This window comes from Phenylobacterium haematophilum (genome assembly GCF_014196295.1).
GTDB classification, from domain to species: domain Bacteria; phylum Pseudomonadota; class Alphaproteobacteria; order Caulobacterales; family Caulobacteraceae; genus Phenylobacterium; species Phenylobacterium haematophilum.
Genome location: NZ_JACIDK010000002.1, coordinates 767189 through 821917, shown reverse-complemented (window position 1 = coordinate 821917; position 54729 = coordinate 767189). Strand labels below are relative to the sequence as shown.

The 54729-nt window shown below is 68.3% G+C and carries 55 protein-coding genes (2 of these 55 only partly in view); 20 read left to right on the top strand and 35 right to left on the bottom strand.

From position 1 onward, the window contains the following. On the top strand, nucleotides 1-424 hold the 3' portion of the coding sequence (locus GGQ61_RS10015) for a MarR family winged helix-turn-helix transcriptional regulator (protein WP_183772030.1). 56 nt of this gene lie to the left of the window's left edge; the window shows 424 of its 480 coding nt (coding positions 57-480); its start codon lies beyond the left edge, outside the window; it ends in the stop codon at nucleotides 422-424. On the opposite strand, the gene GGQ61_RS10010 is transcribed toward GGQ61_RS10015, so the two are convergent. The 3 genes from GGQ61_RS10010 to GGQ61_RS10000 are packed head-to-tail and all read right to left on the bottom strand — an operon-like array spanning nucleotide 384 to nucleotide 2291. Beyond that, nucleotides 384-842 (bottom strand): NfeD family protein, encoded by a 459-nt coding sequence (locus GGQ61_RS10010; RefSeq protein ID WP_183772028.1) that lies wholly within the window; start codon nucleotides 840-842, stop codon nucleotides 384-386. The genes GGQ61_RS10015 and GGQ61_RS10010 overlap by 41 nt on opposite strands. A gap of 4 nt (nucleotides 843-846) precedes the next feature. Further along, nucleotides 847-1830: an SPFH domain-containing protein gene (locus GGQ61_RS10005; protein WP_183772026.1), complete on the bottom strand. Its 984-nt coding sequence runs from the start codon at nucleotides 1828-1830 to the stop codon at nucleotides 847-849. Nucleotides 1831-1859: 29 nt separating this feature from the next. Beyond that, on the bottom strand, nucleotides 1860-2291 hold the full coding sequence (locus GGQ61_RS10000) for a TIGR02301 family protein (protein ID WP_183772024.1): 432 nt from the start codon (nucleotides 2289-2291) through the stop codon (nucleotides 1860-1862). 87 nt (nucleotides 2292-2378) lie between these two features. Here GGQ61_RS10000 and GGQ61_RS09995 point away from each other — a divergent pair, with 87 nt between their 5' ends. After that, nucleotides 2379-2897, top strand: coding sequence for a type III secretion system chaperone family protein (locus tag GGQ61_RS09995; RefSeq protein WP_183772022.1), 519 nt, complete (start codon nucleotides 2379-2381; stop codon nucleotides 2895-2897). Here GGQ61_RS09995 and GGQ61_RS09990 read toward each other — a convergent pair. Further along, complete coding sequence (locus GGQ61_RS09990) at nucleotides 2894-3811, bottom strand: LysR family transcriptional regulator (RefSeq protein WP_183772020.1); 918 nt, start codon at nucleotides 3809-3811, stop codon at nucleotides 2894-2896. The two genes, GGQ61_RS09995 and GGQ61_RS09990, sit on opposite strands and share 4 nt — an antisense overlap. Nucleotides 3812-3923: 112 nt before the next feature. Here GGQ61_RS09990 and GGQ61_RS09985 point away from each other — a divergent pair, with 112 nt between their 5' ends. Together GGQ61_RS09985 and wrbA are read left to right on the top strand one after the other, a co-directional pair. Then, nucleotides 3924-4622, top strand: coding sequence for a pirin family protein (locus GGQ61_RS09985; protein ID WP_183772018.1), 699 nt, complete (start codon nucleotides 3924-3926; stop codon nucleotides 4620-4622). Between the two features lie 70 nt (nucleotides 4623-4692). Continuing rightward, nucleotides 4693-5292 carry an NAD(P)H:quinone oxidoreductase gene (wrbA, locus tag GGQ61_RS09980; RefSeq protein WP_183772016.1) on the top strand — a complete coding sequence of 200 codons (600 nt, stop codon included), beginning with the start codon at nucleotides 4693-4695 and terminating at the stop codon, nucleotides 5290-5292. An 89-nt stretch (nucleotides 5293-5381) separates the two neighbouring features. Here wrbA and GGQ61_RS09975 read toward each other — a convergent pair whose 3' ends face one another. Both GGQ61_RS09975 and GGQ61_RS09970 read right to left on the bottom strand, forming a co-directional pair. Beyond that, on the bottom strand, nucleotides 5382-6359 hold the full coding sequence (locus tag GGQ61_RS09975) for an NAD(P)H-dependent flavin oxidoreductase (protein ID WP_183772014.1): 978 nt from the start codon (nucleotides 6357-6359) through the stop codon (nucleotides 5382-5384). 239 nt (nucleotides 6360-6598) lie between these two features. Then, nucleotides 6599-7381, bottom strand: coding sequence for an SDR family oxidoreductase (locus GGQ61_RS09970; RefSeq protein WP_183772012.1), 783 nt, complete (start codon nucleotides 7379-7381; stop codon nucleotides 6599-6601). A 132-nt stretch (nucleotides 7382-7513) separates the two neighbouring features. Between GGQ61_RS09970 and GGQ61_RS09965 the strand changes: the two genes are divergently transcribed. The 3 genes from GGQ61_RS09965 (at nucleotide 7514) to GGQ61_RS09955 (ending at nucleotide 9252) form a co-directional block, all read left to right on the top strand. Beyond that, nucleotides 7514-8320: a glutathione S-transferase family protein gene (locus GGQ61_RS09965; RefSeq protein ID WP_183772010.1), complete on the top strand. Its 807-nt coding sequence runs from the start codon at nucleotides 7514-7516 to the stop codon at nucleotides 8318-8320. A gap of 2 nt (nucleotides 8321-8322) precedes the next feature. Further along, nucleotides 8323-8736, top strand: a complete 414-nt coding sequence (locus GGQ61_RS09960) for an HXXEE domain-containing protein (protein WP_183772008.1) — start codon at nucleotides 8323-8325, stop codon at nucleotides 8734-8736. Nucleotides 8737-8811: 75 nt separating this feature from the next. After that, nucleotides 8812-9252 (top strand): hypothetical protein, encoded by a 441-nt coding sequence (locus GGQ61_RS09955; RefSeq protein ID WP_183772006.1) that lies wholly within the window; start codon nucleotides 8812-8814, stop codon nucleotides 9250-9252. A 24-nt stretch (nucleotides 9253-9276) separates the two neighbouring features. On the opposite strand, the gene GGQ61_RS09950 is transcribed toward GGQ61_RS09955, so the two are convergent. From GGQ61_RS09950 to GGQ61_RS09940, 3 genes are read right to left on the bottom strand one after another with little or no spacing between them, the layout of a single operon-like run. Continuing rightward, nucleotides 9277-10074, bottom strand: a complete 798-nt coding sequence (locus tag GGQ61_RS09950) for a 3-hydroxybutyrate dehydrogenase (protein ID WP_183772004.1) — start codon at nucleotides 10072-10074, stop codon at nucleotides 9277-9279. A 4-nt stretch (nucleotides 10075-10078) separates the two neighbouring features. Then, nucleotides 10079-10879 carry a peroxide stress protein YaaA gene (gene yaaA / locus GGQ61_RS09945; protein WP_183772003.1) on the bottom strand — a complete coding sequence of 267 codons (801 nt, stop codon included), beginning with the start codon at nucleotides 10877-10879 and terminating at the stop codon, nucleotides 10079-10081. A 6-nt stretch (nucleotides 10880-10885) separates the two neighbouring features. Continuing rightward, nucleotides 10886-12295: an FAD-binding oxidoreductase gene (locus tag GGQ61_RS09940; RefSeq protein ID WP_183772001.1), complete on the bottom strand. Its 1410-nt coding sequence runs from the start codon at nucleotides 12293-12295 to the stop codon at nucleotides 10886-10888. 113 nt (nucleotides 12296-12408) lie between these two features. Here GGQ61_RS09940 and GGQ61_RS09935 point away from each other — a divergent pair, with 113 nt between their 5' ends. Next, complete coding sequence (locus GGQ61_RS09935; RefSeq protein WP_183771999.1) at nucleotides 12409-13542, top strand: serine hydrolase domain-containing protein; 1134 nt, start codon at nucleotides 12409-12411, stop codon at nucleotides 13540-13542. 6 nt (nucleotides 13543-13548) lie between these two features. Here GGQ61_RS09935 and GGQ61_RS09930 read toward each other — a convergent pair whose 3' ends face one another. Together GGQ61_RS09930 and GGQ61_RS09925 are read right to left on the bottom strand one after the other, a co-directional pair. Continuing rightward, complete coding sequence (locus tag GGQ61_RS09930) at nucleotides 13549-14439, bottom strand: dienelactone hydrolase family protein (protein WP_183771998.1); 891 nt, start codon at nucleotides 14437-14439, stop codon at nucleotides 13549-13551. A 207-nt stretch (nucleotides 14440-14646) separates the two neighbouring features. Beyond that, a complete protein-coding gene (locus tag GGQ61_RS09925; protein WP_183771997.1) occupies nucleotides 14647-15927 on the bottom strand; it encodes a TY-Chap domain-containing protein in 1281 nt (426 codons plus the stop codon). 727 nt (nucleotides 15928-16654) lie between these two features. Here GGQ61_RS09925 and GGQ61_RS09920 point away from each other — a divergent pair. Then, nucleotides 16655-17101: a carboxymuconolactone decarboxylase family protein gene (locus GGQ61_RS09920; RefSeq protein ID WP_183771996.1), complete on the top strand. Its 447-nt coding sequence runs from the start codon at nucleotides 16655-16657 to the stop codon at nucleotides 17099-17101. Between the two features lie 136 nt (nucleotides 17102-17237). Here the strand turns inward: GGQ61_RS09920 and GGQ61_RS09915 are convergent, their stop codons facing one another. After that, complete coding sequence (locus GGQ61_RS09915) at nucleotides 17238-18203, bottom strand: L-threonylcarbamoyladenylate synthase (RefSeq protein WP_183771995.1); 966 nt, start codon at nucleotides 18201-18203, stop codon at nucleotides 17238-17240. After that, nucleotides 18134-19414, bottom strand: a complete 1281-nt coding sequence (locus GGQ61_RS22170) for a YceI family protein (RefSeq protein ID WP_183771994.1) — start codon at nucleotides 19412-19414, stop codon at nucleotides 18134-18136. Before GGQ61_RS22170 ends, GGQ61_RS09915 begins: the two co-directional genes overlap by 70 nt. Nucleotides 19415-19754: 340 nt before the next feature. Here GGQ61_RS22170 and GGQ61_RS09905 point away from each other — a divergent pair, with 340 nt between their 5' ends. Continuing rightward, a complete protein-coding gene (locus GGQ61_RS09905) occupies nucleotides 19755-21503 on the top strand; it encodes an acyl-CoA dehydrogenase family protein (RefSeq protein ID WP_183771993.1) in 1749 nt (582 codons plus the stop codon). Here GGQ61_RS09905 and GGQ61_RS09900 read toward each other — a convergent pair. Continuing rightward, nucleotides 21500-21982 (bottom strand): peroxiredoxin, encoded by a 483-nt coding sequence (locus tag GGQ61_RS09900; protein ID WP_183771992.1) that lies wholly within the window; start codon nucleotides 21980-21982, stop codon nucleotides 21500-21502. The genes GGQ61_RS09905 and GGQ61_RS09900 overlap by 4 nt on opposite strands. A gap of 114 nt (nucleotides 21983-22096) precedes the next feature. On the opposite strand from GGQ61_RS09900, the gene GGQ61_RS09895 reads away from it, so the two are divergent. Beyond that, nucleotides 22097-22666, top strand: coding sequence for a YqgE/AlgH family protein (locus GGQ61_RS09895; protein WP_183771991.1), 570 nt, complete (start codon nucleotides 22097-22099; stop codon nucleotides 22664-22666). Nucleotides 22667-22668: 2 nt separating this feature from the next. Here GGQ61_RS09895 and GGQ61_RS09890 read toward each other — a convergent pair whose 3' ends face one another. The 12 genes from GGQ61_RS09890 to coxB form a co-directional block, all read right to left on the bottom strand. Further along, nucleotides 22669-24327, bottom strand: a complete 1659-nt coding sequence (locus tag GGQ61_RS09890) for a putative bifunctional diguanylate cyclase/phosphodiesterase (RefSeq protein WP_183771989.1) — start codon at nucleotides 24325-24327, stop codon at nucleotides 22669-22671. A gap of 59 nt (nucleotides 24328-24386) precedes the next feature. Then, nucleotides 24387-24998 (bottom strand): GNAT family N-acetyltransferase, encoded by a 612-nt coding sequence (locus GGQ61_RS09885; protein ID WP_183771987.1) that lies wholly within the window; start codon nucleotides 24996-24998, stop codon nucleotides 24387-24389. Between the two features lie 47 nt (nucleotides 24999-25045). Then, complete coding sequence (locus GGQ61_RS09880) at nucleotides 25046-26335, bottom strand: M16 family metallopeptidase (RefSeq protein WP_183771985.1); 1290 nt, start codon at nucleotides 26333-26335, stop codon at nucleotides 25046-25048. Continuing rightward, nucleotides 26310-27704, bottom strand: a complete 1395-nt coding sequence (thrC, locus tag GGQ61_RS09875) for a threonine synthase (RefSeq protein WP_183771983.1) — start codon at nucleotides 27702-27704, stop codon at nucleotides 26310-26312. The genes GGQ61_RS09880 and thrC overlap by 26 nt, the downstream gene beginning before the upstream one ends. Then, nucleotides 27704-28429, bottom strand: a complete 726-nt coding sequence (locus GGQ61_RS09870; protein ID WP_183771981.1) for an SURF1 family protein — start codon at nucleotides 28427-28429, stop codon at nucleotides 27704-27706. Before GGQ61_RS09870 ends, thrC begins: the two co-directional genes overlap by 1 nt. Beyond that, nucleotides 28422-28778, bottom strand: a complete 357-nt coding sequence (locus GGQ61_RS09865; RefSeq protein WP_183771979.1) for a DUF983 domain-containing protein — start codon at nucleotides 28776-28778, stop codon at nucleotides 28422-28424. Before GGQ61_RS09865 ends, GGQ61_RS09870 begins: the two co-directional genes overlap by 8 nt. A gap of 11 nt (nucleotides 28779-28789) precedes the next feature. After that, entirely contained in the window at nucleotides 28790-29665 is an 876-nt protein-coding gene (locus GGQ61_RS09860; protein WP_183771977.1) for a cytochrome c oxidase subunit 3, read from the bottom strand. Between the two features lie 74 nt (nucleotides 29666-29739). Next, entirely contained in the window at nucleotides 29740-30288 is a 549-nt protein-coding gene (locus GGQ61_RS09855) for a cytochrome c oxidase assembly protein (protein ID WP_246370721.1), read from the bottom strand. Between the two features lie 70 nt (nucleotides 30289-30358). Then, on the bottom strand, nucleotides 30359-30517 hold the full coding sequence (locus GGQ61_RS09850) for a hypothetical protein (protein WP_425501002.1): 159 nt from the start codon (nucleotides 30515-30517) through the stop codon (nucleotides 30359-30361). Then, nucleotides 30508-31479 carry a heme o synthase gene (cyoE, locus tag GGQ61_RS09845; RefSeq protein WP_183771971.1) on the bottom strand — a complete coding sequence of 324 codons (972 nt, stop codon included), beginning with the start codon at nucleotides 31477-31479 and terminating at the stop codon, nucleotides 30508-30510. Before cyoE ends, GGQ61_RS09850 begins: the two co-directional genes overlap by 10 nt. 81 nt (nucleotides 31480-31560) lie before the next feature. Next, on the bottom strand, nucleotides 31561-33216 hold the full coding sequence (gene ctaD / locus GGQ61_RS09840; protein ID WP_183771969.1) for a cytochrome c oxidase subunit I: 1656 nt from the start codon (nucleotides 33214-33216) through the stop codon (nucleotides 31561-31563). Nucleotides 33217-33233: 17 nt separating this feature from the next. After that, nucleotides 33234-34232 (bottom strand): cytochrome c oxidase subunit II, encoded by a 999-nt coding sequence (gene coxB / locus GGQ61_RS09835; protein WP_183771967.1) that lies wholly within the window; start codon nucleotides 34230-34232, stop codon nucleotides 33234-33236. A 349-nt stretch (nucleotides 34233-34581) separates the two neighbouring features. Here coxB and tldD point away from each other — a divergent pair, with 349 nt between their 5' ends. After that, a complete protein-coding gene (gene tldD / locus GGQ61_RS09830; RefSeq protein WP_183771965.1) occupies nucleotides 34582-36012 on the top strand; it encodes a metalloprotease TldD in 1431 nt (476 codons plus the stop codon). A gap of 132 nt (nucleotides 36013-36144) precedes the next feature. Next, the gene (locus tag GGQ61_RS09825; protein WP_183771963.1) at nucleotides 36145-38202 is read left to right on the top strand and encodes a TonB-dependent receptor plug domain-containing protein; all 2058 of its coding nucleotides are present in this window, start codon (nucleotides 36145-36147) and stop codon (nucleotides 38200-38202) included. Nucleotides 38203-38274: 72 nt separating this feature from the next. Here GGQ61_RS09825 and GGQ61_RS09820 read toward each other — a convergent pair whose 3' ends face one another. After that, the gene (locus GGQ61_RS09820; RefSeq protein ID WP_183771961.1) at nucleotides 38275-40116 is read right to left on the bottom strand and encodes a peptide MFS transporter; all 1842 of its coding nucleotides are present in this window, start codon (nucleotides 40114-40116) and stop codon (nucleotides 38275-38277) included. A 190-nt stretch (nucleotides 40117-40306) separates the two neighbouring features. On the opposite strand from GGQ61_RS09820, the gene GGQ61_RS09815 reads away from it, so the two are divergent. Next, nucleotides 40307-40795 (top strand): DUF427 domain-containing protein, encoded by a 489-nt coding sequence (locus GGQ61_RS09815; RefSeq protein WP_183771959.1) that lies wholly within the window; start codon nucleotides 40307-40309, stop codon nucleotides 40793-40795. Between the two features lie 6 nt (nucleotides 40796-40801). On the opposite strand, the gene GGQ61_RS09810 is transcribed toward GGQ61_RS09815, so the two are convergent. The 3 genes from GGQ61_RS09810 to GGQ61_RS09800 all read right to left on the bottom strand — a co-directional run bounded on the left by GGQ61_RS09810 (nucleotide 40802) and on the right by GGQ61_RS09800 (nucleotide 43374). Beyond that, nucleotides 40802-41188 (bottom strand): GFA family protein, encoded by a 387-nt coding sequence (locus GGQ61_RS09810; protein ID WP_183771957.1) that lies wholly within the window; start codon nucleotides 41186-41188, stop codon nucleotides 40802-40804. 2 nt (nucleotides 41189-41190) lie between these two features. Beyond that, nucleotides 41191-42549: a glutamate--cysteine ligase gene (locus GGQ61_RS09805; RefSeq protein ID WP_183771955.1), complete on the bottom strand. Its 1359-nt coding sequence runs from the start codon at nucleotides 42547-42549 to the stop codon at nucleotides 41191-41193. 90 nt (nucleotides 42550-42639) lie between these two features. After that, complete coding sequence (locus tag GGQ61_RS09800) at nucleotides 42640-43374, bottom strand: 16S rRNA (uracil(1498)-N(3))-methyltransferase (protein WP_183771953.1); 735 nt, start codon at nucleotides 43372-43374, stop codon at nucleotides 42640-42642. A 48-nt stretch (nucleotides 43375-43422) separates the two neighbouring features. Here GGQ61_RS09800 and ppk2 point away from each other — a divergent pair, with 48 nt between their 5' ends. Further along, the gene (gene ppk2 / locus GGQ61_RS09795; RefSeq protein ID WP_183771951.1) at nucleotides 43423-44202 is read left to right on the top strand and encodes a polyphosphate kinase 2; all 780 of its coding nucleotides are present in this window, start codon (nucleotides 43423-43425) and stop codon (nucleotides 44200-44202) included. Nucleotides 44203-44208: 6 nt separating this feature from the next. Next, nucleotides 44209-45411 (top strand): DNA glycosylase AlkZ-like family protein, encoded by a 1203-nt coding sequence (locus GGQ61_RS09790; protein WP_183771949.1) that lies wholly within the window; start codon nucleotides 44209-44211, stop codon nucleotides 45409-45411. On the opposite strand, the gene GGQ61_RS09785 is transcribed toward GGQ61_RS09790, so the two are convergent. The 4 genes from GGQ61_RS09785 to GGQ61_RS09770 form a co-directional block, all read right to left on the bottom strand. Then, nucleotides 45404-46207: a class I SAM-dependent methyltransferase gene (locus GGQ61_RS09785; RefSeq protein WP_183771947.1), complete on the bottom strand. Its 804-nt coding sequence runs from the start codon at nucleotides 46205-46207 to the stop codon at nucleotides 45404-45406. The genes GGQ61_RS09790 and GGQ61_RS09785 overlap by 8 nt on opposite strands. 66 nt (nucleotides 46208-46273) lie before the next feature. After that, complete coding sequence (locus GGQ61_RS09780; protein WP_183771945.1) at nucleotides 46274-48061, bottom strand: ATP-binding cassette domain-containing protein; 1788 nt, start codon at nucleotides 48059-48061, stop codon at nucleotides 46274-46276. Beyond that, nucleotides 48058-49845: an ABC transporter ATP-binding protein gene (locus tag GGQ61_RS09775; protein ID WP_183771943.1), complete on the bottom strand. Its 1788-nt coding sequence runs from the start codon at nucleotides 49843-49845 to the stop codon at nucleotides 48058-48060. Before GGQ61_RS09775 ends, GGQ61_RS09780 begins: the two co-directional genes overlap by 4 nt. Nucleotides 49846-49954: 109 nt before the next feature. Beyond that, entirely contained in the window at nucleotides 49955-50752 is a 798-nt protein-coding gene (locus tag GGQ61_RS09770) for a class I SAM-dependent methyltransferase (protein ID WP_183771942.1), read from the bottom strand. Between the two features lie 386 nt (nucleotides 50753-51138). On the opposite strand from GGQ61_RS09770, the gene ubiA reads away from it, so the two are divergent. After that, nucleotides 51139-52143, top strand: a complete 1005-nt coding sequence (gene ubiA / locus GGQ61_RS09765) for a 4-hydroxybenzoate octaprenyltransferase (protein ID WP_183771940.1) — start codon at nucleotides 51139-51141, stop codon at nucleotides 52141-52143. Between the two features lie 18 nt (nucleotides 52144-52161). On the opposite strand, the gene GGQ61_RS09760 is transcribed toward ubiA, so the two are convergent. Further along, the gene (locus GGQ61_RS09760; RefSeq protein ID WP_183771938.1) at nucleotides 52162-52578 is read right to left on the bottom strand and encodes a MerR family transcriptional regulator; all 417 of its coding nucleotides are present in this window, start codon (nucleotides 52576-52578) and stop codon (nucleotides 52162-52164) included. A gap of 160 nt (nucleotides 52579-52738) precedes the next feature. On the opposite strand from GGQ61_RS09760, the gene GGQ61_RS09755 reads away from it, so the two are divergent. The 3 genes in view from GGQ61_RS09755 to GGQ61_RS09745 are tightly spaced (at most 43 nt apart) and all read left to right on the top strand, a layout consistent with a single transcriptional unit that may run on beyond the window. After that, nucleotides 52739-53473 carry an SDR family NAD(P)-dependent oxidoreductase gene (locus GGQ61_RS09755; protein ID WP_183771936.1) on the top strand — a complete coding sequence of 245 codons (735 nt, stop codon included), beginning with the start codon at nucleotides 52739-52741 and terminating at the stop codon, nucleotides 53471-53473. After that, nucleotides 53470-54240, top strand: coding sequence for an SDR family NAD(P)-dependent oxidoreductase (locus GGQ61_RS09750; protein ID WP_343056108.1), 771 nt, complete (start codon nucleotides 53470-53472; stop codon nucleotides 54238-54240). The genes GGQ61_RS09755 and GGQ61_RS09750 overlap by 4 nt, the downstream gene beginning before the upstream one ends. A 43-nt stretch (nucleotides 54241-54283) precedes the next feature. Next, on the top strand, nucleotides 54284-54729 hold the 5' portion of the coding sequence (locus GGQ61_RS09745) for a TetR/AcrR family transcriptional regulator C-terminal domain-containing protein (RefSeq protein WP_221220934.1). Its footprint extends 169 nt past the window's final position; 446 of the gene's 615 nt are visible here — the first part of the coding sequence; it begins with the start codon at nucleotides 54284-54286; the stop codon falls past the right edge of the window.

The following is a 54729-nucleotide window of genomic DNA, read 5'->3' as shown; positions in this document are numbered from 1 at the left end:
CATCGAGCACCTGATCCGCCAGTCGGTGCAGCAGCACCTGCCGGCCGGCATGACCTACGCACATTTCGAACTTCTGCAGCACTTCGTGCGCAACGGCGACGGCCAGACGCCGGCCGAACTGGCCCGCGACATGCTGCTCTCCAAGGCCGCGGTGACCAACATCCTGCAGAAGATGGGCGAACTTGGCCTGGTCAGCGTGCTGGGCGACGTCGCCGACGGTCGCAAGAAGCGCGTGCGCCTGACCCGCGCGGGGTTGGAACAGCACGCCACCGTGCTCAAGCAGATGAAGTGGAAGATGGAGCTCCTGCGCGAGGGCTTCACCGACGCGGAGTTCCGTCAGGCCCTGCCCTTCCTGCGCAACCTGCGCCGCTTCCTCGAGGAGGTCAGCGCGGGACCCGCACCCGGAGCCGCGAGCCGCCGCTGAGGCCGGTCACCTCGACGATCGATTCCAGTTCCAGCTGCACGCCGTCCTCGGATTCGGCCGCCCACTCCTTGCCGTCGATCAGCACCCGGCCGGCCCCGTGCACGAAGGCGGCCGAGACCCGGCCCTGATGCCCGACCAGCCGCGCCACGTTGTCGTTGATGTCGGTTGTCGGGGTGCGGTCGCGCGGCCAGAACCGCCGCGCGGCCAGGCTGGTGACGATGGTCAGCACCGCGAACAGGCCGATCTCCACCACCGCGTTGCGGGTGAACAGGCTGACCACCGCGACGACCGCCGCGCAGGCGGCCGGCCACAGCAGCCAGCCGGAGCCGAAGGCGATCTCGATCGCCAGCACCGCGGCCCCGACCGCGGCCCACAGCCAGAAGCCGTAGGCGCCGTAGAACTCGGCCAGCGATCCCATCGGGTCAGGCTCCCGTCGGCGGGACCGCGCCGCGCGCGGCGCGCGGCGGGGCCGAGGCCGGCGCCGGGCGGCGCGGCGGATCGTCGGTGCGGATGGTCTTCACCAGCTCGCCAACCCCGGCCAGCGAGCCGACCAGCGCGCCCATCTCCGCCGGCACGATCACCGTCTTCTGCTGCGGGCTGTCGGCCAGCTTGGCGAAGGCCTCGACGTATTTCTGGGCGACGAAGTAGTTGATGGCGTTGACGTCGCCGCGGGCGATCGCCTCCGACACCATGGCCGTCGCCTTGGCCTCGGCCTCAGCCTCGCGTTCGCGCGCCTCGGCGTCGCGATAAGCCGCTTCGCGGCGGCCCTCGGCCTCCAGGATGGCGGCCTGCTTGGCGCCCTCGGCGCGGGCGATCGCCGCGGCCTTCTCGCCGTCGGCCTCGGTGATCACCGCGCGGCGTTCGCGCTCGGCCTTCATCTGCCGGGCCATGGCGCTGGTGATGTCCGGCGGCGGCTGCAGGTCCTTGATCTCGATCCGCGCGACCTTCACCCCCCACGGGCTGGTCGCCGCGTCGATCACGTGCAGCAAGCGGCTGTTGATCTGGTCGCGCTGCGACAGCACCTCGTCCAGTTCCATGGAGCCGACCACGGTGCGCAGGTTGGTCATCGCCAGCTGGGCGATGGCGTAGTTGAGGTTGTCGACCCGATAGGCGGCGGCCGCGGCGTCCATCACCTGGATGAACACGATGCCGTCCACCTGGACCACGGCGTTGTCCTTGGTGATCACTTCCTGGCGGGGAACATCGAGCACCTGCTCCATCATGTTCACCTTGCGTCCGATGCCCTCGACGAACGGGGTCAGGAAGCTGATGCCCGGCGACAGGGTGCGGGTGTAGCGGCCGAAGCGCTCCACCGTGAACTCACGGCCCTGCGGCACGATCTTGATGGCCCCGAACAGGATCACCAAGGCCAGGATCAGCAGGACGACGACCGCGGTCAATTCCATGACAACCTCCCCGAGAAACGGCGGTCACACTAACGCGGCTCAGGCTCCGCCGTCACGCCCTCGTCTTCAGGCATCGGCTGCATGACCCCGCTGCGGTACCGGGCATGGGACAGGGTCGTCGCCAGTTCGCGTCCGCGCGCCGCCATGAGCCCCTGCGCCCGCCGGGTGCTGTCGTCGCAACCGCGATAGAGCCTCCGCCCTTCGGCGAACCCGGCGTTGAATTGGTCCTTGAGCCGCGCCTCGGCTTCCGGATCGCCGCCCTCGGTTTCGACCAGGCGGTTCATGCGCGTGCGCCAGTACTGGTCGTCGTTTCCCTCGCAGGCCTGACGCAGCGCATGGCTCTCGCCCAGCACTCGGCTAAGCTCGGCCAGGGTCCGGCGCATCTCGGGCGAACGCTCCTGCGCCAGGCTCGGAACCGGAGCCAGCAGGACGGCGACGACGATGGGCAGGACGCGGCGCATAGGCCGCACTTAAATCCCCAGGCCCCGGCTTGTCACCCATGGGCCGAAGGCGATAGCCCTCCGCGTCCACGCTGGAGCTACGCCCGCATGCGCGCCCTCGCCGCCCTTCTCGCCCTCGCCCTGGCCGCGCCGGCGCTCGCCGCCGGACCGGCCAAGCCGTCCGCCAAGCCCGCCGCGAGCAGCGCCTTTGACGCCCGCGACCCGGCCGCCCTGGTCGGGCTGCTGGCCACGATGGACGCCAAGGCCAACGTCCTGGGCGCCAATAACGGCGTGGTCGTGCTGGACATCGCCACCCCCGGCGGCAAGTTCGGGGCTCAGTTCGTCGACTGCGATGCGAACGGCAAGGCCTGCGGGATGGTCGCCTTTTCCACAGCCTTCGAGCGACGCGGCGCGAACCTGGCCCAGATCAACGTCTTCAACCGCAGCCAGGTCGCCTGCCGCGGCTACCTGACCGACGACGGCCGCGCCAACGTCATGTACGGCGCGATGCTCAGCGCCCGCACGAACGCCGCCGAGATGAAGCAGCACCTGGGGATCTGGCAGGGCTGCCTATCGACCTTCGGCCGCTTCAACCGCGATCCTGCGGCGTTCACTCCCGGGGCCTAGAACCCCGTCTGCCAGGGCGCCGCCGCCAGCCGTTCGGCCAGGAAGTCCATCAGCACCTTGACCCGCACCGGCCGCAGCCGGCCCGGCGGGCTGACGATATGCAGCGCCGGGTTCGGCGGCCGCCAGTCGCACATCGCGGTCTCCAGCGTCCCGTCCTGCAAATCGCGCCAGCAGATGAACTCCGGCTGCAGCGCCACCCCGAGCCCGGCCCGCAGCGAAGGGCTGAGGCTCTCGGAACTGTTGACCCGCATCGGTCCGGACACCGTCACGCTCTGCTCCTCGCCGGCCGCGTTGGCGAACCGCCACAGGTCCGGCGTCTCGACGTTCGCATAGGTGAAGCAGCGGTGCTGGAGCAGGTCGCGCGGATGCTGCGGCTTGCCGAACGCCTCGAAGTAATGCGGCGACCCGACCAGCATGACCCGCATGTCGCAGAGCTTGCGCGCCAGCAGCGAGGAGTCCTGCAGCTGGGCGATGCGCACCGCCAGGTCATAGCCCTCCGCCACCAGGTCGACCTTGTGGTCGGCCAGGTTCACGTCGAGCGTCACCTCCGGATAGCGGGCCAGGAAGTCGGGCAGGATGTCGGCCATGTGCAGCAGGCCGAACGACACTGGCGCCGCCAGCCGCACCACCCCGCGCGGGATCACCGACTGCGCCGCCGTCTCCGCCTCGACCGCCTCGCCCTCGGCCAGGATGCGGTTGGCGCGCTCTAGCGCGTTGCGGCCGCTTTCGGTCAGCGACAGCCGCCGCGAGGTGCGGTGGAACAGGCTGGCGCCCAGACGCGCTTCCAGGCGGGAGACGGCCTTGGAGACGGTGGCCTTGGACAGTTCCAGCTCGTCGGCCGCGCGGGCGAACGAACCGGTCTCGGCGACCCGGGCGAAGATCGCCCAGGCTTCGAAGTCAGGAAGCTTTGACATGTCAATTTTGGAAACAATCTGTTTCCATCGTTTCTATTTCTAATTCCTGGGGGATCGCTACCTTTTTCTCGAACGGACGGCCCAAGCAAACCCGTCCCCCGGAGTACCGAAGATGATCGACATTCGACCCTTCAACACCCTCGGCGGCGCCAACCACGGCTGGCTCGACGCCAAGCATCACTTCTCGTTCGCCGACTACCACGACCCGAAGCGGATGAGCTGGGGCGCCCTGCGCGTCTGGAACGACGACAAGATCGCCCCGAACTCCGGCTTCCCGCCGCACCCGCATGCGAACATGGAGATCATCACCTACGTCCGCACCGGGGCGATCACCCACCAGGACAGCCTGGGCAACCAGGGCCGGACCGAGGCGGGCGACGTGCAGGTGATGAGCGCGGGCTCGGGCATCCGTCACGCCGAGTACAACGTCGAGAACGAAGACACGACGCTGTTCCAGATCTGGATCCTGCCGACCAAGGCCGGCGGCGAGCCCTCCTGGGGCGCCAAACCCTTCCCCAAGGGCGACCGCTCCGGGAAGTTCGTGACCCTGGCCAGCGGCATCGACGGCGACGAAGGCGCCCTGCCGATCCGCGCCGACGGCCGCGTCGCCGGCGCCACGCTGAAGGCTGGCGAGACCACCGAGTACCAGCTCGGCGAAGGCCGCTACGCCTACCTCGTGCCCGCCACCGGCGCGATCGAGGTCAATGGCGTGAAGGCCAACGCCCGCGACGGCTTGGCCATCCGCGACGAAGCGACCATCCGCGTCACGGCGCTTGAGGACTCCGAACTCGTCCTTGTCGACGCCGCCTGACGCAAACTCCGGCCCGGACGCTCCCCCGTCCGGGCCGCCCCTTTTCTCAGACCAAAAGCCAGGAACCCCGATGACCAAAGTCCTCGTGCTCTACCACTCGACCTACGGCCACATCGAAACCATGGCCAAGGCGGTCGCCGAAGGCGCCCGCGAGGCCGGCGCGACCGTCGACATCAAGCGCGTGCCGGAGACCGTCTCCGACGAGCTGGCCAAGGCCTCGGGCTACAAGCTCGACCAGGAAGCCCCGATCGCCACGGTCGAGGACCTGACGAACTACGACGCGATCATCGTCGGGGTCGGCACCCGCTACGGCCGCATGGCCTCGCAGATGGCCGCGTTCTGGGATCAGACCGGCGGCCTGTGGGCCAAGGGCGCCCTGGTCGGCAAGGTCGGCGGCGTCTTCACCTCCACCGCCACGCAGCACGGCGGCCAGGAAACCACGATCATCTCGACCATCACCCAGTTGCTGCACCACGGCATGGTGATCGTCGGCCTGCCATACGCCTGGGCCGGCCAGATGAAGCTGGATGAGATCACCGGGGGCAGCCCTTACGGCGCCTCGACCATCACCGCTGGGGACGGTTCGCGCCAGCCCAGCGCCAACGAACTGGACGGCGCGCGCTTCCAAGGCCGCCACCTGGCCCAGATTGCGGCCAAGGTCGCAGCGTAGCGTCCGGAACGCCGGCGGAAGGCGCACACCCCTTCCGCCGCAACGCCGAGCCCGTCCCCGCCAGCCCCGGGGGCGGGCTCTTTTTCGTCTTAGGCCGGCACGCCGGCGCGCAGCTTGGCCGTGCGGTCGATGGCCGCCTCGGCTTCCTTGATCAGGTTGGCGACGATCGTCGCCGCCGGCAGCACCTCGTGCACGCCCCCGGCCGACTGGCCCATGGCGAAGCACGATCGGTCGGGGTCCAGGCCCTCGATCTGCCCGCCGATGCCGCCCATTACGCCCTCGCGGGTCGACAGCATCGCCTGCATCGGGAAGGGCTGGATGTCCTGCGGACGCGTCTCCCATTCCTCGACATAGGGGTTCTTCTTCACCCGCATCGGCTTGCCCGAATACGAGCGGGTGCGAATGGTGTCCTCGTCGGCCGCCTCCAGGATCGCCTGGCGGTAAAGCTCGCCGGCGTGCGCCTCCTGCGAGGCGATGAACCGGGTGCCCATCCAGACGCCGGTCGCGCCCAGGGTCAGGGCCGCCGCCAGGCCCCGGCCGTCATAGAGGCCCCCGGCCGCCACCACCGGGATCTTAACCGCCTCGACCGCCTGGGCCACCAGCGGCATGGTGCCGACCAGCCCCGTATGGCCGCCGCCCTCGCCGCCCTGGCAGATGACCGCGTCGCAGCCGGCCTGCTCGGCCTTCACCGCGTGCTTCACCGCCCCGCAGACGACCATGACCTTGAGGCCGGCCTTCTTCAGCTTCTCCATGATCGGCATCGGCACGCCGAGGCCCGCCACGAAGGACGAAGCGCCTTCCTCGATGATGATTTCGACCGAGGCGGTCAGGCTCTCAGGCGACGCAGCCAGCAGATCGACGCCGAACGGCTTGTCGGTCAGCGACTTCACCTTGCGCATCTCGTCGCGGATGAATTCCGGAGTGCGGCCGGCCATGCCCAGCACGCCATAGCCGCCGGCGTTGGACACCGCGGCCACCAGCTCGGCGTAGGAGACGCCGCCCATCCCGGCCAGCATGATCGGGTGCTTCACACCCAAGAGATCGCACAGCGGAGTATGCAGGCTCATCGAAATCCTCCCGAATTTTATGGCCGGGAGGATGGCGCCGGGCGAGCGCCAAGGAAACTATGACCCGACGTCATTCATCGTCGCCGCAAAGGTGTCACCCCGGTTTGCGCAGCAAGACCGGGACCCATGAACACCAGATAGGTCAGGATGCGGCTCCGCCGCGCCCTTCCATCGTGATCAGGCGGCAATGGGTCCCGGTCTTCGCCTGACGGCGAAACCGGGATGACAGCCAGTGCAGATCAGAAGATCGCGTAGCCGCCGTCGATCAGCACCGAGTCCCCGGTGTGGAAGGCGGAGGCGTCCGAGGCGAAATAGACCGCCATCCCGCCGAAGTCGGCCGGCTTGCCCCAGCGGCGCATCGGCACCCGCTTGATGACGTTGTCGTTGAACTTGTCGTTGTCCTGCGCGCCGGCGGTCATGTCGGTGGCGATCCAGCCGGGCAGGATGCAGTTGGCGCGCACGCCATAGCGGGCGTGCTCGACCGCGATCGCCCGGATCATCGGGATCAGCGCGCCCTTGGTCGCCGCATAGGCTTCGTTGCGCGCCGCGCCGTCCAGCGCCGACAGGGACGAGATCGCGACCAGCGAGCCGCCGTGATCGCCCTGGCCCGCGCGCTCGACCATGTGCTTGCAGGCCTCGCGGAAGGTGAAGAACACCCCGTCGAGATTGACCGACAGCACCTTGCGATAGGTGTCGGTGGGGAACTCGGCGAACGACTTGGCGCCGCCGCCGATGCCGGCGTTGGCGACCACGGTGTCGACCCGGCCCATCTTGCTGACCGCCTCGACCATGCCGGCCCGCACGGCTTCCTCGTCGGCGACGTTGACCACCTGGGTCAGCACCCGCACGCCGGTGGCCTTGAGCTTCTCGGCCGCATCGGCGTTCTTGCCGGCGTTCGAGCCCCAGATGACGATGTCGGCGCCGGCCTGGGCCATGGCCTCGACCATGCCGAAGCCGATGCCGCCGTTGCCGCCGGTGACCAGCGCCACCTTGCCGGTCAGGTCGAATGGTTTGTAGGCCACGAGCGCCTCCCTCGTTTTTCAAACGTTTGTTGGGGACACAAGGAGCGGCCTTCCGCGGGGGCCGTCAAGGCGCCCCGGTTGACTTCCGTGGCGCAAGCGCGGCTCGATCATGCCGCTGCAGGGAGCCGCGCCATGCTCAAGCTCTACGACCACCCGCTGTCGCCCTACGCCCAGAAGGTCAAGATCGCCTTGCGCGAGAAGGGCCAGCCGTTCGAGACCCTGACGCCCGGCGGGCTCGGGGCCGGCGGCGCGGCCGGCGAGTTTCTCGAGGCCAATCCCCGCGCCGAGGTCCCGGCCCTGGTCGACGGCGAGGTCCGCATCTTCGACTCGACCATCATCCTCGAATACGTCGAGGACCGCTGGCCCGACCCGCCGCTGCTGCCCGCCGCTCCGGCCGAACGCGCCCGCGTGCGGATGCTGGAAGAGGCGATGGACACCCATTTCGAGGCGATCAACTGGGGCCTGTCGGAGATCCGCTGGTTCCGGCGCACCGAGGGCGAGCTGGAGCGCACCCTGCTGGCCAGAGCCGCCGCCCAGACCCGTCGCTGGTTCGGCTGGCTGGAGAGCCAGCTGGACGACCGGCCCTGGTTCAACGGCGAGACTTTCGGCTGGGGGGACCTCGCCGTCGCGCCCTATCTCAACGGCTCGGTCGGCCACGGCCTGCCGCCGGACAAGGGCTCGAAGCTCGCCGCCTGGCTGGAGCGCGCCAACGCCCGAAGTTCGGTCGCCCGCACGGCGGAGGAGGCCGCCGCCTCCTCGCGCGCCGCGACCATGCCCAATGTCGCCGAGCTCGTGCGCCAGGGGCTGTTCAAGCGCGAGTACCGCGACCACCGCCTCGAATGGATGATCAAGAGCGGCGGCGCCCAGGTCGTCATCGACGGCCTGGCCAAGGACAACATCCGCTTCAGTCCCGACTTCGGGCCCCGTCCCGGCGGCTAGGGATGGGCCGCCGCCGCATCGCCGGGCTGGCGCTGATCGCCGCCCTCGCCCTGCACAACCTTGAGGAGGGACTCGCCTACGCCCTGCTCCGCGGCCAGGTCGAGTCTATACTCGACGCCTACGGCGTGAGCTGGTGGCGGCCGCAGCCGGCGGTGTTCGCTCTGGCCCTGACCTTCCTGACCCTGGCGGTGGGGGGCTTGGCCGCCTGGGCGGCGACGGGGGTCTCTGGCTCGAGCAAGATTTTCGCCTTGAAGGCGACAGCCGTGGTTCTGCTGCTCAACGTGCCCGTGCCGCACCTGACCGCAGCCTGGGCCGCTGGCGGCTATGCCCCGGGCGCGATCACCGCCGTGCTGGTCAACCTGCCGGTCTCGATCTGGGTGCTGTGGGCCCTGCGCAGGCCGCCACAACCTGAGTAACGTTGTTCTTTGAAATACAGCAGAGCATGCTCCCCCTCGCGCGGGCTTCGCGCGAAACACAGAGGGAGAGTTCGCGTGAAGACGATGCTCGTTTCGGCCGCTCTGGCCTTGGCGATGGCTGGCTCGGCCATGGCCCAGAACGCGCCCAGGACCTACGACCTTGGTCCGGTCTGGCAGATTTCCTACATCGAGACCAAGCCCGGCATGTTCGACGACTACATGTCCTACCTGAACTCCACCTGGCGCAGCATCCAGGAAGCCGAGAAGGCCCGCGGCGACGTCCTCGACTATCGCGTGCTGGCGATCGACTCTCCGCGCGACGGCGAGGCCGACGTCATCCTGATGATCCAGTACAAGAACATGGCCGTGTTCGACCGCAGCCTCGAAGAGGGCGAAGCCGTCATGGCCAAGGCCTTCGGCAGCGTGCCCAAGAGCAACCAGGCCGCGGTCTCACGCGAACAGGTCCGCGTCCTGCGCGGCGGCCTCACCGCCCGCGAACTGACCTTCAAGAAGTAGATCCGTCGGGGGCGGCGGCCCGTCTCAGGTCGCCGTCCAGCCGCCGTCCACCACCATGGCCGCGCCGGTCGCCGAGGCGCCCATGTCCGACACCAGATAGAGCAGCATCCCGGCCAGGTGTTCGTACTCGACGAACTTCTTGGTCGGCTGGGCGGCCAGGATCACCTCCTCCATCACCCGGTCCTCGGGGATGCCGCGGGTCTTGGCCTGGTCGACGATTTGCGCCTCGATCAGCGGGGTCTTCACATAGCCGGGGCAGATGGCGTTGGCGGTGACGCCAGTCCGCGCCAGCTCGACGCCGAGGCCCTTGGTGAAGCCGACCACCCCATGCTTGGCCGCCACGTAAGGGGCCTTGAACGGCGAGGCGACCAGCCCATGGGCCGAGGCGATGTTGACGATCCGCCCGCGGCCCTGCGCCTTCATGATCGGGATCGCCGCGCGGCTGGCGTGGAAGGTCGAGGACAGGATGATCGCGATCAGCGCGTCCCACTTCTCCGGCGGGAACTCGTCGACCGGGGCCACGTGCTGGATGCCGGCGTTGTTGACCAGGATGTCCAGCCGGCCGAACTCGCGCACCGCGTACTCGATCAGGTCGGTGATCTCGTCCGGCTTGGTCATGTCCGCGCCGTGGTAGCGGATCGCCGCATTGGTCCGCGCCTGCAGCGCAGCGCGGTCGGCCTCGATCTTGGCCGGGTCGCCGAAGCCGTTGAGGACGACGTTCACCCCCTGCTCGGCCAGCGCGGCGGCGAGCGCCTGACCGATGCCGCTGGTGGACCCGGTAATGACGGCCACATGGCCCTGCAGCCCATAGTCCACGGCCATCCGATCAGTCCTTCTGCTTTTTGGCCGCCGACGGCGGCGGAGGCTGGGGCCGCGAGAACACCCATTCGGTGTCGCTCGAAGCGCTCTTCTGGAAACGGTAGCCCTCGCTGTCGAAGGCCTTCAGATCCTCGGCCTTCTCGACGCCGTGGTCGATGGCGTAACGCGCCATCAGCCCGCGCGCCTTCTTGGCGTAGAACGAGATGATCTTCGACGACCCGTCCTTCTCCTCGAAGAACTTGGCCGTCACCACCGGCAGCTTGATCGCCGCACGGTCGACCGCGCCGAAATATTCCTGGCTGGCGCAGTTCACCAGCGTCGGGTCCTTATGCCCGCGCCCTGCCTCGTTCAACGCGGCCGAGATCTTGTCGCCCCAGAAATCGTAGAGGCTGGCGCCGCGCTTGGTCTTGATCCGCACCCCCATCTCCAGGCGGTAAGGCTGGATCGCGTCCAGCGGCCGCAGCACGCCGTACAGCCCCGACAGGATGCGCAGGTGCTTCTGGGCGTAGTTCAGGCCCTTCTTGTTCAGCTCCCGCGCCTTCAGCCCCGAATAGACGTCGCCGTTGAAGGCGAACGCCGCCTGCAGGCCGTCCTCCATCGCCGGATCGAAGGCGGCGAACCGCTCGCGGTTCAGCTCGGCGAGCTTGTCCGACAGGTCCATCATCTTCTTCAGGTCCGAGACCTTCAGCTTCTTGGCCGCGACGCTCAGCTCGGCGATGTCGTCGGCCATCTGCGGCGTCGTCATCGGCGCGGCGCCGTCCGGTCGCGTGAAGTCGAGCGCCTTGGCGGGAGAGATGACGATCAGCATGGGGACTCAGAAATGGACTCGCGGATTCATGATCCGCTTCGGGTCCAGGCTTAGCCGGATCGCCGAGAGCGCCGCAACCTCGACCGGCGACTTGTAGCGCCTCGCCTCCTCGGTCTTCATCGACCCCAGCCCATGCTCGGCCGAGATCGAGCCGCCCATCGAGGCCACGATGTCGTGGACGATGCGCGAGCCCTCGCCGCGCAGCGCCGAATGCGCGGCGTCGTCGCCGCCGTCCGGGCGGATCACGTCGTAGTGGATGTTGCCGTCGCCGACATGGCCGAAGGCGGTGACGCGGGCGCCGGGAACGAGCGCCTCCATCCGCGCCGTCGCCTGGTTCAGAAAGTCGGCCACCCGACTGACCGGGACCGAGACGTCGTGCTTCCAGGTCGCCCCTTCCGGCTTCTGACCTGGCGACTGGTTTTCGCGCACCGACCAGAACGCCTGGGCCTGCGCCTGGCTCTGAGCGACCGCGGCGTCGCGCACCAGCCCGTCCTCCAGCGCCGCGCCCAGCAGCCGCTCCATGGCGCTCTCGGCCGCGCCCGGCTCGCCCGAGGCGATCTCGATCAGCACGTACCAGGGATGGATTTCGCTCAGCGGATCGCGCTGGTTCGGGATGTTCTTGAGCACGAAGTCGATCCCGCGCCGTCCCATCAGCTCGAACGCCTCGACCGCCCCGCCGGCCGCGTCCTTGGCCCGCGCCAGCAGCTGGATTGCGGCTTCCGGATTTTCGACTGCGGCGATGGCGGTGGCGCGCGAGACCAGCACCGGGAACAGCTTCAGGCTGGCGGCGGTGACCACCCCCAGCGTCCCCTCCGCCCCGATCAGCAGCTGCTTGAGGTCATAGCCGGTGTTGTCCTTGCGCAGGCGCTTCAGCCCATTCCAGATCTCGCCGTTGGGCAGCACCGCCTCAAGCCCCAGCACCAGTTCGCGGGTGGCGCCATAGCGCAGCACCGCCGTGCCGCCGGCGTTGGTCGAGATGATGCCGCCGATGGTCGCCGTCCCTTGCGAGGCGATGTCCAGCGGGAAGCGCCGCCCTTTCGCCAGCGCCGCCTCGTGCGCGGCCTGCAGGGTCACGCCCGCCTCGGCCACCAGCACGTCGTCGAAGGCGTCGACGTCGCGGATCGCCCGCATCCGCTCGGTCGACAGCAGGATCTCCCCCAGCGGGATCTGCCCGCCGACCAGGCCGGTATTGCCGCCCTGCGGCACCACCGGCGTCCCGGACTCCGCACAGACGCCGATCACCGCGGCGACCTCGGCGGTGGTCTTGGGCAGCGCCAGGAACGGCGTGTTCCCCTGCCAGCGGTCGCGCCACTCCACCAGCTTGGGCGCCAGCCGCTCAGGATCCTGGCTCCAGCCGCCCTCGCCCAGCACGGCCTTGAGGCGGGAGATCACGTCGGCAGGAACGGAAGCGGTCATGCCGCGACCCTAGGCCCGCGGAGGCGCGCCGCCAACATCGCCCGTTGACAGCCTCCCGCCGATCGGCCCCGCTGGCGGCCCACGAGAGCCTCACGAGAGGCCGGGGAGGAAACATGGGATCGCAGACCATTCAGGCGCTGCTCGATGACGCCGTGGCCAGGGGCGCGGCCCCCGGCCTGACCGCCGCCGTCGCCCGCGCCGACGGGACGGACACCTACTTCGCCGCCGGCGTGCGCGGCGCGGCGGACCCGACGCCGATGGCGCCGGACGACACCTTCTGGATCGCCTCGTGCACCAAGGCGATCACCTCGGCCGCGGCCTTGCAGCTGGTCGAGCGCGGGGTGCTCGATCTCGACGCGCCGGTCGGCGAGCGGCTGCCCAACCTCGCCGCGCCGCAGGTGCTGGAGGGCTTCGGCCCCGACGGCGCGCCGCGCCTGCGCCCGGCCGCCAAGCCGCTGACCCTGCGCAACCTGCTGACCCACACCTCGGGTCTGGCCTACGACTTCTTCCACGCCGACCTCGCCCGCTACTACGCCCACGTCGGCGGCAGCCTGATGGAAAGCGCCCCGGCCGCGCCGGTGCTGGCCTTCGATCCGGGCGAGGGCTGGCAGTACGGCATCGGCGTCGACGCGGTCGGCTGGCTGGTCGAGCAGGCCAGCGGCCAAGGCCTCGACGCCTATGTCGCCCAGCACATCACCGGCCCGCTCGGCATGAGCGACACCGCCTTCGTCGCGCCCCCCGAACTTGAGGCCCGCGCGGCCGGCATGCACCACCGCGGCCCCGACGGCGCCTTCATCCCCGCGCCGCACCTGCCCTCGTCGCCGATCTACTATGGCGGCGGCGGCCTGCGCTCCACCGCGCCCGACTACCTGAAGTTCCTTCGCGCCGTGCTCGCCGAAGACGGCGGCGGCGTGCTGGGCCCCAGGACGCTCGCCTGGCTGCGCCAGGCCGACAGCGCCATCCCGGCCGGCGACCTTTCCACCGCCATGGCCCCGATCAGCCTCGACTTCCGCCCGATGCCCGGCACGCCCAAGACCTGGACCCTGGGCTTCCTGCGCAACGAGGCCGACGTCCCCGGCATGCGCCGCGCGGGCAGCCTCGCCTGGGGCGGCCTCGCCAACTGCTACTACTGGGCTGACCCGGCCAGCGGCGTCGCCGGCATGCTCTGCGGCCAGTTCCTGCCCTTCGCCGACCCCGGCATGCTGGCCGCCTTCGAAGCCTTCGAGCGGGCGGTCTACGCGGAGTAGCCCGTCCTAGCGCGCCGGGGTCTGCAGCCAGCCGATGAACTGCTGGTGGACCTTGGCGGTGGCGGCGGGATCGAAGCGGAAGGCCGAGTCCGGGCTCTGCACCCGCTCGTCGAAGGCGTGGGTGACGCCGGGAACCGTCATGACCGTGACCTTGGCCCCGGCCGCCTTGGCCCGCTCGATCAGGCGCGTGCAGCCAGCCGGGGGCTGGACTGCGTCGCGCTGGGCCATCACCAGGTCCACGCCGCCGCGCCAGGTCCAGTCGCGGCGCCCGCCGCGGGCCGGCGGCGCGCAGAACGGATAGGTCAGGCGGATCGCCTCGACCCCGGCCATGGTCTGCTGGAAGTCCTCGTCGCCATGCAGGGTGACCAGGTCGCCGAGCGCCCAGCCGCCATGGCTCCAGCCGGCGACGCGCACGTGGCGGTGGTCGACGCGCGGGTCCTTCGCCAGCAGGTCGAGGCCCGCCAGGATGTCGGCGGTGCGAAACAGCCCCTGCAGCCGCGCCCCGGCGCAGACCCGCCGGCGCGCCCACTCCGGGTCCCAGCCGCGCGGCCCGTAGCTGTCGAGCACCGCCGCCGCCCAGCCGGCCTGCAGCGCCGATTGCGCATACTCGTCCATGATCGGGTTGGGGCCCCGGCCGTTGCTGATGCCGCCGCAGCCGGGGACGAGCAGCACGGTCGGGAACGGGCCCGCGCCCGGCGGGGTGTGCAGCGTCAGGCCCGAAGCCATGAACTTGGCGTGCGCCGCCCGCGGCTGCGGCGCCAGGAATGACGGGTGCGAGCCCTTCCAGACATAGGCCGCGATCGCCGCCGCGGCCAAGAGCGCGATCACCCCGGCCGCCAGCAACAGCAGCTTGGCGACGCGGCCCAGGCGAGAGCGGCGTTTGGACTTGTCCGACATCGCCACCAGCTTCGGCCGCCGCCGCTGCAGGGCTATCCTGACGCGCCCTCACGTCCGGCGGGGAAACACCTGAGGGGCTTGTCGCCAGGTCCAAACCGATTTGGCCACCACGTTCAGGGATATTGTCCCTGCTGGGCTATAGCTCTTATCCAGACCAGCTTGGCTGCCCACCGCAGCCCGGTGGCTCTAGAGAGTAGCGAAAGCAAATTAGCGTAGCCAAGCGTCGAGCAGGTTTGAACGTATGCTCCAAGGAGCAGGATAATCGTTATCGCTGCCTTCGAAGCACCAATTCCGCCACCCAGCCGTGAAGGCGTCGGACTCCCAGAGTTCAAGCAAAGGTCGGTAGAGCGCATCGACCAAAGAACGTCTCGGGACCCGCACGTCGAACTCGGGGCGCCAGCCATCCCGCCACCCTCGTGCGGCGAGGAACCGTACGGTGGACATGTCAGGCTCCAGCACGTGAAGCTCGAGGATTTCGCCCTCAAGGTTGATCACCAGCCGAGGATTACCGCCTTCGGCAATGGCTTTTAGCCAAGCGACCCAGTTCTCGGAAGCTAATGGGTCTGGTTGCGGATAGAACGGATCGAAGACGTTGCTCACGTCGAACTCGAGATTGATATCTCCAGCCTCAAGGCGAACGGGTAGCCACCCCGCCTTCGGCAATTTGGTGGTAAGCCGAAGCTCAACCCCCTGCAGAGGACTGCTCGCCGGCGGGGTAAACGGCTGGTCCACCGGTCGCCAGCAGCGCGCCATCGGGTCGAACCTATAGCCGCAGAGTTCTTCCCCGTAATCCACCCGCGTGGGCTGCCACGGCTTTAGCGGAGTCTGACTGGCGCCTTGCCTCAGACGCGTCGCGCAGAGGACCCTCAAGCCCTGCGCAGCAAGGCCGGTCTGCAGATCTTCACAACCCTCACGTACGTCATAGAGGCGAACACCCGCCTCGCCATCAACTTCAACAGCCCAAGTTCCGAAAGGGTAGACGGGCGCGCCCGGACTCGCATGCCGAGACGCCGCATCCCCTTGAACGTCCTGCATCGCGTAAGTGACTACCCCGCCTTGGTTTTCCAGCAGATGAACCTCCACATCCATCTTGCTGATGTCGCGCAGGCCGAAAACCTTGACGAGGACTTCCGCCAACACGGCCGCGGCCTTGCGCTGCTTCGCTAAGGTGCCGCCACGAATACACAGCCATTGATTGGTAGTCCCAGCGACAGGGCGCTCGAAGCCGAGCGCCTTCAGGGCGTTCTTGCGAGGTCTTGTAAGAACGGAGCTAAGCGCCGGCGCCGACTGCGCCGACGCTACCTCGAGCCAGAGCCATCTGCCCTTGTGAGAGGCGAGCGCTTGCACATACGCGTCGCTCCCCTCAATCGACGCTATGAGGAAGGGTGACCTCCTCTTTCTGGCGAGCGAGCGGTTAGACTCGATCTTGGCAAGCTGGTCGGCCAAGAGGTCGCGCACCTCAGTGATAAGGTCTTCTTCGTGAGCCATGCTTTTTATTGCAGCTCTCGTACGTCAAAGGCGGGCGCATCCTGGGCTTCGATCCGCACGATGCAGTCGCCAAGATCCATCTGCTTTCCTTGTCGACCCGAGTGCATCTAGTGCGAGCAGATCTAGCTCCTCTTGAAGAGAATTCCGGCGTCCGCCTCTGCTTGGAGCTTGGCTTTCTGGCCAGCTGTGAGGATCGTCTCCGTCTCGACCTCAAGCTCCAGTGGGCCAAGCACCAGAGTGGCGGATCGACGTGTGGACCCGCTCTCGGCTAGCAGCCACGGGTTCTGCCGAACCAACCGGCGCATGATGAACAGCGGTAATGGTACGTACATGCCACGCCTCACCTACCGCCAAGTGCGGTGATCCAAGGGTTCACTGATCACGCAAGCTCTCGCACTGACAATTGCCTGCAGCGGCTACTTGCGCCAGAGGCTCCCGCTCTTGCTAAGCTTATCATGGCGCGCAAACCGGTCGCGCGTCTGCTTCGGGAAGCGAGCCAAGGTCGGCTGTTGGCGCATTCGGGACCACCGGACCTCAAATCTCCGGTTAGCGGACGTATCGCTCAATCTGCCAGAGATGCGGTCAACTCTCCGTGCAACTTCACGCGCCACGCAAAGGGTTGAAAGCGGACCTGCTCCCAGCGTGAGATGACGTATCCACCGATGCCCATGTCACAACGAGGCCCCACCGAACGTCTTCTGATCACAGTCTATGACAGGAGATCCAAATGACGCGGTTGAATTGGTCTGAAGTCGCCCCGGAGGGAGCGAAGGCGCTCTACGGCGTGCACCACTACGTGGTGACGCGGACCAACCTGCCAGCGGAGCTGATCCACCTGGTGTTCCTTCGGGTGTCGCAGATCAACGGCTGCGCCCATTGCATCGACCTGCACGCCCGCGATCTGCGCAAGACCATGTCCGTCGAGAAGATCACACTCGTTCCGGTATGGGATGAGGTTCCGCACCTCTTTTCAGACATAGAACGGACGGCTCTGGCCTGGGCCGAGGAAGTGACCCGCGTTAGCGAAACACATGCGTCCGACGAGGCCTACACGGCGGCATCGGCGGCGTTCGAGCCGAAGGATCTCGTGGACCTGACGATAGCGATTGCGGCCATGAACGCCTTTAACCGATTGGGCGCACCGTTTCGGCTGCCGGTATCAGCGAAGGGCTAGGGGACATCCGCCGTAGCTGGCTTGCGGCGCGGCCTACATGCCGGATCGTCCGGTGATGGCGCATAGCGGCCCCTGGCAGCCCAGCCCGACGCCCCTCCCCAACCTTGGCGGGAACGTGTCTGCGTCAAGCGGCCCCCTACCCGACAAACCCCGCCGCGCGCTTCAGGCGGTCGTTGATCGCTTCGCCCAGGCCCTCGTGCGGGATCGGGGCGACGGCGATGGCGGCCGGGTCGGTGCGGTCGGCGTCGCGCAGGTAGGCGAAGAGCCGGGCGGCGGCCTGGCGCAGGTCGCCGGTCGGGCTGAGGTTCCAGCGGTGCTCGCCGGGCCCGAAGGCCAGGTACGCCTCACCCGGCTCGGGCTTGGCGACGTTCAGGCGCACCGGCGCCTTGGGCGAATAGTGGCGGGCCAGCCGGCCGGGCGAGCGCTTGGCGTCGGCCTCCGCCTCGGCCAGCGGGCCGATCACCGCCTCGATCTCCTCGCGGGTCACCGAGCCGGGCCGCAGCAGCCGCGGCTGGTCGAGCAACGCGACCACCGTCGACTCCAGGCCGACCTCGCAGGGACCGCCGTCGAGGGCGGCGGCGACCTTGTCGCCGGTCTCTTCCATGGCGTCGGCGTAGTTGGTCGGGCTGGGCCGCCCGGAGCGGTTGGCCGAGGGGGCGACCACCGGCCCGCCGAACCGCGCCAGCAGCGCCCGGGCCAGCGGATGGGCCGGCGCGCGGACCGCCACGGTGTCGAGGCCGGCGCGGCCCAGGTCGCTGACCGCGTCGGTGTCTGCGACCGGCAGCACCAGGGTCAGCGGACCGGGCCAGAACGCCTTCGCCAAGGCGCGGGCGCGGTCGTCGAAGATCGCGATCTTCTCCGCGGCCGCCAGGTCGGCGACGTGCGAGATCAGCGGGTTGAAGCTCGGCCGGCCCTTGGCCTCGAAGATCGCGGCCACGGCCTGCGCGTTCGCCGCGTCGCCCGCCAGCCCATAGACCGTCTCGGTCGGCAGGATGACCAGCCGGCCGTCGCGCAGCGCCTGGGCGGCGGCGTCTAGCGCCGCGTCGCCGTCAGGTTGACGCTGACCTTCACCTCGGCCGGAATTTGATCGGTGCTCTTCCACTCGCCCTGTCCGACGCCAAAGGCCGTGCGGTCCAGGGTCGTTACACCGCTGACGCGCGCCTTGTCGCCCTCGATCTTGAGCGTGAACGGCAGCCGCTGCGGCTTGGAGACCCCGCGCAGGGTCAGGGTTCCGTAGGCGACGTAGCGGTTCTCGCCGGTCTTCTCGAAGCGGCTGGCGGTGAAGGTCGCCTTGGCGTGGCTGGCGACGTCGAACCAGTCGGCGCCCTGCATGGACTCGTCGCGTTGACTGTCGCCCGAGACCGCCGAGGCCAGGTCGATGCTGACGCTGACCTTTGACTTATCCAACGCCTCGGGGCTGAACAGAATGTCGGCGGTCCAGCGGTCGAAGCGGCCCTCGATGGCCGAGCCGCCCCAGGCGGTGGCGAAGCCGAGGGTCGAGCCGGCGCTGACCTTCCAGGCCGACGGCGCGGCGGCTTCAGCCGGCGTTTCTGCGGCGGGCGCGGTTTCGACCGCCACGGGCGCGGCGGTCGGCGGCGTCTCGACCGGCGCCTCTTCGACGACCGGCGGCGGGGGCGGCAGCGGCTTGCTGGCCGGCGGCGCGGGCCGCACCGCGTAGCCGGCGCCGATCACGGCCAGGGCGGCGACGACAATGCCGATCAGCCGCGGGTCGAACCAGGCGCCGGGCTTGGTCCCGGGCGCCATGTGCGCCAGCACCGGCTCGTCCTTGCTGAACAGCTGGTGCTTGAGCGCCCCGGCCACGTGCAGCGCCACCAGAAGATAGGCGCCCCAGGCCAGGACCTCGTGCCCGGTCTCGCCGAACGCGTGCCAGGCGCTCTTGGCCGGCTCGGCCAGATGCGCCAGGCCCGGCAGGTGCGGCCAGGGGACGGCGCCGTAGAGCAGGGTCGGCACCTGGATCCGGCTCGCCGAGACCATGATCCAACCGGTGATCGGCAGCCCGATCATGATCACGTAGAGCCCGACGTGCGCGACCTTGGCCAGCGCCTTCTCCCAGGTCGCCATGCCGACGGGCAGCGGCGGCGGGCGATGCGTCAGCCGCCAGGCCAGCCGCGCCAGGCTGAGCAGCAGGACGGTGATCCCGATCGACTTGTGGAGCTGGACGAGCGCGAAGCCTTCGGGGGTCCGCCCGCCGCCCATCCGCCAGGCGATGATGACCTGGAAGACGATCGCTGCGGCGATCAGCCAGTGCAGGACGATGGCGACGGCGCTGTAACGACTGCGCTGCTGGGACATGGACGCTCACTCGTACTCGACGCGACTGCGAGCGCGCCGGCGCCGCCCGGCAGGTTCGTGGAAGGACTCCGCGAAAACCTGCCGCTAAGGCGCTGATGCGTTCCAGATTCCCATATGGGCCGGGCGGCGCCTCTGGCTAGGCCCGGGCTGGACCACGTCGCGCAACGCACCGTTCCTCCGGCCGCAACGGCGCCGCTTGGGCGCTCCGCCGCGCCGGCGCGACGGCCGGAAACGACCGCTTAAACCGTTACCCAGCCTGACGCTTGCATTTTGCAACCCGTGAGCACTTGGAGCGCCGCCCCCACTCCCCTAAAGAACGCCGGACATATCGGAGTTCAGCATGTCCTATCGCGCGCCCATCCGTGACCTCGCCCTCTCGCTGCGGATCGCCGGCCATCCGGCGCTGGTATCCGGCGCCTTTGCCGATCTCGATGACGATACGGTCGCCGCCGTGCTGGAGGCCGCCGGCGCGTTCGCCGAAGAGCAGCTCGCGCCGCTGAACCGCAAGGGCGACCAGGTCGGCGCCCGCTACGAGAACGGCGCGGTGATCGCCGCCCCCGGCTTCGCCGACGCCTACCAGGCCTTCGTCGCCGGCGGCTGGAACTCGCTGTCGGCCGATCCGGAGCATGGCGGCCAGGGCCTGACCAAGGCCATGGAGCTGGCTGTGTTCGAGATGGTGCACGCCGCGAACATGGCCTTCGGCCTCTGCCCGATGCTGACCCAGGGCGCGATCGAGGCCCTCGACCTGCACGGCGCCGAGCGGCAGAAGGCCTTGGTGCTGCCCAAGCTGGTCTCGGGCGAATGGACCGGGACGATGAACCTCACCGAGCCGCAGGCCGGCTCGGATCTCGCCGCCGTCACCACCCGCGCCGAGCCCGACGGGAACGGCGGCTATCGCCTGTACGGCCAGAAGATATTCATCACCTGGGGCGACCACGACGCGGCCGAGAACATCTGCCACCTGGTGCTGGCCCGCCTGCCCGACTCCCCGCCCGGCGTGAAGGGCATCTCGCTGTTCCTGGCCACCAAGCGCGAGGTGCTGGACGACGGCTCGCTCGGCGTCGCCAACGACCTGCGCGCCGGCTCGATCGAGCACAAGCTGGGCATCCACGGCTCGCCCACCTGCGTGATGCTGTTCGAAGGTGCCAAGGCCGAGTTGGTCGGCGAGATCAACAACGGCATCGCCCATATGTTCGTGATGATGAACGCCGCCCGGCTGCAGGTCGGGGTCCAGGGCGTCGGCATCGCCGAGCGCGCCTTCCAGCAGGCCCTGGCCTTCGCCCAGGAGCGCAAGCAGGGCCGCGCCGTGTGGTCGGCCGAATACCCCGCCCCGCTCTACGGCCACCCGGACGTGCGCCGCTCACTGCTGCTGATGAAGGCCAAGATCGAGGCCGCGCGCGGCATCTGCATGACCACCGGCGTGCTGGCCGACCAGGCCCGCCTGGCCTCCAGCGAGGCCGAGCGCGCCACGGCCAAGGCCCGCCAGGAGCTGCTCACGCCCATCGCCAAGGCGTGGTCGACCGACGTCGGCGTCGAAGTCGCCTCGATGGGCGTACAGATTCACGGCGGTATGGGCTTCATCGAGGAGACCGGCGCGGCCCAGCACTACCGCGACGCCCGCATCGCCCCGATTTACGAGGGCACCAACGGCATCCAGGCCATCGACCTGATCGGCCGCAAGGTCGCCATGCAGGACGGGGCCGTGATGGACGCGCTCTGCGCCGAGATGCACGAGACGGCCCAGGCGCTGCAGGGCGATCCGGCGCTCGGCGGCGTCGCCGCTTACCTCGAGGCCGGGGTGGCGGCGCTTGAACGCGCCACCGACTGGGTGCTGAACAACAAGGGGCCGAACGCCCTGGCCGGCGCCACGCCCTATCTGAAACTGGCCGGCGACGTCATCGGCGGCTGGATGCTGGCGCGCCAGGCCCAGGCCGTGGCCGGCGGCGACGACGCCTGGAGCAAGAGCAAGCCGGCCCTGGCCCGCGTGTTCGCCAGCCAGGTCCTGGCCCAGGCCCCCGGCCTGGCGGCCGGGGTGATGGAAGGCGCCGACGACTTCGAAGCCGTCGGCGCGGAAGCCCTGGGCGCCTAGAGCTGGGCCAGCATGTAGTCGGCGGCCGAGACCTTGAATTCGCCCGGGGCTTCGACGTTGAGCTCCTTCACGACGCCGTCTTCGACGATCATCGAGTAGCGTTGCGAGCGCAGGCCCATGCCGAACTTCGAGCCGTCCATCTCCAGGCCCAGGGCCTTGGTGAAGTCGCCGTTGCCGTCGCCCAGCATCAGGATATCGCCCAGCACCGACTGGCTCTCGCCCCAGGCCTTCATGACGAAGGCGTCGTTGACCGACACACAGGCGATGGCGTCGACGCCCTTGGCCTTGAAGTCGGCGGCGTGATCCTTGAAGCCCGGCAGGTGGCGGGCCGAACAGGTCGGAGTGAAGGCGCCGGGCACCGCGAACAGCGCGACCTTCTTACCGGCGAAGATTTCGTCCGTCGTCATCGGCTTGGGGCCTTCGGCGGTCCCGGCGGAAAAGGTGGCGGCGGGCAGCTTGTCGCCGACTTTGATGGTCATGATCTGTCTCCCTGATCAGCTCAGCCCCACCAGATAGCGAGCTTGGCGGCGGCATCAACGGCCTTGTGTAACGCGAAGACTTGAAAGCGCCGCGATCAGCGTCACATTCGACGCATGGGAGACGGCGAATTCCTTTCAGGCAAGATGCTGATCGCCATGCCCGGCATCGGCGACCCGCGCTTCGAGCGCGCATTGGTGCTCATCTGCGCCCACGACGCGAGCCATGCGATGGGCATCGCCGTGAACCGGCCGGTCGAGGGGTTGACCCTGCCCGATCTGCTGGGGCGGTTGGACGTCAAACCGACCATCGAGGTTTCGGCCGATCTCGTGCTGCTCGGCGGTCCGGTGGATCGCGAGCGTGGCTTCGTCCTGCACACGGACGATTACATGGCCGGCGAGCACAGTCTGCATGTCGGTGACGGCGTCGCCCTGACGGCGACGCGCGAAGTGCTGGAGGCGATGGCGGGCCACGGCGATCCGCCGCGCCGCTCGACCCTGGCGCTCGGCTATGCCGGCTGGGGCCCCGGCCAACTGGAGCGAGAGCTGCGCGATAACGTCTGGCTGACCTGCGAACCGGACGAGACGCTGATCTTCGGCGCCGACCACGCCAACAAGTGGTCGCAGGCGCTGTCGAAGATCGGCGTCGATCCGCGGCTGCTGTCCTCGGCCGCCGGGCGCGCCTAGCGCTAGCCGCGCGCCTTCACGGGCGCGGCGCCGTCGACATAGCTTTCGTTGAGATAGACCTCGGCCTCCTGCGGCGACAGCGCCGGCGCATAGCCGAAGCCCTGGCCGTAGTCGCAGCCCAGCGAGAGCAGCTGGCGGGCCATCTGGGCGTTCTCGACGCCTTCGGCGACGACTTCCAGCGACAGGTCCTGGCCGAGCTTGACCACGGACGAGACGATCTTCGCCGAGCCCTCGTTCGTGGCCATGGTGCGCACGAAGTAGCGGTCGATCTTCAGGGTGTCGAACGGCAGGCGGGTCAGGTAGCTGAGCGACGAGAAGCCGGTGCCGAAGTCGTCGAGCGCCAGGGCCGCGCCGGCCTCGCGCAGCTTGTGCAGGATGACCGCCGCACGGTCCGGATCGCGCATGACGTCGCCTTCGGTGACTTCCAGCTTCAGGGCGCCCGGCGGCAGCCCGGTCTCGCGCCGGATCTCCAGCACGTCGGAAATCAGGTCGGGCCTGTCGATCTCGCCGGTCGACAGGTTCACCGCCACGGTCAGCTCGCCGGCGGCGCGGTGGTCGAGCCGCCAGCGGGCGAGCTGCGAACCGGCCTGCCGCATCATCAGCGCGCCGAGTTCGCTCATCAGGCCCATTTCCTCGCAGAGCGGCAGGAACTGGTCAGGGGTCAGCAGGCCGCGGCGCGGGTGGCGCCAGCGCACCAGCGCCTCGAAGCCGGACAGGGCGCCGGTCGAGAGCCGCACGATGGGCTGGTAGAAAGGCACGATCTCGTTGCGGCCCAGCGCCCCGCGCAGGTCGCTTTCCAGCGCCAAGCGCGAAAGCCCGTCGCTCTCCAGGCTGCGACCATAGGCGGCCGCGCCGCCGCGGCCGCCGCTCTTGGCGGCCTCGACGGCCAGTTCGGCGCGGCGCAGCAGTTCGGCGGCCTCAGGGGCGTCCTCGCCGCCGGTGGCCTCGACCGCGCCGATCGACAGGGTCGGGTGGATGTCGAAGCCCGCCACGCGCAGCGGTTGCTCCAGCGCATGGCGCAGGGTCTCGGCGGCCGGCATGTCGCTGACCGTGGTCAGCACGGCGAATTCGTCTTCGCCGACCCGCGCCAGCAGAGCGTGCGGCGGGAAGGCGGCGGCCAGGCGCGAGCCGAGCGCGGCCAGCACCAGGTCGGCGCGTTCGTGGCCCAGCGCCTCGTTGAGGCGGCGCAGGCGATCGAGGTCGGCCACCACCAGCTCGTGCTGGCCGGCATGGGCCAGACGTTCGCGGGCGCGGGCGACGAAACTCTTGCGGTCGAGCAGGCCGGTCAGCCCGTCCTGGTCCGAAGCAGCGAACTTGGCTTCGGGCGCGACGACGCCGGCGGCGCGCAGCCCCTCTTCCAGCCAGACGCCGCGCCAGATGCAGACGCCGCCGCCACGCATGCGCAGGCGCACGGAGATTTCGGCGCCGGGCTCCTGGACGCGCAGGATGTCCTCGGCCAGCGCCCGGTCGGGCGGCAAGGCCAGGGCGCGCATCGCCGCCGACGAGCATTCAGGCGCCAACGGGCCAAGACCCAGGGCGCGCGAAGCGCCGGTCAGGTGCAGGCGGTCTTTTTCAGGTTCCCAGAGCCACAGGGCCACATCGGCGGCGCCTAGCGCCTCCAAGGTCGCGGTTGCGTCCCAGCTCCAACGATCGTTCGGCATCGTCTCAAGACATTCCGGCCAACGCGCCGCAGAGCGGATCGGCCCACGACAGCCGAGCGCTAAACAGACACTCCTTCGTCCGGGCCCTCGTGCGCCCGCAGCGGGGACACAAGGCCGAACAGCACATGATCTCGCCAGACGCCGTTAATTTTCAGATAAGCCTGGGCGAGACCTTCCTCCCGAAACCCGGCACGGTTGAGGAGCCGCCGCGACGGCTCGTTGCTGGGCAGGCAGGCCGCCTCCAGACGATGCAGGGCCAGGGTGCGGAAGGCGAAGACGGTCAGGGCGCGCACGGCGCCCAGCGTTTGCCCTTGCCGAGCAAAGGGTTGGCCGCACCAGTAGCCGATCGATCCCATCTGCGCGACACCGCGCCGGACGTTGGACAGCGTGATGCCGCCGGTGAGGGCGTCGTCTCGGGTGCGGAAGACGAAAAATGGATAGGCGGTGCCGGCCTCGCGGTCACGCGCATAGGCGGTGAGCCTGCGGCGGAAGGCCGCACGGGTCAGGTCGTCGGCCGGCCAGGTCGGCTCCCACGGCTGTAGGAATTCCTTGGACTGCGCCCGCAACTCCCGCCACTCGGCGAAGTCGGCCGCCCGCGGCGGGCGCAGGCGTACGCCGTCGCCCTCGATACGAAGGCCGCTCTCCGGCGCGATCCAGTCCAATAAGGCCATGGGCGGAACGTCGCGGGATGCGCGGAATCCGTCAAGACCGGCCGGTGCTAACCGAACAGCGCCCGCTGAAAGGCCTCGCCGGCCTTCATCGCGCTCTTGGGGCCGAGGATGCTCGCCGCGGCCGCGCCGGGGGCCAGCATCTGCGCGCCAAGACGGGCGATGTCGGCAGCTTCCACAGCGTCGATCTGGGCGGCCAATTCGCCCGGCGGCAAGGTGCGGTCGAACAGCAGCACCTGAGCGGCGGCCTGCTCGGCCCGCGACAGCGGCTGCTCGCGCGCCATGAACATCGAGGCCTTCAGCTGCGCCTTGGCGCGAGCCAGCTCGGCGCCCTGCACGCCGGCGGCCATGCCCTTGATTTCCTCGGCCGCCACCTTTGCCAGCTCGACGGAGTCCTTGGCCGCGCAGCCGGCGAAGACACCCATAACGCCCGTGTCGGCATAGGTCTCGGAATAGGCGTCGACAGCATAGGCCAGGCCGCGCTTCTCGCGCGCCTCCTGGAACAGTCGCGAGGCCATGCCGCCTCCGAGGATTTCGGCATAGAGCCGCAGGGCGAAGTAGGCCTCGCTGCGTACGCCGACCGCCGGCAACAGGAAAACGAGATTGGCCTGCTCCAGCGCCTTGGGCGTGGCGCGCACGCCGCCGACGAAGGCGGCCGGGACCGGCTTGCTCGCGCCCTGTCCCGCCGCGCCGCCGAAGTCGCGCTCGGCCAAGGCCAGCAGTTCGTCCTCGTCGACAGCGCCGGACGCGCAGATCACCAGGCCGTCGGGGGCGTAGAGTTCGCTGCGCCAGGCCGCGAGGGCGGCAGGATCGGCCCGGCCGATGGACTCATCGGTGCCGAGGATCGGGCGTCCCAACGGCTGACCGTTGAAGGCGGCGTCCTGGGCCATCTCGAACACGTGGTCGTCGGGGGTGTCGGCGGCCTCGGCGATCTCCTGACCGACGACCTGGATCTCGCGGGCGAGGTCTCCGGCGTCCATGGTCGGGCGCTGCACGAGATCGGCGACCACGGCGCTGCCCAGGTCCAACCCGCCCTTCAGGGCGCGGATCTGGAAGCTGGTGCGCTCATAGCCGGTGGCGGCGTTGATCTGGCCGCCCTCGGCCTCAACCACCTCGACGATGTCGCGGGCCGAACGATCGCCGGCGCCCTTGAACACCATGTGCTCGAGCAGATGCGACCAGCCGGACCGGGCCTCGTCCTCCGAGCGCGCGCCGCGGCCGGCGACCACCGACAGCGCCAGGGTCTCAAGACCGTCGATCGGGTCGCAGACGACCCGGACCCCATTCTTCAGGGTATGGATGTTGGGCAGAGCCTCAGCCTTCCGCAAAGGCCCTGACATAGGCCTTGATGGTCTCGGCGTCAGCCGGCAGGCGGTCGAACCGCTCGGGCTTGCCGGCGAGGTGCGCCGCGGTGCGCGGCATCACGGGGGTCTCGCCGGTGGCGGCCTCGACCGTTTCCGGGAACTTGGCCGGGTGGGCGGTGGAGAGCACGACGATCGGCGCGGTGGTCGAGCCGCGGGCGCGCTGCATGCCGGAGACGCCGACCGCGGTGTGCGGATCGATCATTTCGCCGGTCTCACGCAGCGTGGCGACGATGGTGCGGGTGGTGTCGCCCTCGCCCACTGAAACGCCTCTGAAGGTCTCTCGCATGGCGGCCAGGGCCTGCGGCGGAATGTCGACGCCGCCGGTCTCGGCGAAGGCGGCGAAGGCGCGGGCCGTCTCGACGCCGTCGCGGCGCACGCACTCGAAATACAGGCGCTCGAAGTTCGAGGCCGACTGGATGTCCATGGCCGGCGACTGGGTCGGGGCGGTTACGCCGCGGACATAGCGGCCGTCCTCGAAGGCGCGCGCCAGGATGTCGTTGGAGTTCGTCGCCACAATGATGCGGTCGATGGGCAGGCCCATGCGCTTGGCGACATAGCCGGCGAACCCGTCGCCGAAGTTGCCGGAGGGCACCGCGAAGGAGACCGGGCGGTGCGGCGCGCCCAGCGCCACAGCGGAAGTGAAGTAGTAGACGCTCTGGGCGACAATGCGCGCGAAGTTGATCGAGTTGACCGCCGACAGGCCCACCGACTGCTTCAGCGAGGCGTCGGAGAGCGAGGTCTTGAGGATCGCTTGGCAGTCGTCGAAGTCTCCGTCCACGGCCACGCAGCGGACGTTGGCCTCCTCGGCCGTGGTCATGAAGCGGCGCTGGACCTCGGAGATCCGACCGTCCGGGAACATCACGACGATCTTGGTGTTGTCGCGGCCGCGGAAGGCCTCGACCGCCGCGCCGCCGGTGTCGCCCGACGTGGCGCATAGAATGGTCTGGGTACGCTTCTGCTGACCCAGGACGTGGTCCGACAGGCGAGCCAGCAGCTGCATCGCCACGTCCTTGAAGGCCAGGCTGGGGCCATGGAACAGCTCGGCGATGAACCCGCCCGGCGCGATCTGGCGCACCGGCACGACCGCGGCGTGGGTGAAGCTGGCATAGGCCTCGGCGCACATCTCGCCGAGGGTCTCGCGATCGATCTCATCGCCGACGAACTTGGCCAGCACCGCGGTGGCGACTTCGGCGTAGGGTCGGCCGGCGAACGCGGAGATCTCGTCGCGCGTGAAGCTCGGCCACTCCTGCGGGACATAGAGCCCGCCGTCCGGGGCCAGGCCCGCGAGGACCGCATCGACAAAGCCGACCGAGGGCGATTGCCCCCGCGTAGAGACGTACCGCATCAGGACTTCCACTTGCGCCAGAGCATGGCGGCATAGACGCCGACCAGGGCGGCGGCAAGGCCGAACCAGGTCAGGGCGTATTCGAGGTGACGGTTGGATATCTCCGCCGGCAACGGGGCAGGATTCAGCGCCTGCCACTCGGGGTTGGACGAGGTTTCAGCCATCAGGAACAGCGGCGCCGGAGCGTCGACCTTCAGTGCCTGAGCCATGGCGGCGACGTCGCGGACATACCAGCGATTGCCACTCGCGTCGTTGGAGGGGCTGAATCGGTTGCCGGGCTCGGGGACGCGCAACACTCCGACAACCTCGACGGGGGCTAGGTCCGAGACGTTCACCCGCGGGCGGGCCGAAACGTCATCACGTACGAAGCCGCGGTCGACGAGGATGCTTTGGTAACGGCCGCCGGCCACGCGGCAGGCCGAGATGAGCCGCGAGCCGGCCTTCCCTTCACGGACGGAATACAGCTCGAGATAGGGCGCGCTGCGCAGGCCCGGACACATGAGCCGGATCCGGGTGAAATCGAGATCGGCTCCGGCGGCCATTCGCTCCAGCGCCGCCTCGCCGCTGGTGGCTGGAGCGGCCTGCAAGGCGGCGACGCGGTCGAGCAGGGCCTCCTTCCAGTGGAGGCGCTGCATCTGCCAGCTTCCCAGGCCGATCAAGATGGCGAGGGAGATCGCGGTCGCCAACGTCAAACCGACTGGGAAGCGCCGGGCGCGATCAGTCATGGCGGGCTTCCGAAGCCTTGTTGGCGAACTGGGCCGCCAGCATGAGGCCCTTCAGCGGGCGCAGCAGCCCGAGGCACACGAGAAGCGTCAGGGGGAGGAAGATGACGAAATGCACCCAGATCGGGGGCGAGAACGTCAGCTCTGTAAAGAGCAGGGCGAAGGCGCAGAGGAAGCCCGCGATCAGGATCACGAAAACCGCGGGACCATCTCCAGAGTCCGCCTTGGCCAGATCGTAGCCGCACCGCTCGCAGGCGGGGGCTACGGTCAGGAAGCCTATAAACAGACGCCCCTCGCCACAGTTCGGGCAGCGGCCGCGAAGGCCCGCCAGCAACGGATTGGGGCTGTCCATATCGGCGGGCCTTAGTGGCCCGCCCCGCCGAACACCACGTAGATGAAGGCGAACAGGAAGAGCCAGACGACGTCGACGAAGTGCCAGTACCAGGCGGCGGCTTCGAAGCCGAAGTGCTTCTGCGGGGTCATGCCGCCACGCAGCAGGCGGATCAGGCAGACGGCCAGGAAGATCGTCCCGATGAGAACGTGGAAGCCGTGGAAGCCGGTCGCCATGAAGAACGACGAGCCATACAGGCCCGAGTGCTCAGCGCCCTCGCCGCCGAAGAAGTACTTGTGCTCGAGGATGTGGTGGTACTCGTAGACCTGCACCATGGTGAAGACCGCGCCGAGGGCGATGGTCAGCATCAGGCCGATCTTGGTGCCCTTGCGGTCGCCTTGCTGCAGCGCATGGTGCGCCCAGGTCACGGTGGTGCCCGACAGCAGCAGGATCAGGGTGTTGAGCAGCGGCAGGTTCCAGGCCGGAACCGTCTCGATGCCGGCCGGCGGCCAGGTGGCCCAGGCCAGGCGGACTTCCTCGATCGAAGACAGGGTCCGGTGGCCGTGGAACAGGGCCATCTCGAAGAAGATCCAGAACCAGGCGACGAAGAACATCACTTCGGAAGCGATGAACATGATCATGCCATAGCGCAGGCCGATCGAGACGACGGGGGTGTGGTCGCCCGCCTTCGATTCCTTGATCACATCCGACCACCAGCCCCACATGGTGTAGAGCACGCCGGCCAGGCCAGCGAAGAACACCCACGGGAAGCCTTCTGGAAGGCCGAACATGCCCTTCATCCAGATGACCCCGCCGATCGCCATCACCGTCGCGGACAGCGATCCGACCAACGGCCATGGGCTGGGCGGCAGCAGGTGGTAGTCGTGCTTAACTTCGCCGTGGGCCATATCGGTCCTAACCCCTCTCAGATCTCACAGACGCCTGCCCCTCTCTCGGGCCGGCGAATGACAATTCGCGTGTGCTATAGCCCCGCCTTGGCCGGTACGCCAAGGGCGGAAGAGTGCTTTGCCGCCGTGGCGTCGGCGCGTTTCTCGGCGCGCGCGGCTTCCACAGACGGGAAGAAGGTGTACGACAAGGTCACTTCGCCCTTGCCCTTGGTCTCGAAGTCGTCCGCGAACTTCGGATCGACGAAGTAGACGACCGGGAATTCGATGGTCGTCTTCGGCGGAATCGTCTGGTCCGAGAAGCAGAAGCACTCGAGCTTCTGGAAATAGGCGCCGGCCGATTCGGGCACGACGTTGTAGATGGCACGGCCGGTCTGCGGCTGGTCGCTGTTGTTGGTCACCTTGAAGAAGGCGAGCCCTGTCTGGCCGATCTTGACCTCCTGGGTCACCTGCTCGGCGGTGAAGGTCCAGGGCAGTTCGCGGATGTTGGCGTCGAAGCGAATCGTCAGCTTGCGATCGAGCGCCCTGTCCGGCGCGGCCTCAGCCTTGCGGACGGTGCCGTCGAAGCCAGTGACCTGACAGAAGGCCTTGTAGAGCGGCACCGAAGCAAAGGCGGCGCCGACCATGGCGACGAAGCCGCCGGCTGCGATCAGGGCGACCTTGCGGTTGCGCTTCTGGAGCGGCGAGCGCTCGGGCTTAGAAGGGCCGGTGGCCAACACTGCCTCCCAGGCGGACTATGGTCACTACGAAGACCAGGACGACGAACAGGACCAGGCCCAGCGCCAATGCGATATTGCGGCCCCGGCGGGCGCGGGCTTCGACGGTCGGATCTGGGGTGGGCTCGCTCACGAGAATACTCCGACGGCGGGCAGGTCGAGCAGGTGCTCGGCCAGCAGGGTGGCGAACAGAAGGGTCAGATACAGGATCGAGAACGCGAAGAGATTGCGCGCGTCCTTGGAGCTGGCCTTCACGTCATAGAGGCCGTCGTCGTTGCGCTGGCCGCCGGTCTCGCCGGCCCGGCTGCGGAAGACGCGCCAGGCGAGCATGAGGAACACCAGGCCCCCCAGGGCCGCGACCGCCAGATAGGTCATGCCGCCCAGGCCCGTGAAGGCCGGGACGATGCACAGCGGCACGAACAGCAGGCTGTAGATCAGAATCTGCTTGCGGGTGGAGGCCGCGCCCGCGGTGACCGGCATCATCGGCACCCCGGCCTTCTGGTAGTCCTCGCTGGTGTAGAGCGAGAGCGCCCAGAAGTGCGGGGGGGTCCACATGAAGATGATCGCGCAGAGCAGCCAGGCGTTCAGCGGCGCGGTTCCCGTCGCCGCCGCCCAGCCGATCACCGGCGGCAAGGCGCCGGCCAAGCCGCCGATGACGATGTTCTGAGGCGTCGAGCGCTTCAGCCACATCGTGTAGACGACCGCGTAGAAGAAGATGGTGAAGGCCAGCAGGCCCGCGGCCAGCCAGTTGGTCGTCATTCCCAGCAGCATCACCGAGAACAGCGACAGGACCACGCCCATGGCCAGGGCGTCGGCGCCTTGCACCTTGCCGGCCGGCACCGGGCGCGCGCGGGTGCGGCGCATCTTGGCGTCGATGTCGGCGTCGTACCACATGTTGAACGCGGCCGACGCGCCCGCCCCGACGGCGATGCAGAAGATCGCGACGCCGGCCAGCACTGGATTGATCGGCGCGTTGGCGCAGATCAGCCCGGTGATCGCGGTGAAGATGACCAGCGACATGACCCGCGGCTTCAGCAGCTGGACATAGTCCTGCCACCGCGGGGGCGCGCTGGAGCGTGGAACGGCTGGCGACATGGCCATCACAATACTCTCAAAACGACCGAAGGGCGCGCGCTGGAATGTCCCAGCCCGCGCCCCACAGAGGTCTTTGGCGAGCCGGACCTAGTGGAGGTCCGGCTTAACCACCGGCAGTTCGTTGAACTGGTGGAACGGCGGCGGCGAGGACAGGGTCCACTCCAGCGTCGTCGCGCCCTCGCCCCACGGATTGGCTTCAGCCTTGCGGCGGAAGATCATCGCGTCGATCAGGACGACCAGGAAGACGCCGACCGCAGCCAGGGTCACCACGTAGCCGATCGAAGACACGTGGTTCCAGTAGGTGAACGCTTCCGGGTAGTCGATGTAGCGGCGCGGCATGCCTTGCAGCCCAAGGAAGTGCTGCGGGAAGAAGATCAGGTTCACGCCGACGAACATGACCCAGAAGTGCACCTGGCCCAGCCACTCGCGGTACTTCACGCCGAAGATCTTCTCGAACCAGTAATAGAAGCCCGCGAAGATCGCGAAGACGGCGCCCAGCGACAGCACGTAGTGGAAGTGCGCGACCACGTAGTAGGTGTCGTGCAGGGTGTAGTCGATGCCGGCGTTCGCCAGAACCACGCCGGTGACGCCGCCCACGGTGAACAGGAAGATGAAGCCCATCGCCCAGAGCATCGGGGTTTTGAAGTCGATGGAGCCGCCCCACATTGTGGCGATCCAGGAGAAGATCTTCACGCCGGTCGGCACCGCGATGACCATCGTGGCGGCCACGAAGTAGGCGCGCAGATTGATGCTCATGCCCACGGTGTACATGTGGTGGGCCCACACGACGAAGCCGATGAAGCCGATGGCCACCATGGCGTAGGCCATGGCCAGGTAACCGAACACCGGCTTACGCGAGAAGGTCGAGACGATGTGGCTGATGATGCCGAAGCCCGGCAGGATCAGGATGTACACTTCCGGGTGACCGAAGAACCAGAACAGATGCTGGTACATGACGGGGTCGCCGCCGCCGGCCGCATCGAAGAAGTGGGTGTTAAAGTTACGGTCGGTCAGCAGCATGGTGATCGCGCCGGCCAGAACCGGCAGCGAGAGCAGCAGCAGGAAGACGGTGACCAGAACCGACCACACGAACAGCGGCATACGGTGCAGGGTCATGCCCGGCGCGCGCATGTTGAAGATCGTGGTGATGAAGTTGATAGCGCCCAGGATGGACGACGCGCCGGCGAGGTGAAGCGCCAGGATCGCGGCGTCCATCGACGGGCCTGCGTGACCGCTGGTCGAGAGCGGCGGATACGCCGTCCAGCCGCCGCCGAAGCCCTTGCCCGGGCCGCCGTCGACGAACATCGAGACCAGCAGCAGGATCCAGGCGGCCACCAGCAGCCAGAACGAAATATTGTTCATCCGCGGGAAGGCCATGTCCGGCGCGCCGATCATCAGCGGTACGAACCAGTTGCCGAAGCCGCCGATCATGGCCGGCATGACCATGAAGAAGATCATGATCAGGGCGTGCGCGGTGACCACGGCGTTGTAGCCGTGCTTCGACTGCTCAACGAGCCCGAACAGTTGGATCGAGGAGCCTTCCTTGAAGATCTGGATGCCCGGTTCGGCGAGCTCCCAGCGGATCAGGCCCGAGAGGGCGCCGCCGACCAGGCCCGCCATGATGGCGAACAGCAGGTAGAGGGTGCCGATGTCCTTGTGGTTCGTGGAGAAGAACCAGCGAGCGATGAAGCCTGGCTTGTGTTCGGCTTCGTCGTGATGATCGTGAGCTGCGGCTTGTGCCATCTTACTATGTCCTAGGCTCATTTCGCGGCCGGCGCCGCGGCGGGCGCGGCGGGCGTGGAGGTCGGGGCCGGCGCGGCGGCGGCCGGAGCTGCGGCGGCAGGGGCCGTGGCGGCGGCCGGGGTCGCAGCGCCTTCGACGGACGGAGCGGCCTCAGCGGCGGGAGCCGCCGGAGCAGCGGCCGGAGCCGGCGCGTCAGGGGTCATCGAGCCGCCCTTGGAAGCCACCCAGGCCTCGAATTCCGGCTGGGTCACGACCTTGATTTCGATCGGCATGAAGGCGTGGTCGACGCCGCACAGTTCCGAGCACTGACCATAGAAAGTGCCGGTGCGCTCGGCCTTGAACCAGGTTTCGTTGATGCGGCCCGGAATCGCGTCGATCTTCAGACCGAAGGCCGGCAGGGCGAAGGCGTGAATGACATCGGCGCCGGTGACGAGCACGCGGACGGTCTTGTTGACCGGCACGACCAGAGGCTCGGTGGCGGCCAGGCGGAACGGAACGTTGCGCTTCTTGGCTTCTTCCTCAGGCAGCATGTTCGAAACGAACTCGCCGACCTTCTGGTCCGGAAGCTCATAGCCCCAGTACCACTGATAACCGGTGGCCTTCACCGTGTAATCCGGCTTGGGCATGTCGTGATAGGCGAACAGCAGGCGGAACGAGAAGATCGAGATGCCCATCAGGATAAGGACGGGAACGATCGTCCAGATCACCTCGATCAGGGTGTTGTGGCTCCACTTCGCCGGGACCGGGTTCGAGCGCTTGTTGTAGCGCACCACTACCCAGATCAGCAGGGCCAGCACGAACACGCAGATCAGCGTGATGATCGGCAGCAGGATAAGATTGTGGAAATCGTGCGCAGCGTGCTTCAGCGGCGAAGCCGCCGGCTGCAGCCCGATGCCGGCCGGGGTCGGTTGACCCATCAATTCCTCTGCGAACGCCTGGACGCCCCAGAACGCCGACGTTGCGCCCGCCGCGGCTGCCGCCGCCCACGTCCGCATGCCCTGAACCCTAGACTTCATGTCCCCTCGGTCTGCTTGGCCGGCCGCGCCTCGCGAAAGACGATCGCCCCCGCCGACTGAATCAAGGCGTAGCGCCGCGCAAACCGCGAGGCCCCGCCCTTAAGCCGGGGTGCATACGCGCTCTCCCGTAGCTTGCCAAGGCGCTAAGACCCCCTATGGCGCAATGTCTCGCCATGGAGACGCTTCGGATCGTTCGCTAGCGCCTGAAAACGGCCGCTTTCGCATAACCGCGGAAGGTTAAGCCGGCGAGTTTCCACAATGGCGCCGAAGGCCGCCCAGCGGTTTGGGGTGACGTTCGCAGCGCGAGCCCCTATTTCTGTTGGCTCGCCTTCCGAAAGCAGATCCGACGATGAACGCCCTCGCCCCCGCCGCCTCGATTCTCGATTCCGTCGGAGTCTCCCCCGAACGCGCGCGCGAGATCCTCGGCGAGGCCCTGGCCGGCGCCGACGACGGCGAGTTGTTCGTCGAGCGATCCGAGAGCGAAGCGTTCCTGTTCGATGACGGACGGCTGAAATCGGCGTCGTATGATTCGTCCGAAGGTTTCGGCCTGCGGGTCGTCGCTGGGGAGACGGCCGGCTACTCGCACTCCAGCGAGGTCTCAGAGGCGGCGATCAGGCGTGCGGCCTCGTCGTCCTCGCTGGCCAAGCGCGGCTATTCCGGCGTGTCGGCCGAGGGCCCGCGCGCCACCAACACCAAGCTCTATGGGGAGGACGATCCCACCGCCTCGCCCGCCTTCGGGGACAAGGTCGCTTTGCTGCAGGAGATCGACGCCTGGGTGCGGGCGCGAGATCCGCGCGTCGTCCAGGTGATGGCCAGCATCGCCGGCGAGCGGCGGATCGTCGAGATCCTGCGCGCCGACGGCCGGCTGATCCGCGACGTCCGCCCGCTCTGCCGCGTCAACGTGCAGGTCACCATGGAGAAGGACGGCAAGCGCGAGAGCGGCTATTCGGGCGCCGGCGGCCGCGCCGGCTTCGACGCCTGGATCGCGCCCGACAAGTGGCAGTCGCAGGCAGACGAGGCCATCCGCCAGGCGCTGGTCAACCTCGACGCCGTCCCCTGCCCGGCCGGTGAGATGGACGTGGTTCTCGGCCCCGGCTGGAACGGCGTGCTCCTGCACGAGGCCGTCGGCCATGGACTGGAGGGCGACTTCAACCGCAAGGGCACCTCGGCGTTCTCGGGCAAGATCGGCCAGCGCGTCGCCGCCCCCGGCGTCACCGTCTTCGACGACGGCACCCTGCCCGGCCGCCGCGGGTCGCTGACCGTCGACGACGAAGGCACCCCGACCGAGCGCACCATCCTGATCGAGGACGGCATCCTGGTCGGCTACATGCACGACCGGATGAGCGCGCGCCTGATGGGCATGGAGGCGACCGGCAACGGACGGCGCCAGTCCTACGCCCACATGCCGATGCCGCGAATGACCAACACCGCCATGCTGGGCGGCCAGCACAAGCGCGAGGAGATGATCGCCTCGACCAAGCGCGGGCTCTACTGCGCCAACTTCGGCGGCGGCCAGGTGGACATCACCAACGGCAAGTTCGTCTTCCAGTGCACCGAGGCCTACCTGATCGAGGACGGCAAGATCACCACCCCGGTCAAGGGCGCGACCCTGATTGGCGACGGCCCCTCGGCCCTGACCCGGGTGACGATGATCGGCGACGATTTCGACTTCGACGCCGGCGTCGGCGTCTGCGGCAAGTCCGGCCAAAGCGTGCCCGTCGGGGTCGGCCAGCCGTCGTTGAAACTCACCGGCCTGACGGTGGGCGGCACCAGCATCTAGCAAAGGCCCGGATGGTTACGAGCTCGTAATCATCGGAAATCTTTCGGGAATTTAATCCACCTTTCCTGGATTTAATTGGCGCGCACCCAGAGGCGCAGGTCACCTGCCTGTGTCTTTGGGGAGCTTTGCTACATGATCGCGCCGGCCTTGGCCTCCGCATTCGCCCTCGCCGCGCCCGAGGCGGCCGCGGGGATATCCACACAGTCTTCACCGCCGGTCGCAGCGACGCCGGCCGCTGCGACCGAAGGGGTGATCAGCTATCCCGCCGCCTTCTTCGCCGACAGCCAGGCGGCCAACGCCTGGGAGATGCTCCTGCGGCTGCCGGGATTCACGCTCGACACCGGCGACAAGATTCGCGGCTTCGAGGGCGGCGGCGGCAACGCGCTGATCGACGGCCAGCGCCCGACCACCAAGACCGACCCGCTCGACGAACTGCTGCGCCGCGTCCCGGCCGCCCAGATCGAGCGCATCGACCTGATCCGTGGCGGCGCGCCCGGCATCGACATGCAGGGCCGTACGGTGATCGCCAACGTGATCCGCAAGCCGGGCGGCGGCCTGCAGGGTCTGGTCGCGGTCGCAAACAACCACATCTATGACGGCCGCAACTTGCACGGCTTCCGCCTGGAGTTGTCGGGCGGAAAGGACGGCCGCAACTGGGAAGGCTCGGCCCGCTATGGCTTCGGGGCCGATGACGGCGGCGACTTCGGACCTGGCGTGGTCATCGGCCCTGATGGCCGCCCCCTCCGCGTCAGCCAGATCGACTCCACCGGCGGCATCGGCAACCAAACCCTGACCGGGGCCTACGAGCAGCCGGTCCTGGGCGGCAAGTTGCGCGTCAACGGGCGGCAGTTCTGGGAGAAATACAAGTTCAAGGAAGACAACGTCTTCATCCTGCCTGAGCCGGGCCTGGCGACGACCGACGACATCAACCACACCTACGAGACCGAACTTGGCCTGCGCTTCACCCGTGATCTCGGCCCGCGTGCGACCCTGGACCTGATCGGCCTGCGCCAGACCCGCGATCGCGATATCTCGTCGATCTATGTCGAGGCGGCGGAGGAGGACCGCTTCAACCTGCAGCGAGACGGCAGCGAGACGATCGGCCGAGGCGTGCTGTCCTACCGGGCGAGCGAGACTCTGTCGTTCGAGGCCGGCGGCGAAGGCGCCTTCAATAGGCTGGAAAGCCAAACCCGGCTCACCGTCGGCGGCGCGCCGGTCCTGCTGCCCGCCGCCGACGTCGTCGTCGAGGAAACCCGTGGCGAGGTTTTCGCCAAGAGCGTCTGGCGGCCGACCAGCAAATGGACGCTCGAAGGCGGCCTGCGTTACGAGGCCTCGTCGATCTCCTCGTCCGGCGACGTGGCGTTGGAGAAGAGCCTGAACTTCCTTAAGCCGCGATTGGCCGCGACCTGGGCGCCGACTGAGGCCACGCAGGTCCGCCTGCGCTTCGAGCGCGTGGTCGGGCAGTTGTCGTTCGACGACTTCGTGGCCGATTCGTCGCTGAACACCGGGGTGGTCACCGCCGGCAATCCCGACCTTGATCCCGAACAGGCCTGGGTCAGCGAGATCGCAGTCGAGCAGCGGTTCTGGAAGGACGGTGTGGTCGGCGTGACCCTGCGGCGATCAGAACTCACCGACGCGATCGACCGCGCCCCGGTCATCACCGAGGTCGGGATCTTCGACTCTCCGGCCAACATCGGCGACGGGACCAAGGACGAGCTTGTGCTGAACCTGACCGCACCGCTCGGCCGATTCGGCCTGTCGGGGGCCCAGCTCAAGGGCGAGGCGACGTGGCGGCGCTCGGAGGTCATCGATCCGACGACAGGTGAAAGCCGCGAGATCTCCAAGCTGCGGCCCGTGGAATGGGAAGCGACCTTCTCGCAGGATCTGCCGCAGTGGCGCACGACCTGGGGCGTCGACGTCTATGGCGGCTGGCGCGAGACCAGCTACCGGTTCAACGAGGTCTCGACCTTCAAGCTGGGGACCTTCGTCCGTCCCTTCGCCGAATGGCGGGTGCGTCCGGACATCATCGTCCGCTTCGAGCTGCCCAACATCACCGAGCGGGGCCTGCGCCGCACGCGCACGGTCTATGAGGGCCCGCGTGGATCGAGCCAAGTGGCGTTCACTGACGACCGCAAGCTGGAATTCGGGCGGATGTACTACGTCCGCATCCGCAAGACCTTCGGCGCCTGACGCCGCTGCAACGAAGAAGGGCCGGACGCATCGCTGCGTCCGGCCCGTTTTCATGTCCGATGCGGGCCGCGATCAGTTTTCGCGGTCCGCCCGGATCGCGGCCGGGCTGACGGCCTGGCGCTCGCCGTCCAGCACCGGGGCGATCGGCTCCGGCTGGGCATGGGCCGGATCGTTGGCGCCGTGAGCCCAGTGCTTGATGAAGAAGCTCAGCACCACGAACACCACGCCGACGCCGACGCCGGCCCAGCCGAGCTTGTTGAAACCGTCCATCGAGGTGGCAAGCGCCGCGGCGGGATCCAGCACCTGGCCGCCCAACGTTTCGGTCCCCATGGCGCCGGCGATGATGCCGCCGACGTACTGGGCGATCGAGGAGGACAGGAACCACACGGCCATCATGAACGAAACCACCGAGGCCACCGAGAGCTTGGTGATCTCCGAGAGGCCGACCGGCGACAGGAAGAGCTCGCCGGTGGTGTGCAGCATGTAGAGCAGGGCCAGCATGATCAGCGGCAGGCGGTAGTTGTCGTCGGCCAGGCCCTGGGCCCAGACCACCACCAGGAAGCCGAGGCCGACCTGCAGCAGGCCGAAGCCGAACTTCAGCGTCGGGTTTGGATCACGGCCGCGGGCGCCGAGCCAGGCCCACATCGCCGCGAAGATCGGGGCGAAGATCAGGATGAAGCCGGCGTTGAACGACTGAGTCTGGGCCGCGGAAATGCCCATCAGGTCGACGTTACGAGCGGCGAACAGGTTGAGCGAGGTTCCGGCCTGTTCGAACAGGGTAAAGAACACCACCGAGCCGAAGATCAGCACCAGCGCCAGCATCATCCGCTCGCGCTCGATCTTGCCGCACTTCACGACCAGGAAGTAGGCGATGAACGCCAGCGCCAGGATCGTCGAGACGCCCAGCGCCCAGCCGACCAGCTGGTTGCTCTGAACCAGCAGCCAGATCGGGGCGACGCCGAGGATGGCGAGGATGTAGATCAGCCATTCGCGGTTGATCGGACCGGCGATGGGAGCCTTCAGCAGCTCGAGGTTCGGCGGCTCGCCCTTGCCCTGCAGCAGCGGCTTGCCGAACACGAAGACGACCCAGCCCAGCGCCATGCCGACGCCGGCGAGGCCGAAGCCCGCCCACCAGCCGACGGTCTGGCCGAGCAGACCGCAGAGCACTGAGGCCCAGAAGGCGCCAAGGTTGATGCCGTAGTAGTAGAGGGTGAAGCCGGAATCCCGGCGCGGGTCGCCCTGAGGATAGAGCTGACCGACGATGGTCGAGATGTTAGGCTTGAGGAAGCCGACGCCCATGATGATCAGCGAAACCGCCAGGTAGAACGCATTCTTGCCCAGCGGATCGACCTGCTTCTCCATGGTGTAGCTGTCCTTGGGCAGGACGCTGGGCAGCGGGCCGCCGGCCTGCAGGCCCTTGATCTCCAGGCCGCCGCCCTCGGCGGGACCGAAGTCATAGGTTTTGTCGCCGACCATCAGCTTGACGGTCCGCGATTCCATCCGCCCCTCGGCGACGACCTCGTACTTCTGGCCGCCGTAGATGAGCTGCTGGGTCGCGGGCTTGCCCTCGACCGCCATGGTCAGGTGGCCGGCCACGAGCAGCAGGGCGCCGAAGGCCACCGCCTTACGGGTGCCGAGGTAGCGGTCGGCAAGCAGGCCGCCGATCAGAGGCAGCAGGTAGACCAGGCTGGTGTAGGAGCCGTATTGCGCCCCGGCGGTGGCGTCGTCGAAGAGCAGATGCTGCGTCAGGAAGAAGATCAGGATGCCGCGCATCCCGTAGTAGGAGAACCGCTCCCACATCTCGGCGAAGAACAGGATGATCAGCCCTCGCGGATGCTGTTTCAGCAACTGCATGAGGACGGGGATCCCGGTCGCCAACGTAATGACGATCCCCAAAAGGATTACGATGTTCATGAGGGCGGTGTTCCGATTCCTTGGACTGCCGGCTCGTAGAAGGGGGTCGTTTTCGCCCCCGCCGGCTAATTTGGCGGGAGAAGATCACGCGGCCGGGTCGAGCACAAGCAATCGGGCGCCTGAAGCTTGGCAATGGGGGAGCCTGCACGCCACCTTGAGCGTTGCATCTTCAAGAAGGAGGAGCGTCCCTATGCTGACCCCCGGCCCCGACCATCCCATCGAGATCACCCCGGCCAAGACCCGGTGGCGCGTCATGTACGGCGACCACGTGATCGCCGACAGCGGCGACGTCCTGATCCTGACCGAGGCCAGCTATGCGCCGGTCGCGTACTTCCCACGCGCCGATGTCTCAATGGAATACTTCTCCCGCACCGACCGCCAAACCCATTGTCCGTACAAGGGCGACGCGGCCTATTACACGATCCTCATGGACGGTCGGTTCGCCGAGAACGCTGTCTGGACCTACGAAGAGCCGTATCCGACGATGGACGCGATCCGCGGCCGGCTGGCCTTCTATCCGGACAAGGTCGAGGTCTACGCGGTCGAGGACGCGCTTGTCGATCGCAAGCATCCGCATGCCGCAGTGGACGAGATCGTCCAGCATACCGACAGCGGCTCGGGCGCGAGCCAGCGCGACCATTGGCCGCCGAACGTCACTTCGCCGTCCCCCGAGGGCTAGGCCGCCTCAGACGCGCGGTCCGGGCCATTCCGGCCGCGCGTCGGGATCCTCCAACGACATGCAGACGCCTTCGGTGGCTCGGACCGGGATCGTGCTCGGATCGAAACCGTCCAGGCAGAAGACGTTGATCCCGAAATGGTCGGGCGCAGCGCGCTTGCGGTGGAAGGTGTAGATCCCGCAGCGGCTGCAGAAATAGTGGCGCGCGACGCCGGTGTTCCAGCGATAGAGCGACAGGTGCTCCTCGCCAGCCGTGATGTTCAGGGCGCTCTCATGCACCTTGGCCATGACGGCGTTCTTCTTCACGCACAGCGAGCAGTCGCAGCTGGTGAGTTCGGTGATCTCCGCCTCGACCTGGAAGCGCACGGCCCCGCAGTGGCACGAGCCCGCCAGCATGGTCAGTAGGCGAAGTCTTCGAACACCCGGCGCACGTCGCCCTTCCAGGGGCCGTTGTAGAGCTCGAGCAGACGCTCGGCGGGGGTGATCCCGCTTTCGGCGATGTCCTCAAGCTCGGCGAGGTAGCCGCTCTCGTCGACCATCCCGGCGCTAAGCCGGTTGCGGTTCTTCAGTCCCTGCTTGGCGATGGCGACCATGTCCTTGGCCACGTCCTGGACGCTGCGGCCGTTGACCTGCGCCTTGAGGCCGAGGCGCGCGACGTCGGCACGCAGGCGCTCGTGGTCCTCGACCTGCCAGTCCTTGCAAAGGTCCCAGGCGGCGGCGAGCGCGGCCTGGTCGTAGAAGATCCCCGCCCAGAGCGCCGGCAGAGCGCACAGGCGGCTCCACGGGCCGGAATCGGCGCCGCGCATCTCCAGGTACTGCTTGAGGCGCACTTCCGGGAAGGCGGTGGTGGTGTGGTCGGCCCAGTCCTTGAGGCTGGGGCGGTCGCCGGGCAGCTCGGCCAGTTCGCCGGCCATGAACTTGCGGAACGACTTGCCGGCCAGGTCGACATACTTGCCGTCGCGCTTGGCGAAGTACATCGGCACGTCCAGGGCGTAGTTGGCGTAGGTCTCGTAGCCGAAGCCGTCGGCGAACACGAAGTCCAGCATGCCGGTACGGTCGGGATCGGTGTCGGTCCAGACGTTGGCGCGCGACGAGAGGAAGCCTGACGGCTTGCCCTCGATGAACGGCGAATTGGCGAACAGCGCGGTGGCGATCGGCTGCAGCGCCAGGCTGGTGCGGAACTTGGCCACCATGTCGGCTTCCGAGCCGAAATCGAGGTTGGCCTGGACCGTACAGGTGCGGAACATCATGTCGAGGCCGAGCTTGCCGACCTTGGGCATGTACTCGCGCATGATCTTGTAGCGGCCCTTGGGCATCGCCGGGATCTCGTCCCGCCGCCAGATCGGCGTGAAGCCGAGGCCGAGGAAGCCGAGGCCGAGTTCGTCGGCGACCGTCTTGACCTCGGTGAGGTGCTGGCCGGTTTCCTCGCAGATCTCGTGCATGGTCTCCAGCGGCGCGCCGGAGAGTTCGAACTGGCCGCCCGGCTCTAGGCTGACATTGGCCATGCCGCGCTCCAGGGCGATGATGTTTTCGCCCTCGTAGACGCCCTTCCAGCCGAATCGGGTGAGGCCGTTGAGCAGGGCCTGGATGCCGGCCGGGCCTTCGTAAGGAATCGGCTCGGCGGTCCCCAGCCGGAACACGAACTTCTCGTGCTCGGCGCCCACGCGCCAAGCGGTGGCAGGCTTCTCGCCCGCTTCAAACCAGCGGACCAGGTCCTCTAGCGTGAGGGGTCGCTCGTCGGTCACGACGTCGGCCATCTCGTTCTCCCCAGCCCAATCCAGCCAAAAGCGGCGCGATCTTTACGCCGCTCAGACAGGTGGGCGCAATTCAGGAAACCTCAAGGCGCCTCAGGAAACCTCAAGGCTACGCCAATCGCCCTGAGCAGCTTGCCAAAGAGTGAGCGCGCTGATGGCGGCGGTGTCGGCCCGCAGAATCCGTGGCCCTAGGGTAGCGGGCGTGGCGTAAGGAAGGTTCCGCAGGGCTTCGCGCTCGGCCGGCGAGAAGCCGCCTTCGGGCCCGATCAGGATCGCCCAGGGCGCCGGCGGCGCGCCGTCGAGGGCCGCCAGCACCGGTTTGGCGTCGCCGGCCTCGTCGCAGAACAGCAGCCGGCGCGAGGCGTCCCAGCCCTCGATCAGTTTGGCGAGCTTCACCGGCTCGACGATCTCCGGCACGTCCAGGCGGCCCGTCTGCTCGGCGGCCTCGGCGGCGATCGCGCTCAGCCGGTCGATGCGGGTGCGCTCGGCGTTGGTCCGCTCGGTGACCACCAGCCGCACGCGGCGGGCCCCGAGCTCGGCGGCCTTCTCCACGATGGTCTCGACGCGCGAACGCTTGACCAGAGCGATGACCAAGTCGAGGTCCGGCCCGAACGCCTGGGGTCGCTCCTGGACCGTCGGGCGCAGGATCACGCCGCGCTTGCCGGCGACCTCGATCGTCGCGCGCCACTCCCCGTCGCGGCCATTGAAGACCAGCACCTCGTCGCCGACCGCCCGGCGCATGACCGAGGTCAGGTAGTGGCTCTGGCCGTGGTCGAGCCCGAGGGCGACGTCCTGGGCGATCTCGGCGGCGACGTGAAGACGGATCATGCACGGGGTTCTAGCCCTGGGTGCGGGTTCAGGACTAGGCTTCGATCCATGGCGAAGTCAGACAACGACAACAACGACGACCTGTACGAGGCCGAGCTCGCGAAGTTGCAGCTGGCCCTGGTGCGCTACCAGCAGCACGCGATGAAATCGGGCGACAAGGTGCTGGTGATCTTCGAGGGGCGCGATGCGGCCGGCAAGGACGGCACGATCAGCCGGATCACCGAGCACCTTTCGATCCGCGCCACCCGGGTGGTGGCGCTGCCCAAGCCCACGGAGCTGGAATCCAGTCAGTGGTACTTTCAACGCTACGTCCCGCATCTGCCGTCGGCGGGCCAAGTCGTGATCTTCAACCGCTCCTGGTATAATCGCGCCGGTGTCGAGCGGGTCATGGGCTTCTCGAGCGACCACGACCAGGAGATATTCCTGCGCGACGTCCCGCACTTCGAGGAGATGCTGGTCGAGAGCGGGCTGAAACTGGTGAAGATCTGGCTCGACATCAGCCAGAAGGAACAGGCCGAGCGGCTGAAGGCGCGCCGCGAAGACCCGCTGAAGGCGCTGAAGACCAGTCCGCTGGACGACGTGGCCCAGGAGAAGTGGGCCGACTACAGCGCGGCGCGAGACACGATGCTGACCCGCACCCATCAGGCGATGGCGCCCTGGACCTGCGTCGTGACCGACAAGAAGAAGGTCGCCCGCATCAACGTCATGCGCCACTTGGTCAAGACGATCGCACCGGACGACATCGCCGAGAGCGTCGACGCCCCCGACGGCGACGTGCTGTTCCCGTTCGAGATCGGCGCGATCGCCGAGGGTCGGCTGAACAAGTAGCCGCAGGTGACAGGGGTGGAGGAGATCTCGGCCCGCGAGGCCAGGCGCATCGCGCTGGCCGCGCAGGGGTTCGCCGAGCGGCGGCCGGCCGCGCCTGGCAAGCGGCACCTGCTGAAGACGATCGAGCGGCTGGGCGTCGTGCAGATCGACTCGGTGAACGTGGTGTCGCGCACCCACTATCTGCCGATGTTCTCACGCCTGGGCGCCTACCCGCGGCCGCTACTGGAGGAGATCGCCTGGGGCCGGCGACCCGCCCTGGTCGAGTACTGGGCGCACGAAGCCTCGCTGCTGCCGGCCGCGACGCATCGGCTGCTGCGCTGGCGGATGGACGACGCCCGCGCCGGGGTCGGCGTCTGGAAGGGCGTCGCCCGCTTCCTGCGCAGCCACGGCGACTTCATCGACAAATGCCTGGCCGAAATCGAAACCCGCGGACCGATGCCGGCTTCCGAGCTCAGCCTCGGCGCCAAGGGCGCCGGCAGCTGGTGGGGCTGGAGCGAGGGCAAGCGGGCGCTGGAGTGCCTGTTCTGGGTCGGGGACCTGACCACCGCCACCCGGCGCGGAACCTTTGAGCGGGTCTACGGCCTGCCCGACATGGTGCTGCCCAAGGCGGCGCTGGGCGAGCCGCCGCCGCGCGACGAGGCCCAGCGCGAACTGCCACGGATCGCGGCGCGGGCGCAGGGCGTAGCCACCGAGCGCGACCTGCGCGACTACTTCCGAATGGGCGTGGCCGAGACCAAGGCGCGGATCGCTGAACTGGTCGAGGCCGGCGACCTGATCCCGGTGAAGGTGAAGGGCTGGGAAAGCGGAGCCTATCTGCACGCCGGGGCGCGACGCCCGCGGAAGGTCAGCGCCAACGCCCTGCTCTCGCCGTTCGACAACCTGATTTGGTTCCGCGAGCGGACCGAGCGGCTGTTCGGGACCAAGGTGCGGCTGGAGATCTACACCCCGGCCCACAAGCGCGTGCACGGCTACTATGTCCTGCCGTTCCTGCAGGGCGAGGCGATCACCGCGCGGGTCGACCTGAAGGCCGAGCGCAAGAAGGGCCTGCTGATGGTCCAAGCCGCCCACGCCGAACCGGGCGCGAACGGGGCGACGCCGGCCCTGCTGGCCGACGAACTGAAGCTGATGGCCGGCTGGCTCGGCCTGGACCGCGTCGAGGTCGCGTCGAAAGGCGATCTGGCCGAGGCGCTGGAGAGCGCGCTCAGCTAGATTTTGGCGTCATCACCAGCCAAGGCGTGGCCTGATGCCGGAACTCCCAGACCGCCAGCAGCTGGTCGAGGTGGCCCGCGCCCTTGAGGAAATCCGGAAGCGGCAGGGTCTTGGGCTGCGGGTCCAGGCGGACGATGTCGTGGGTCGGCGAGAAGCGCTCGATCAGCCGGGCCAGGACGCCAGGCCGGTAGACGTCGTGGGTCTCGACGATCAGATCCATGCCGGCCAGGGCCGGCGACAGATCGGGCCGCAGCAGATCGTCTTCCGCGCCCTCGATATCGACCAGCACCAGGCAACGGCGATCCTTGAACGCCTCGAAGCCGTCGGGTGCGAACCGCTCGCCGATGATCACCCGCTCGGACACACCGTTCTTGGCGGCGAGGTCGGCGCAGGCGGCGCGGGCCGTCTCCTGGATGTCGAAGGCGTGAACGGTGACGCCCGGCATCATCCGCGCCAGCCCGACCGCGTAATAGCCCTCGGCGCAACCGACATCGATGACGCAGTCGAGCGACTTCTCAGCGAAGCGCTGAAGATGGGGATGCAGCTCGGACTCGTAGGTGCCGATCAGCCGCGGGGTCAGCGCCCCCTCGGTGGCGGAGGTGACGTAGTCCATGCCCGCGAACGGGCCCTGCATGATCTTGGCGCCGTACTGGCGAATGTAGGCGTTGGCGATGCCGCGCGAGCGCCAAACCGCGAGCACCCGCAAGGCCATGTTCAGTTCGCGCGGATCGGCCAGCGACGGCTCGCGGGCCAGCCGGTCGCGGAGCCACTGCACCACCTGCTCGATGTAGGTCATGCGACTCCCCCCAAGTCGATGGGTCCTTGGGGCATCTAACACCCACAGCGATACTTCTGTCAGCCTTCAGGCTGTTCCCTCGGCGACCGCGTGCAGGCGGGCGTAAGCGCCGCCCATCTTCACCAGGTCGGAGTGGCGCCCTTCCTCGACGATGCGGCCTTGGTCAAACACCAGGATCCGATCTGCGTTGCGCACAGTGGACAGGCGGTGGGCTATGACGATGGTCGTACGTCCGTTCATCAGTTCTTCCATCGCCGCCTGGACGTCGCGCTCGGTCTCCACGTCCAGCGACGAGGTGGCCTCGTCGAAAACTAGGATCGGCGCATCGGCCAGGAACGCCCGTGCGATCGCCACCCGCTGCCGTTCGCCGCCCGACAGCTTCACCCCGCGCTCGCCGACCAGCGTCCGATAGCCTTGGGGCAGCCTGGTGATGAACTCGTGGGCCCGCGCCCGGCGCGCCGCGAGCGCGACCTCCTCGGTCGTCGCGTCGGGACGGGCATAGGCGATGTTGTCGGCGATGCTCCGGTGGAACAGCGCCGGGTCCTGCGGCACCACGGCGATGGCGCGCCGAAGCGAGCCCTGCTGGACGCCGGCGATGTCCTGGCCATCGATCAAGATCCGGCCCTCGTCCAGGTCGTAGAGCCGCTGGACCAGCTTCACGAAGCTCGACTTGCCGGAGCCGGTTGGGCCGACCAGGGCGACACGCTCGCCCGGGCGGATGGTCAGAGAGAAGTTCTGGAACAGCGGTTCGGTCACCGACTTGTAGCGGAAGGTGGCGTTATTGAAGACCACTTCACCCAACTGACCGGCGAACGGCGCGGCGCCCGGGCGGTCGGCGACCTGGGGCTTGATCTCGGCGAAGCGGGCCACGTCCTCGACGTCGTCGAGCCCTTTCTGCAGCATGCGGACGTTCTCGCCGATGTTGCGCAGGTAGCCGCTCATCACCAGGAAGGCGGTGATGCCGAAGGCGACGTCGCCCGGGGTCGCCCTGCCCTGCGACCAGAGCATCAGCAACAGGCCAGTGAGCCCGCCCTGCAGCACCGCCAGCAGCATGTTCTGGATCAGCCAAAGGTCGGTGAAGCGGTTCCAGGTACGCACCACCGCCCCGCGCCATGACTCGGTGATTTCGCCGATGCGGGCGCTCTCGCGGGCCTCGGCGCCGAAGCTGCGGACCGTGGCGTTGCCGGTGATGGAATCGGCCAGCGCCCCCCCGATCCGCGAATCCAGGGCCACCGACCGTTGGTTCAGCGGCCGGCCGTATTTGGCCGTCAGGATGACGTTGGAGGCGATGTACAGACTGACGACGGCCAGCGAGAACAGCCCCACCATCGGCCAGCGGACGATCATCATGCCCGACAAGCCGATGAGCACGAGCAGGGCTGGACCTATCCACATGACGACGGCGTCGGAGACCATGTCGTAGCCCCACATCGCCCGCGACAGCCGCCGCACGGTGGCGCCGGCGAAGGCGTCGGCGTGCCAATCTGCGGAAAACGATTGGATGCGCGCGAAGCCCTCGTCGGTCATGTCGCGCATGTTCAGCGCGGCCAGCGGATTCCAGAACTTGTTGGCGATGTTCCGGACCACGGACAGCACCAGATAGAGCCCGACGAACACCGCCCAGGCGGCCCAGGCGACATCGGCCGCCTGGGGCCCTTCGGCCACCGCGTCCACCAGCCGGCCGGCGGCCAGCGGGATAGCCATGTCGGCGGCGATGGCCAGCAGCGTGAAGATTGTCATGCCGCTCAGCAATCCGGGCCGGCGCAGCCAAAAGCGCATGACGAAGCCGATGACCCTGTGGTTGGGGAGAGTCCTCTGCTTCTGGTCCTCGGCGTCTTCGTAGTGGTCGGTCACAGCTCGGTTCCTTCGGTCACGGCGTGCAGCCGCGCATAGAAGCCGCCCTTGTCGATCAGTTCGGCGTGGCGGCCTTCCTCGACGATCCGGCCTCGGTCGAAGACCAGGATCCGGTCGGCGCCGCGGATGGTCGAGAGCCGGTGGGCGATGACGATCGTCGTGCGACCGACCATCAGTTCCTCCATCGCCGCCTGGACCTGGCGTTCGGTCTCCACGTCCAGCGACGACGTGGCCTCGTCGAGCACCAGGATCGGGGCGTCGGCCAGGAAGGCGCGGGCGATCGCCACCCGCTGCCGCTCACCGCCCGACAGCTTCACGCCGCGCTCGCCGACCGGCGTCTCGTAACCGTTGGGCAGGCGGGCGATGAAGTCGTGAGCGCGGGCCCGCTTGGCGGCCAGCATCACCTCGTCCGCCGTTGCGTCGGGACGGGCGTAGGCGATGTTCTCGGCGATGCTCCGGTGGAACAGCGCCGGGTCCTGCGGCACCACGGCGATGGCGCGGCGCAGGCTGGTCTGGCTGACCTTGGAAATGTCCTGGCCGTCGATCAGGATCCGCCCGCCCTGAACGTCGTACAGGCGCTGGATCAGCTTCACGAACGTGGACTTTCCCGCTCCGGTCGGACCGACCAGAGCGATGCGCTCGCCCGGCGCCACGATCAGGGTGAAGCCCTCGTAGAGCGGCCGGGGCTGGTTGGCGTAGCCGAAGGTGACGCGGTCGAAGATCACCTCGCCGAGGTCGCCGCGGAACGGCCGAGCCTGCGCATCGTCGTTCAGTTGCGGCTCGGTGCGCATGTAGGTCGCCACGTCCAGCATGTCGTCCAGGCCCTTCTGGAGCATCTGGGTGATCTCGCTGAAGTTCCGCATGTAGCCGGCCATGACGATGAACGAGGTGATCGCGAAGGCCACGTCGCCCGGCGTCGCCTGGCCTTGCGCCCAGGCATGGACGAGGAAGCCGGTCAGGCCCGCCTGCAGGATGATCAGCAGCACGTTCTGGCCCAGGCCCACCACGTTGAAGCGGTCCCAGGTCTTGTTGACCGCCCAGCGCCAAGCGTCCGCCGTCTGCGCGAAGCGCTCGGCCTCGCGATCCTCGGCGCCGAAGCTCTTGACCGTCGGATTCGCGCCGATGGCGTCGGCTAGCGCCGCGCCGATCTCGGAGTCGAGAGCGGTGGAGCGCAGGTTGGCCGGGCGCACGAAGTGCACCGACATCAGAATGTTGTAGGCCGCGAATACGCCGATCACGACGGCTACGAACAGGCCGGCCAGCGGCCAGCGCAGGCCGAGCGAGATCGCCAGCCCGCCCAGCACCAGGACGGTCGGCAGCAGCATGGCGATCAGGGCGTCGGCGGCGCTGTCATAGCCCCACATGGCGCGGCTGACCCGCCGCACGGTGGCGCCGGCGAAGTTCGAGGCGTGCCAGTCGGACGAGAAGGCCTGCACGCGGGCGAAGCCTTCCTTGACCATCCGCGACATGATCCGGGCGTAGAAGCCGTTCATCACCCGGAACATGCTGGTCCGGGACATGTAGAACACGAGGTAGAGGCCCGAGAGCGAGGCCCAGGCGATCCAGGCCGCGTCGGTCACCTTCTCCGGACTGGAGACGGCGTTGATCAGGCCGCGGGTGGCCCAGGGGATCGAGAGGTCGCAAACCGTCGCCACCAGCCCGAAGCCGATGATCAGCGCGAACTTCTTCGGCTCGCGCATCCAGTGCCCAGCCATGAAGCCGAGCACCTGGCGGTTGGTCAGGGTTCGGGGACGGTCGAGGTCGTCGTCGAGAATGTCGGTCATAACGGATTTCACAAATCGGCCCGGCATGCCGCCGGGGGTAAATTGAGACATCGAGGGTGGGCGCCGGGGCCCATGGGGGAGCACGGACCCCGGCGCCGCTGCCGCGCCCCTAGACGGGTCGCCGGGCCTCGAAATTGAGTATCCGGCTCGACCGGCCGGGCGGCCGTCCGGGCTGGTGATCGGCGCCGACGGAGATGCACGAGAAGCCCGCCGCGGCGAGCGCCAGTTCGAACTCCTTCAGGCCCCAGAACCGGAAGGCCATGATCTCCAGCTCGGTCTCCACCAGCCGCCCGTCGCGCCAGCGCTCGTATCGGTCGTGGGTGACCCGGCGCTGGCGGACGAGATCGATCTCCACGGCTCGGCCCTCGATCCGCAGGACGTCGCCCGAAGGCGTCGTCCAGGTGCGGATGTCCGGCCGCTCGCTGGTGAGGTGGCCCAGCGGCATCAGGTCGATCAGCAGCCGCCCGCCGGGACGCAGGTGATCGAAGAACCGCTTCAGCACCGCCAGCGCCTCGGCGAAGTCATCCAGCAGGGTGAAGGTCCCGGCCGGCACGAGGATCGCCGCGAAGTCGTGGTCGTAGCCGAAGTCCTGGAACCGCGCCTGGCGGAGCGCGGGCGAAAGGCCGCGCGCGGCGCAGTGGCGGGCGCAGGAGGCGAGCATGTCGGCGGAGCGGTCGAAGCCCTCCACCTCCAGCCCGGCCTCGAGCAGCGGGATCAGCAGCCGGCCGGTTCCGACCCCGGCCTCCAGGATCGGGCCTTCGGTTCCAGCCAACCGCTCCAGATAGAACGGCACGTCGGGCAGCGAGCCCGGCGGTTTGTCGAGATCGTAGACCTCGGTGCACATCGCCCCGTAGCGATTGGGGTGCGGGGCGTTCGTCGGGACCGAAATGGGTTCGGCGATGGACATGTCGTCGTCTTTCGAGACGGACGGATTCCGCGCGTTGCGAAGGAGGAATCCGTGGAATCGGGGAACGCCAGGGCGGCGCGACGGATCGCGCGGGCTTGCTGACGATGGAGGTGCAGATCAGCCCGCTGGCGGGGCCGGGCGCGACCTAGTCGCGGAACCGTCCTGCGTAGGCGATCACGGCGACAAGCGGCATCTGCAGGCGATGATTTACAGCTTTCACGATGATCACCTCCCTATCAGATGGTTGTGGGGCCGGACGACGACGAGCCGCAACCTGCGCGCATGGATTTGCCCTGTCAATCACCATGACCGGTGTTATTTCACCCACATCGCAGAGTTGCAGGCGAGGAGTGGCCGCGGGGCCACAGGCGGAGTAAAGCCTGCGCATGACCGCCCAGCTCCCCGACGCCGCCCCCAGCAACTGGGTCGACCGCCACGCGCCCGCCGCCCTGCAGCCCTGGCTGAAGCTCGGCCGCTTCGACCGGCCGGCAGGCATCTGGCTGCTGATGCTGCCGGGCTGGCAGGGCGCGGCGCTGGCCGCCGCCATGGACGGCAAGCTGCCCGAGCCGCTGCTGCTGGCGAAAATCTTCATCGGGGCGGCTCTGATGCGGGCGGCGGGGTGTGCGTTCAACGACATCGTCGACCGCGACTTCGACGCCAAGGTGGCGCGCACCGCCATGCGGCCGGTGGCGTCCGGCCAGATCAGCGTGGCGCAGGCCTGGGGCTTCATAGTCGTCTGCAGCCTGGTCTCGCTGGGCTTGCTGCTCAGCATGACGCCGCTGGCGGTGGGCCTGGGGGTCGCTTCGCTGGCGCTGGTCGCCGGCTATCCGTTCATGAAGCGCATTACGTGGTGGCCGCAGGCGTGGCTCGGCCTGACCTTCAACTGGGGGGCGCTGCTTGGCTTCGCCGCGGCGACCGGATCCGTCAGCGCCTACGGCTGGTTGGCGGCGCAGGCCGGCGGCGTGGTCCCGGCCGAACAGCTGGAGATCGGACGCCTGACCCTGGCGGCGGCCCTTCTCTACGCGTCGGGGATCTTCTGGACCCTGGGCTACGATACGATCTACGCAATCCAGGATCTGGAGGACGACGCCCTGGCCGGCATCAAATCGTCGACCCGCCGCCTGGGTGCAAACGTCCAGAAAGGCGTGTTGGCCTTCTATGTGCTGAGCTTCGCGCTGGCGCTGGCGGCCGCCTGGGCCGGGGGCCTGGGGCCGCTGTTCCTGCCGCTGGCCGCGCTGTTCGGCATGCACCTGTCGCGGCAGGCGGCGCGCATCGACATCAATGACGGCCCGCTGGCGCTGGCGCTGTTCAAATCCAACCATCTGGCCGGACTGCTGCTGTTCCTGGCGCTGGCGGCTGGCGCCTGGAAAGGCCCCGTGGCGGGGTTCTAGACCGCCACGGGATCGGCCTCAGCCGAAGGCGGCTCGGCCGGCGCGCTCCGCTAGCGATGCTTCCAGCCGGGCGCTGGCGTCGTGCAGCACCTCGATCGCCTGATCGATCTCGCGGCGTTGGGCCTCGAAGGCCTTGATGCGCTCCTTGAACTTGCCCAGGGCCTGGGTGTTCTGGGCGATCAGATCGTCGTCGCGCTCATAGAGATCGAGGATGTCGCGGATCTCGGCCAGCGACAGGCCGACATGCTTGCCGCGCAGGATGAGGGTAAGCCGCGCGCGGTCACGATAGGTGTAGATGCGCGCCTGGCCTTCGCGGCTCGGCGACAGCAGGCCCTGCTCCTCGTAGTAGCGGAGCGCCCGCGGGGTCGTTCCGAACTCGCGGCAGAGCTGGGTGATCGTGAAGGTGGTCGCCGGACGGCGAAGCTTCTGGAGCATCATTACCTCCCTGATTTGTCTCTTATGTGCGGGGCTTGTTCCGCGCCCGTCAGGTCGAAGAGTTCCCCGACCTTACGTTCACGTCAATGCTGACGTTGGGTGAGCATTGCCGCACCCCTTCCTACGGCGTGAGGATGTCGAAAACAGGGAGGATGAGACGATGGGAGAGCTGGATTTCACCGGCCAGACCGTGCTGGTCGTCGGCGGATCGAGCGGGATCGGGAACGGCATTGCGCACGGCTTTAGGGAACGCGGCGCGGAGGTTCACGTCTGGGGCACCCGGGCAACCGCCGCCGACTATGCGGCCACGGAAGGCTCCGACCTCATGGGCTTGGCCTATGCGCAGGTCGACGTCGCGGACCGCGACGCCATCGCCGCCAACGCCCCGGACTTCGAGCGGCTCGACGTGCTGGTGCTTTGCCAGGGCACGGTGGTCTATCGCCGCGGTGAATTCGAGCGCGCCGGCTGGGATCAGGTCATGGCGGTCAACCTCGACAGCCTGATGGCCTGCGCGGCCAAGTTCCACGACATGCTGGCCGCCGCGAAGGGCTCGATCATCATCGTCAGCTCGGTCTCCGGCTTCCAGGCCAACCGCGGCAATCCCGCCTATGCGGCGTCGAAGGCCGGCGCGGTCAGCCTGACCAAGACGCTGGGACAGGCCTGGGCCGGCGACGGCATCCGCGTAAACGGCCTTGCCCCTGGCCTGGTCGACACCAAGCTGACCAAGGTCACCACGGAACACCCCGACCGCCTGCGCGGCGCCCTGAACCGGATTCCGCTCGGGCGAATGGGCGAGCCGGCCGACATGGCCGGCGCGGCGCTGTTCCTCGCCTCGCCGCTGGCGTCTTACGTCGTCGGCCAGACCCTGGTCGTGGACGGGGGGTTGAGCCTGTGAGCCGCCTCAGCCGATCGATGAAGGGCGCGCGGGTGCTGGTCACCGGCGCCGGGTCTGGCATGGGCCGGGCGACGGCCGAGGTGTTCGCAGAGGAAGGCGCGCACGTGGCGGTCACCGACCACGCCCTTGAGCCGGCTGCGGCGGTCGCCGACGAACTGGCGGCCCGCGGCCTCAGCGCGCGAGCCTGGAAGCTGGACGTGTCAGACGCAGCTGAAATCGCGGCCGTCGTGCCGATGATCGCAGGCGAGCTCGGCGGGCTGGACGCGGTGATCAACAACGCCGGCATATCGGCCTTCTCACCGATCGACAGCGACGGCTACGAGGCGGTTTGGGACCGCTCGCTGGCGATCCTGCTCAGCGCCCATCAGCGGGTGATCCGCGCCTCGCTGCCGTTCCTGCGCGCGTCCTCCGCCCCGCGGATCGTCAACATCGCCTCGACCGAGGCGCTGGGCGCGACGGCGATGGACAGCCCCTATGCCGCGGCCAAGGCCGGGGTCACCGGGCTGACGCGAGCTCTGGCGGTGGAGCTGGGCCGCGAGGGGATCACCGTCAACTGCATCTGCCCCGGACCGATCGCCACCGGCATGACGGCGGGCATCCCCGACGACCAGAAGGCGGTCTTCGCCAAGCGGCGCACGGCGCTCGGCCGTTACGGCCTGCCCGACGAGGTCGCGCACATCACGCTTAGCCTGTGCCTGCCGGCGGCGTCCTATATCACCGGCGTGACCATCCCGGTGGACGGCGGACTGATGGCGCGCAACGCCTGACGTCCGATTGACCGCATTGTTTGTATGACGTACAAATAATGCCATGTCGAACGTGCGACCCCTGAAGGCGACGCGTGCGGTCCGGGAGCCGGGCAAGCGGATGCGCTCGCGCCTGCTGGACGCGGCGGTGGAGCTGTTCAAAGACCAGGGGCTGGCGGGCGTGGCGGTGGCCGACATCGCCGCCGCGGCCGGGGCGTTTCCCAGCCAGATCACCTATTACTTCCGCACCAAGGAAGCGCTGTTCGTCGAGGCCGCCTGCCGCGAGGTGCTCTACGTTGCTCGCCAGGCCGAGGAGGAGGCCGCCCGCGCCGCGACGGGACCCGACTACAACCGCGTGCTGGTCGAGACCGTCATCGGATCGCCGGGCTTGGCGTTGTTCATTGAGGCGCTGTCTCTGACCCGCCGCCGGCAGGATCTGGCCCCACAGGTCGAACGCACCTTCGAGCGCCTGCACGCCCAGGGCGACCGCGCCTATGCCGAGACGAAAGC

Coding starts and splice junctions, on each gene's coding strand:
- GGQ61_RS10010 (WP_183772028.1), bottom strand. CDS start 842: ATGGGATCGCTGGCCGAGTTCTACGGCGCCTACGGCTTCTGGCTGTGG.
- GGQ61_RS10005 (WP_183772026.1), bottom strand. CDS start 1,830: ATGGAATTGACCGCGGTCGTCGTCCTGCTGATCCTGGCCTTGGTGATC.
- GGQ61_RS10000 (WP_183772024.1), bottom strand. CDS start 2,291: ATGCGCCGCGTCCTGCCCATCGTCGTCGCCGTCCTGCTGGCTCCGGTT.
- GGQ61_RS09995 (WP_183772022.1), top strand. CDS start 2,379: ATGCGCGCCCTCGCCGCCCTTCTCGCCCTCGCCCTGGCCGCGCCGGCG.
- GGQ61_RS09990 (WP_183772020.1), bottom strand. CDS start 3,811: ATGTCAAAGCTTCCTGACTTCGAAGCCTGGGCGATCTTCGCCCGGGTC.
- GGQ61_RS09985 (WP_183772018.1), top strand. CDS start 3,924: ATGATCGACATTCGACCCTTCAACACCCTCGGCGGCGCCAACCACGGC.
- wrbA (WP_183772016.1), top strand. CDS start 4,693: ATGACCAAAGTCCTCGTGCTCTACCACTCGACCTACGGCCACATCGAA.
- GGQ61_RS09975 (WP_183772014.1), bottom strand. CDS start 6,359: ATGAGCCTGCATACTCCGCTGTGCGATCTCTTGGGTGTGAAGCACCCG.
- GGQ61_RS09965 (WP_183772010.1), top strand. CDS start 7,514: ATGCTCAAGCTCTACGACCACCCGCTGTCGCCCTACGCCCAGAAGGTC.
- GGQ61_RS09960 (WP_183772008.1), top strand. CDS start 8,323: ATGGGCCGCCGCCGCATCGCCGGGCTGGCGCTGATCGCCGCCCTCGCC.
- GGQ61_RS09950 (WP_183772004.1), bottom strand. CDS start 10,074: ATGGCCGTGGACTATGGGCTGCAGGGCCATGTGGCCGTCATTACCGGG.
- yaaA (WP_183772003.1), bottom strand. CDS start 10,879: ATGCTGATCGTCATCTCTCCCGCCAAGGCGCTCGACTTCACGCGACCG.
- GGQ61_RS09940 (WP_183772001.1), bottom strand. CDS start 12,295: ATGACCGCTTCCGTTCCTGCCGACGTGATCTCCCGCCTCAAGGCCGTG.
- GGQ61_RS09935 (WP_183771999.1), top strand. CDS start 12,409: ATGGGATCGCAGACCATTCAGGCGCTGCTCGATGACGCCGTGGCCAGG.
- GGQ61_RS09930 (WP_183771998.1), bottom strand. CDS start 14,439: ATGTCGGACAAGTCCAAACGCCGCTCTCGCCTGGGCCGCGTCGCCAAG.
- GGQ61_RS09925 (WP_183771997.1), bottom strand. CDS start 15,927: ATGGCTCACGAAGAAGACCTTATCACTGAGGTGCGCGACCTCTTGGCC.
- GGQ61_RS09920 (WP_183771996.1), top strand. CDS start 16,655: ATGACGCGGTTGAATTGGTCTGAAGTCGCCCCGGAGGGAGCGAAGGCG.
- GGQ61_RS22170 (WP_183771994.1), bottom strand. CDS start 19,414: ATGTCCCAGCAGCGCAGTCGTTACAGCGCCGTCGCCATCGTCCTGCAC.
- GGQ61_RS09905 (WP_183771993.1), top strand. CDS start 19,755: ATGTCCTATCGCGCGCCCATCCGTGACCTCGCCCTCTCGCTGCGGATC.
- GGQ61_RS09900 (WP_183771992.1), bottom strand. CDS start 21,982: ATGACCATCAAAGTCGGCGACAAGCTGCCCGCCGCCACCTTTTCCGCC.
- GGQ61_RS09895 (WP_183771991.1), top strand. CDS start 22,097: ATGGGAGACGGCGAATTCCTTTCAGGCAAGATGCTGATCGCCATGCCC.
- GGQ61_RS09890 (WP_183771989.1), bottom strand. CDS start 24,327: ATGCCGAACGATCGTTGGAGCTGGGACGCAACCGCGACCTTGGAGGCG.
- GGQ61_RS09885 (WP_183771987.1), bottom strand. CDS start 24,998: ATGGCCTTATTGGACTGGATCGCGCCGGAGAGCGGCCTTCGTATCGAG.
- GGQ61_RS09880 (WP_183771985.1), bottom strand. CDS start 26,335: ATGTCAGGGCCTTTGCGGAAGGCTGAGGCTCTGCCCAACATCCATACC.
- thrC (WP_183771983.1), bottom strand. CDS start 27,704: ATGCGGTACGTCTCTACGCGGGGGCAATCGCCCTCGGTCGGCTTTGTC.
- GGQ61_RS09870 (WP_183771981.1), bottom strand. CDS start 28,429: ATGACTGATCGCGCCCGGCGCTTCCCAGTCGGTTTGACGTTGGCGACC.
- GGQ61_RS09865 (WP_183771979.1), bottom strand. CDS start 28,778: ATGGACAGCCCCAATCCGTTGCTGGCGGGCCTTCGCGGCCGCTGCCCG.
- GGQ61_RS09860 (WP_183771977.1), bottom strand. CDS start 29,665: ATGGCCCACGGCGAAGTTAAGCACGACTACCACCTGCTGCCGCCCAGC.
- GGQ61_RS09855 (WP_246370721.1), bottom strand. CDS start 30,288: ATGGTCGGCGCCGCCTTTGCTTCGGTGCCGCTCTACAAGGCCTTCTGT.
- cyoE (WP_183771971.1), bottom strand. CDS start 31,479: ATGGCCATGTCGCCAGCCGTTCCACGCTCCAGCGCGCCCCCGCGGTGG.
- ctaD (WP_183771969.1), bottom strand. CDS start 33,216: ATGGCACAAGCCGCAGCTCACGATCATCACGACGAAGCCGAACACAAG.
- coxB (WP_183771967.1), bottom strand. CDS start 34,232: ATGAAGTCTAGGGTTCAGGGCATGCGGACGTGGGCGGCGGCAGCCGCG.
- tldD (WP_183771965.1), top strand. CDS start 34,582: ATGAACGCCCTCGCCCCCGCCGCCTCGATTCTCGATTCCGTCGGAGTC.
- GGQ61_RS09825 (WP_183771963.1), top strand. CDS start 36,145: ATGATCGCGCCGGCCTTGGCCTCCGCATTCGCCCTCGCCGCGCCCGAG.
- GGQ61_RS09820 (WP_183771961.1), bottom strand. CDS start 40,116: ATGAACATCGTAATCCTTTTGGGGATCGTCATTACGTTGGCGACCGGG.
- GGQ61_RS09815 (WP_183771959.1), top strand. CDS start 40,307: ATGCTGACCCCCGGCCCCGACCATCCCATCGAGATCACCCCGGCCAAG.
- GGQ61_RS09810 (WP_183771957.1), bottom strand. CDS start 41,188: ATGCTGGCGGGCTCGTGCCACTGCGGGGCCGTGCGCTTCCAGGTCGAG.
- GGQ61_RS09805 (WP_183771955.1), bottom strand. CDS start 42,549: ATGGCCGACGTCGTGACCGACGAGCGACCCCTCACGCTAGAGGACCTG.
- GGQ61_RS09800 (WP_183771953.1), bottom strand. CDS start 43,374: ATGATCCGTCTTCACGTCGCCGCCGAGATCGCCCAGGACGTCGCCCTC.
- ppk2 (WP_183771951.1), top strand. CDS start 43,423: ATGGCGAAGTCAGACAACGACAACAACGACGACCTGTACGAGGCCGAG.
- GGQ61_RS09785 (WP_183771947.1), bottom strand. CDS start 46,207: ATGACCTACATCGAGCAGGTGGTGCAGTGGCTCCGCGACCGGCTGGCC.
- GGQ61_RS09775 (WP_183771943.1), bottom strand. CDS start 49,845: ATGACCGACATTCTCGACGACGACCTCGACCGTCCCCGAACCCTGACC.
- GGQ61_RS09770 (WP_183771942.1), bottom strand. CDS start 50,752: ATGTCCATCGCCGAACCCATTTCGGTCCCGACGAACGCCCCGCACCCC.
- ubiA (WP_183771940.1), top strand. CDS start 51,139: ATGACCGCCCAGCTCCCCGACGCCGCCCCCAGCAACTGGGTCGACCGC.
- GGQ61_RS09760 (WP_183771938.1), bottom strand. CDS start 52,578: ATGCTCCAGAAGCTTCGCCGTCCGGCGACCACCTTCACGATCACCCAG.
- GGQ61_RS09755 (WP_183771936.1), top strand. CDS start 52,739: ATGGGAGAGCTGGATTTCACCGGCCAGACCGTGCTGGTCGTCGGCGGA.